Raw genomic sequence first — 54652 nt, 5'->3', positions numbered from 1 at the left:
GCCAGCGCATCGAACAGGTAGGTTTCCGGGTGGCCGTGGTCGGCGTGGCTCACCAGATTGACGTGGTTCCCCGCCGTCGTCATCTCGACGGCATCGATGGCCTGTTCGACGACCACGTTGGGGTCCTTAGCGTGTGCGGGCGTCTCCAGATTCGCCGACCAGGAGGTGTCGTGAACCTCGGTTGTAACCGGAGGCACGTCCTCGTGGGAATGGCTCATATATACCGGTTGACGGCGGGCGTCCCTCGGTCCTCTCCCGAAAATGTTCGGGTTATTATACACAACGGATTGCAGAGAGGAATTCGTCTGAGCGACTTTATCACACGTATTGCTACGACACCTGTTCGACCAGCCAGTCGAACTGCTTGTTCAGTTCCTTCTTGCGCTGTCGCGAAATGACGGTCGAATCGATCATCTCGCCGAGCACCGGGAGGTCGAGTGCGCTATACTCTGTCGTCGCCGTGACTTCGGTCCCAGCGTCGACGGCCTCGACCGTGTACTCTGTTATCATCGACTCGAAGATGCCCTGCCGTTGCTCGTACCGCAGCACTGCGTCAGTCTCGACGATTTCCAGATCCAGTTCGATTTCGAAGAGTCCGACGCGATTCATGATGCCGAGGTTGTCTCCGTCGAGTGTCACCTCGTCAAACCCTGCTGCAAGCATAAACGGCTCTACGTCCGTTATCAGCGCAGTGACGGTCTCCGGGTTAGCCGGGACCGTCCGGGTCAGCGAAACGCGCTCCATACCAGACGGCCAGTGGCCGGCGAAATAAGCGTTCGCCATACCCGAAGATGTTCGACGCTGTGGTTTTGTCCGACCTGATTTCGTGTTGACAGCGTGGGACACCGCCTCCCAAGTTTCTTGTCCCCATCGCAGGTAGACGAACATGTTCGGGAGTACGGACGCAGGGGTCGGGCGAATATATTCGGTTACACCAATGCCACACGCTGAACTCACGCTCACGATTCCGGAGGAAATCTGGATCGGCGATGTCTCGCGAGCGTACGACGACGCGACGTTTCGCATCCTGTCTGCGCTCCCCGGCGAGGACGCCGGTGTCGGGCTCGCGGAGATTACATCGGACGACCTCCCGGCGGTCCTCCGTGATATCGAGAACCGCGAGTCGGTCACAACTCTCGAAATCCTCTCTCACCGTGACGACAGCGCACTGGTTCAGTTCGAGACATCGATGCCGCTCCTGCTCTTCCCAGTGCAGGGCTCGGGTGTCCCGCTGGAAATGCCGTTTACCCTGTCCGACGGCGAGGCCGTCTGGGAGATATCAGCGCCACAGGAGCGACTCTCCGAACTTGGCGAGCAACTGGAGGAATTCGGCATCTCCTTCAGTGTCGACCGCATCCAACAACACCTCGAAACCGAGCAGGTGCTCACCGAGAGCCAGCTAGAACTGGTTCAGGAGGCCATCGACGCGGGCTACTACGACACGCCACGGGAGTGCTCACTGACGGACCTGGCGGACCGCGTCGGTATCGCGAAGTCGACCTGCAGCGAGACACTCCACCGCGCAGAGGAACAGATACTCAAGCAGTTCGTTTCGGACCACCCGGCGCGGTGACTGGAAGTCGAAGGGCGTAATACGCGCCTCTGTGAGAGATACGACATATGAGTTCCGACGCGGTCGACGAGACACACGAAAACGCCCGACAGGAGGTCATCGCGGTAGACGCCGATGACAACGAGGAGGGACTGGTCAATCGGCTCGACGCCCACACTGGCGACGGTGTTCGCCACCGCGCGTTCACCGCTCTGCTGTTCGACGAGAACGACCGAATCCTGCTCGCACAGCGCGCGGCGAACAAGCGCCTCTGGGATACACACTGGGACGGGACCGTCGCCTCCCACCCTGTCGAAGGTCAGACGCAGGTCGAAGCCACCGAGGAACGGCTCGAAGAGGAACTGGGAGTTGACCCCTCGCAGTACCAGAACCTCCGCGTGACCGACCGGTTCGAGTACAAGCGCTACTACGAGAACGCTGGCCTCGAATGGGAAGTGTGTGCGGTCCTGCAGGCCACACTCCACGACACCTCGCTGGAACCGAACCCCGAGGAGGTCGACGGCCTCATGTGGGTCCCCTACGAGCGACTGCGTGAACATCCCGAGTACTACCGTCAGCTCCGGCTCTGCCCCTGGTTCGAGATCGCGATGCGCCGGGACGAAGAACGGTAACGCCGACGCCTCGACGCGACGGTGTACACCGACGCTCGGGGAGTCACTAGCAGTACGGTCGGCAGGCATTGCAGTGATGACATCCCGACCCGTTTCCTTTTCGGCCCCGCCGCCTAACCCCGGGTATGGACGTTCCGCTGTACGACTCCCTCGACAGCCAAGTCGTACTCGTCACCGGCGCCACGCGGGGCATCGGGAAGGCAATCGCCGACGGGCTGGTCGACCTCGACGCGACGGTGTACGCCGGCGCTCGTGATACTGACGACATCGAGGCGACAGACCGTCACGCTATCGAACTCGACGTGACCGACGACGACGGGATGGTCGCCGCAGTCGACCGCATCGAGCGCGAGCAGGGCCGGCTTGACGTGCTGGTCAACAACGCCGGCGTGATGGACTCACGGGAACCGCTCGATGGGATGCCGACCGACGTTATCGACCACACCCTCGACACGAACCTCCGAGGAGCGGTGCTCATGACGAAGTACGCCCTTCCGCTGTTGCTGGCCGAGGCGGGCGGTCGCATCGTCGCCATGTCTTCCGGCCTCGGCGCCATCACCGAGAGTCAGTCAGGCGGCACGCCGGCCTACCGCATCTCGAAGACGGGCGTCAACGGGTTGACGAAGTACCTCGACGGCGAGTACGCGGCCGACGGCCTCATCGCCAACTCGGTGTGTCCGGGATACGTTCAGACGGACATGACTGAGGGGAGCGCCCCCCGAACGCCCGAAAAGGGTGCTGAGACGCCAGTATGGCTCGCTCGCTTCCAACCCGACGCGCCGAGCGGGCGGTTCTGGCGCGACAAGGCTGAAATCGAGTGGTAGCAGCCGGCATCAATCAGCGTTCTCGCCGTGGACTGCCGCGGGCTCGTCCGTCGCATGGGCTGGCTCAGCCGCCGGCAGTTGCAACTCCACAGTCGTTCCCGGCTCGTCTGTGGCGGGGAACGACATCCGGCCGCCGAGGTTCCGAACGATCCAGTTGACGAGCCAGAGCCCGACGCCGGAGCCGTGTTTGAGCGGCGTTTCGGTTCCCGAGCGGATAACCTCGCGCTCGTGGTCGGTGATACCGGGACCGTTGTCGTGAACGGCCACATGGACACCCGGCGTTCTATCGGCCCGTGTCGCCGTAATCTCGACCGCAACTGGGCCCGCATCGGTTGCCTGATGTTCGACAGCGTTCTCGACCAGTTCCTCCAGCGCGATGAGGACCGACGGACCGCCCCGTATCCAGATATCATTCTCGCAGGTGAGCGTAATCGCCACGTCAGGATGACGGTCCTGCGCATCGCTCACGACCGAGTCCAGCAGCGTCTGAAGCGCTGTCGGGCTGTGCTGTTCGGTCTCTAGAGCCTCGGTGACTCGGCCGATCTTGTTGCTGCGGTCGACGATGTCGTCGACTGTGCTCATAATACGGTTGAGTCGCTCGCGTTCGTCGGCATCGGCCGTATCCCTGAGCAAGTCCGCGTTCCCCTTGACGACGTTCATCTCGTTTCGGATATCGTGACGGAGCAAGCGGTTAAGCACATCTAGCCGCTGTTCGCGCTGTCGGCGGTCTGTGATATCACGAAGGCTGATGAGATGGCCAGAAACAACACCGTACGCGCGGTACAGCGGTATCACGCGCACGTCGTAGTACCGGACGCTGCCGTCACGTTCGAGGGCCGTCTCGGTCTGCGTTCGCTCACCCGGGCCGGGGACTGTTTCGGCGAGTGTCGGTGACGCCTGCGGTAGCGAACGGCCCAGAAGCGTGTTCTGGTCACCGTCGAACAGCGCCGTGGCGGCCGCATTGACGTCAACGATACGGCGCTCGTCGTCGACAATGATGACGAGGTCGTCCATTTCCGTGAAGATAGCTTCCCGACCCAGTTCCCGGGTCACCGGTGCCACATCAAGTAGTTGCCCGCGGAGGATGGCGACCGAGAGGACGGCCCCCGACGCGACGTACCCAAGGCTTGTCGGATTAAACGTGGTTGGAACCACATCAAGCACAAACAGCGTCTGGATGACCGTCGGGACGGTGATGGCGAGTAGCAGCGCGAGCCCCTGACCCTGAAACACCTGGTTCGACCGGAACAGCATCCGCAACAGGAGGAAACTGCCGGCGAGGATTAACAGCAGTATGTAGGACATGTGGCCCCAGTACACGACTTCGTACGCGGGCACGAGCGTCACCGACGACGCCGAGACGTACTGCGTCCCGCGACCGGACCAGATGAGTTCGTGGGCATGGTTCGACCACACGAGCGTGACAAACACCGCCGGTTCGATAAGCAACAGCGCTGTTCGGCGCTGGGTGAGCCAGTGTGGGTGCCCCGTGTACTCGATAACCGTCACGAGCCACGCGACAGGGATGATTACTGAGAGCGTTAACTGTGCCTGAACGAGCCGCTCCATGGTGGACAGCCCCGGCACAGCGAGTTCGATACCGTACGCAACAGCCCAGAGGCTCGCCGCGACGACGAACACTGCCAGCGGTCCTGCCCCCGGCCGGTCCCGGTGGAGCCACACCAGAAAGGCGACAGCCATGCCGACGACACCCGACAATAAAACGACAGTAAGCGGCGACAGGACCATTCAGTAGCGTACCAATTGTGTTCCAGATATAACTATTCTCGGTCACTTCGACTGCGAACGGACCGCGGACCACACCGCAAGCGCACCGAGTGCGAACGCCGGAACGAGCGGGAGCGTGAGATAGGCATCCCGGAGCGTGAGGCCGAAGCTACTGATGACGCCCTGGGCTGCCGGCAAGAGCAAAATTGCGCCGGGAACAAGGAGAAACGCCACGCCGATCATCCCGACAAGAATCCAGCCGCTCGTCCCGAATTCGGGACCGTCGACAGCTTCCGTGCCCGTCTCACTCTCCGCACGCGACGTATCTGTGGCCTGTGGCTCCGTGTCAGGGCGATGGACGTAGCCAGACTCGTCGTCAGCCATCGGTACGCACCCCGTCCCTGCTCGGACGGTGCATCACGATGGGACGGCCTCCAGTAATACCGACGGAACAACGTGGCTGCATGTCTCGGAGTCAGGCAAGCGTGTGCAAAACGCTAACGGTCCCGCTACTGCGACAGCCCGGGCGCTTCCTGACACGAGATGTCACGCAGGCTCATCCGATGTCCACTGTCGGAAGTATGTGCGTCCCGCTGCCCCTCCGCGACCGATGCGTCTTCGTACAGTCCCTCGAACGCACACTCATGGCAAACGACGTGATATCTCCTACCCATACATTTTTTATTCTTCTTTCTATATTTTAAGACTATCGGTTTCAGATATTATATGTATTGCAGTTCCGTAAACGGTCGTCAGGGTATTTATTCACGGCGGCCGATGAAGTCGTATGGTGGATTTCCAGTCCCGTGACACACGCCGAGGGCCGACTGACGGGGAAGACGATGAAACGGATGAGGACGAGACGCGGGGCGACGAGGAATCCGCAGCAGCCGATACTGACGACGAGGCCAGCAGTTCGGACCCCACCGAAGCAGCCGATCCAGCGGCGGGAAACGACGACGAAGCGCCAGAAGAAGCTGACAGCACAGCGACGCCTGTAGCAGATGATACCGCAGAGAACAACGACGAGCCTACCTCGAAGCCCGAAACCAATAGCTCTGTCACGGACCGTATCGACGAGGCGGCAGATCACAGTGTGGGCAGCCAATCAGCGACCGAAACACAGGACGCTGAAACGGCTGCTGAGGCGACACAGAGACCTGACGAGGAAGCCAGCGCCGAGACACAATCAGCTACGCAGCCGAGAGACACACCGCAGGAAGCGGCAGTTCAGACAACGGATGCGGCACCAGCGCAAACAGTGACCCAGACCGACGCGGCGCAAGAGCAGTCAGTGGCCATCGCCGTCGTTACGGTCGGGACGGCGACAGAGGAAGGCGACCCGACGGGCGAGGCAGTGGAGACAGCACTCGAAGCGACCGGCCAGACAGTCACAGCCCGCGAACGCCTTCGAGGGGACTATGACGGCATTCAGGAGGCCGTCGACAGGTTGGTCGGGCGTGACGACGTGGCGGTCGTCGTCACCGCGGGGGGACTCGGCGTCGCCCCGACGGAGCAGACGCTCGAAGCTGTCCACCCCCTGTTCGAGAAAGCCCTGCCGGGATTCGAGGAAGTGTACCGGGGCCTCCTCTTCGAACAACAGGGGACCGAGGTCATCGCCATCCGTGCGACGGCCGGGATCGCCGATGGGACGCCAGTGTTCTGCCTGCCCGCGGACCCGGCGGCGGCCCGTGTCGCCATTGACGAGATCATCGCGGCGGAAGCCCCGTCACTCGTCGCTGAACTGTCCTGACCCACAGCCGGCGGATTCATGGTATCAGTCTTGTGTCCGTTTACCCGACTTAACGTGATATTTGCCGGCTCGCTCCGGGCCACCAGTTTTGCCGATGCCAACGGCCCATACTCCCGAATATCGGCTGTTTAAACGGATAAATCGCCGTGAAAGGTCGTTAACTGCGCCGCCCATTGAAGTGGAGACAGTCCACAGAACCGGGTGTCATGTCCGATCGCAACGCGACACGGCGCGGCGTACTCAAGGGTATCGGCGCGACAGCTGCAGCTGCACTGGGTGGGGCGGCCCTCTCCGGGACAGTTGCGGCGGCCGGTCCCTGGGAGTCCGTCGAGTCCCCGACCGGGAACACCCTCCACGATGTCGAGTTCACCGCGGCCGGTGCGTACGCGGTGGCGGGTGGCGGTATCGTCCTCGAACGAACCAGCACAGGCTGGCAGAAGGTCATCGGCGGCGGTCCGACCGGAAACGGCAACAGCCTCTACGGGGCCGACGTGACCGACGACGGCACGGCCCTCTGGTTCGTCGGTGCCTCGGGCGCTATCGGCGAGTACGACGTGGAGTCGGGCGTGCTTACCAACCATAGCGCTCCGATGGATGTCACCAACAACTTCAACGACGTGTCCGTGACCGGCAGCGCCGGCGAGGCAAACGTCTACGTCGCCGGCGACTCCGGCAAGATGTACTACAGCTTCGAGAACGGCGCGAGTGAGACGTGGGACTACACCACGCCCGGGTCCGGGTCAGCCATCAACGCTGTCGACTTCCACGGGGTCCGCTCGGGCCATATCGTCGACGGCAACAAGAGCGTCTTCGTCACCGATGACGGGTCGACGTGGGACAAGATCGGCCTCGCCGACGCCAACGTCAACTTCTACGGCGTCGACTCCGACGGCCCGGACGACGTGTGGGTCTCCGGCGGTGGCGGTATGGTGTTCCACTGGAACGGCTCTGAATGGACGCCGACCGACACAGGCGATGCCGGCCTGCGAGACATCGAGGTCACCGACGACGACAGCACCGGCTACACAGTCGGTGGCGGTGGCAAGGTGTACGCCCTCGGCGGTGGCGACTGGACCCCGGATGAGACGCCCGCCGGCGAGAACCTGACGGCCGTCGTCCGCGGCGGCACCGACATCGCGGTCGGTTCGGGCGGAACTATCCTGGAGAAGTAGGCACCACCGCAGGTCACTAGCTGGCCGCTCGCACCTGCGTCGAAAAACGGCCCGCTGGCGTTTTGACAGTGTGGCAAGCCTGAGTTGTTGTCCGTGTCTCCGAAGCGATTCACTCCCGCTGGCGTTCGCACTCGGCGGCCCCATCCGCAGGGATTCGCGCGTCCCGATACGTTCCCTGGTGGAACGACTCGGCCAGCCAGAGTTTGTGTCCGTACTCGTTCCCGAGGCGCGCCGTTCCGGTGGAGACGAACTGCCGGGTCGAAGATTGTGAATGGAGGTTGACGTGGCACTCCTCTAGCTCCCAAAAATCGTCCCCCGATGTCGTCCGGTCCCCCTGTTTGCGGAGATAAACGTGCGTTATGTTCGGCAGGCAAATCGTCATTCGGTCGAGCTGGTCGGCCGCGGTTCGCGGGTCCTTCCCCCCGTAGAAGTTCGCGTACTTTCCGAAGGAGTAGGTCACGACGCTTCCCTCCTCCCAGTCGTCGAAGTTTTCGACGTTGAGCGCGAACTCGCGGCCGCCGACCGTGCCACAGACGCCGAGGTACACGTGGTCGTCGGTCCCCTCGTGTCTCCCGGACCCAGTCGTCAACGAGACGAAGACGCCAGCTAGCTCACTCATCCGTGACGCCCCCGGACAGTGGATTGTTCATACGCCAATGCCAGCAGTCGTTGTGGACGGTGGGTATCCATGAACGCTCACTCCTGTCCCTCGTGAGACGTGGCAGATAGAACGGACGCGATATTAATACCTCAAAATTGTTTATGATATATACTCATAACTCTCGACAGTAGCCACGACATACCCCTGAGCTATCAGCCACAGCGGGGCGTCGGGTTGACACCGACGTTTTACCGGTGTGATACAAACGAACAGTATGGACGATATTCAGATTCAGGGAACGTCGGTCCCCGCACTCGGCCTCGGGACGTGGCAGCTCACCGGCCAGTCCTGCCGTGAAACCGTCGAAACAGCTCTGGGGATGGGCTATCGCCACATCGACACCGCACAGGCGTATGGCAACGAGCGGCAGGTCGGGCTGGGGATGGATGCCGCCGCGGTCGACCGCGAAGACGTGTTCTTGACGACGAAGCTCGACGGGTCCAACCGCGACGAGCGGAGCGTCCGCCGGTCGACGCGGGAGAGCCTGAACAAACTGGGAACGGACTATCTGGACCTCCTGCTCATCCACTGGCCGAACACCCCGTGGATGGCGTCGCTATCGGAGACGCTCGGGGCGATGAACGACGTCGTCGAGGAGGGGCTGGTCCGCCACATCGGCGTCAGCAACTTCTCGCCGTCGCTGCTGGACAGGGCGCGGGACATCTCCTCGGCCCCTATCTTCACCGATCAGGTACAGTACCACCCCTACTGGGACCAGCGGAAATTGCTGGATTACTGTCGCATACACGACGTGCTCCTGACCGCGTATAGCCCGTTGGCCCGCGGCGGCGTCCTTGACGACCCCGCGCTCGTCCAGATCGGAAACAAATACGGGAAATCCCCGGCGCAGGTCGCGCTCCGGTGGCTGGTTCAGCAGGACGGCGTGGCAGCGATTCCGAAGGCATCCAGCCGCGAGCATCTGGAAGCGAACCTGGCGGTCTTCGATTTCGAACTCACCGACGCGGAGATGGAACGGATTCGGGACCCGTCGAAGGTCAAGACCGGCGTGCAGTTCGTTCGGTCGCAGTTGCCGTTCTGAGCGGCGTTCCGTTTCGACCCGACAGATATCTCTACATAGGAGATGTTTCGGTGGAGTCGTGGCACGTATGACGTATTTTATACCGGTTATCCCCGCAACCGTGGCGCTTGATGTGGCAAATATTACTAATCACACAACTATCATTAGCCATCTGGTCGCAGCTTTCGTGTGGTGTGTTACCACTGAATCCCGGCGCGGGAACACACCGCTGAACTCACAGCGAGGCCACTGTGTCAGTACACGAATCCGAACCGATACGACGAAGCATCGAAGTGGAGTACTGGGTCATCGACGACGCGGGCCGGCTGGTCGAACCGGGGGCGCTCGTCAACGCAACCCCAGGAGCGGAGCGAGAGTTCGTCAAGCCGCTACTGGAGGTCAAGACGACGCCGTGTGAGACAGCGACAGAACTGCGCACGGAACTCCTCGACCGGCTCGGGGCCGTGCTGCGGCGGGCCGACGACCTCGGGAAACGGCTCGTGCCGCTTTCGACCCCAGTCAACGCTGACGAGATTCAGGAGATTCCGTGCGACCGGACCCGGATTCAAAACTGTGTCGTCGGCGATGATTTCGAGTACGTCCGCCACTGTGCCGGCACGCACATCCACATCGAACAGCAGCCGGGGCGGGAAATCGACCAGTTGAATACGCTGATTGCCATTGACCCCGCGCTAGCGCTCGTCTCGTCCTCGCCGTATTTCCGCGGCCGGCGGCTGGCCGACAGTGCGCGCTCGAAACTGTACCGCTGGATGGCGTACAACTCGGTGCCACACCAGGGCTGGCTGTGGTCGTATCTCAACGACACTGCGGAGTGGGACCGCCGGCTCGAACGGCGCTACGATGAGTTTGTGACCGCGGCTGTCGACGCTGGTGTCGACCGCCGGACTGTCGCAGCGAACTTCGAGCCCGAAAGCGCTATCTGGACGCCAGTCCAGCTTCGGGCCGAGTTCGGCACCGTCGAGTGGCGGTCGCCCGACGCTGCACTCCCGAGTCAGGTCCTGCAACTCGCCGACGCCGTAGCGTCTCTCATGGACCACCTCAGGGGAACCGAGGTGCGTATCGAGGGTGAGACGGGCCGCGTTACCGACGACAAAATCGTGCTCCCGGAGTTCGACGCTGTCCTTGCATACGCGAACGACGCTATCCGGGACGGGGCCACCTGCGATAGCGTTGGGTCGTATCTCGACCGGATGGGATTCGACGTGGACGCGTACGAACCGGTCGCGCCGACGTTCGACAGACCAGAACCGGTCACACCCCGTGATGCCCGCGAGATTCGGCTCGACCACGCCGACCGGCTGCAGGACGATGTGCGACAGGCTGCGCCGGTCGCACTCGATTAGAACCGGAGCCGGCTCACCGAAACGGAGCAGTGACCAAGGGTTTAGGAATCGCCACACCAACCCCGCGCTATGGTGACGGCGCTCGCCGATGATATCTGGTGGTACGATCTCACGGGCGTCAACGCGACGCTCGTCGACGACGACGGCGCACTCACACTCGTGGACACGGGGCTGCCCTGGCACGGCAACGAACTCATCGCCGGCCTGAGCAATGCCGGCTACGAGCTCCGGGATCTGGACCGCATTCTGCTTACACACTTCGATCTCGACCACGTCGGTGGACTGACCGCCTTCGACGGCATCGACGTGCCCATCTACGTCGGCAAGCGGGACGCGCCGCTGGTCACCGGTGAGCGGTCGCCGCCGCTGGGAAACCACAAGGGTGCGTTCCAGCGACTCGTCTCACCGTTCGTCGACGCGCCGGACAACGACGTTGTCCCCCTGGCCGACGGCGATACCGTCGGGAGTTTCACCACCTATCACACCCCCGGTCACACGCCGGGGCACGTCTGCTACGTCAGCGAGTCGCTGTCACTGGGACTGCTGGGTGACCTCGTCCGTGAGGACAGCGGCCGCTTCGAACCTTCGCCGTGGCTGTTGAGTTACGATACCGACGCCGTCACCCGGAGTATCAGTGAGTTCGCCGAGCGTGCGCCTGACTTTGACATCGCCGTCCCGGGCCACGGCGTTCCATTCGAGAAAAACGGCTCTGAGCGACTGGCCCGACTTGCGGCGACGTTGTAAGAGAAAGCCGGCGTGGGACTGTGCTACAGTTCCTCGGCGACCGCGTCGGAGCCGAGCAAGTCCGGGTCGACGACGAGGTCCGTCTGTCGGCTGGCGAAGTCGGGCAGGGAGCCCTCTGCGTAGACGACCACCCGGAGGTCGGGGTTGAGGTCCTTGGCAACGGCGATGGAGGTCGCCTGTGACATCTCGGTCAGCAGGTATACGTCCGCCTCGTGGATACCGGCCTCTTCCAGCCCGGGCCGGTTACCGACATCGGCAACCATCACGGTGTGTCCTTCAGCTTCGAGCGCGTCCGTGAGTCCGTTGGGGTCTGTACCGACGAGGACAACGTTCATTCGTACTCGATTGTCGCCGGCGGTTTGTGGGTCACGTCGTAGACGACGCGGGCGACGTTCTCGTGGGCCCCGGTGATGCGCGACTGCATACGCTGGAGCGTGTCCCAGTCGAGTTCCTGTGCGCGGGCGGTCATGCCGTCCCGGCTCTCAACGGAGCGGACGGCGACGACCCAGCCGTGGACGCGGTTATCGCCTTTGACACCCGTCGCTTTGCCGATGACGGCAGCGAGCGCCTGCCACGGCTCGTACTCCTCCAGTTCCTCTTCGACGACGTGGTTGGCCTCGCGGGCCACCGCCAGTTTCTCCTCGGTCACTTCCCCGATGATTCGGACGGCAAGCCCGGGACCGGGGAACGGCATCCGTTCAGAGATGATCTCTTCGAGGTCAAGCGCGCGGGCGACCTCGCGGACCTCGTCCTTGTAGAGGTCCCGCATCGGCTCGACAATGCCGTCGAAGTCGATGCGCTCGGGGAGACCGCCGACGTTGTGGTGGGACTTGATGGTTCCCTCACTCTCGATGCGGTCGGGGTAGATGGTCCCCTGCACCAGGTAGTCGGCGTCAACCTCGCGGGCGACCGTCTCGAACTCCCGGATGAACTGCTCGCCGATGATGTGGCGTTTCTCTTCGGGGTCGGTCTCGCCTTCGAGTTCGTCGAGGAAGCGGTCCTGCGCCTCGACGATGCGCAGCGAGTCCATGTAATCGAACGTCTCGCGGATCTCGTCGGTCTCGCCTTTCCGCATCAGCCCGGTGTCGACGTACACGGCGGTGAGCTGGTCGCCGATAGCCTCGTAAGCCAGCGCGGCGGCCGTCGAGGAGTCGACACCGCCAGAGAGTCCGATGACGGCGTGCTTGTCCCCGATCTCCTCGGCGATTTCGGCTTTCGCCTCCTCAATGAACTCGTCAACGTTCACCATCAGTGGCTCACCTCCTCAGTCGTCGCAGTGTGGGGGTCGTCGCCGAGGACCGCTTCGAGCAGTCCGACAAACGGCGGGCTGGCACGCGTCGGTCGGGAGCGGAACTCCGGATGGAACTGCGTCCCGATGAAGTACGGGTGGTCCTCGGGTCCGAGTTCGAGTATCTCCATACGATTCCCGGCGCGGCCGGAGAACTTCAGCCCAGCGGCTTCGAGGTCGTCGATGTACTCGGGGTTAACCTCGTATCGGTGGCGGTGCCGTTCGGTACAGGACTCGCCGCCGTACAGCGTCGCGGCGAGCGTGTTCGCGTTGATTTCAGTTTCATGGGCACCCAGCCGCATCGTCCCGCCCATGTCCTCGATCTCGTACTGCTCGGGGAGGATGTCGATGACGGGATGTGGCGTATCTTCCTCCAGTTCCGCCGAGTGGGCATCGTCAAGGTCCAGTACGTTGCGGGCGTACTCGACAACAGCCATCTGAAAGCCGAGACACAGGCCGAGGAACGGAATGTCGTTCTCGCGGGCGTACCGGATCGCCTCGATTTTGCCCTCCGTGCCGCGGGCACCGAAGCCGCCCGGCACGACGATGGCGTCGGCCTCGCGCATCCGGTCTGCGTGGTGGTCATTCATCTTCTCGGAGTTGACCCACCGGACGTTCACGTCGACGTTTTTCTCAAGGCCGGCGTGTTTCAGCGCCTCGTGGACGGACATGTAGGCGTCTTCGAGGTCGTACTTGCCGACGAGCGCGACTTCGACCTCGCCCTCTGTGTTCTGGGTGACGAGGTCGCGCCAGCGGTTCTCCCGCTCGTCTTCGGGCAGTGCCTCCGAGGCGATGTCGAGTTCTTCCATCACGTACTGGTCGAGTCCTTCCTCCTCGACCATCAGCGGGACATGGTAGATGTCGTCGACATCGGGGTTCGAGAAGACGGCTTCCGTCGGCACGTCACAGAACAACCCGATCTTCTCCTTGGTGTCGATATCGAGTTTGTCCGAGCAGCGGCCGACCAGAATGTCGGGCTGAAGACCGATAGAGCGCAGTTCCTTCACGGAGTGTTGGGTCGGCTTGGTCTTTTGCTCGCCGTTTTTCGAGTATGGGACGAGCGTGACGTGGGTAAAGAGAATATCGTCCTCGTCCTCTTCGTGGGCGAACTGCCGGAGCGCTTCGAGATACGGCATCCCTTCGATGTCCCCGACCGTGCCGCCGACTTCGATGATACAGACGTCGTTGCCTTCGGCGGCCTCGCGGATACGGCGCTTGATGTCGTCGGTGATATGCGGGATAATCTGGACCGTGCGACCGAGGTAGTCGCCGGACCGCTCCTTCTCGATGACGTGCTGGTAAGTCTTCCCCGTGGTGACGTTGTGGTCGAAGGTCATGTCGATGTCGAGGAACCGCTCGTAGTTCCCCAGGTCGAGGTCGACCTCCCCGCCGTCTTTGAGCACGTACACCTCGCCGTGCTGGAAGGGATTCATCGTACCGGCGTCGACGTTCAGATACGGGTCAATCTTGACCGCTGTAACGTCGAACCCGGCGTTTTTGAGTAATCTACCTGTGCTGGCGGCAGTGATGCCCTTCCCCAGGCCAGACATCACGCCACCGGTGACGAAGATGAACTTCCGACCCAGTTCCGGGTCGTAGTCCGTTTCGGGTTCGGTCGGCATACCGACGGTGAACCCCGCGTAGTCTAAACGGTTTCGGAGCGCGCACTGTTCGCCACCCCGTCGCAGTGTCAACGCGGCTACAGTGAGGGCTGCGTGAGGACGCGCCACGCAGCTACGAGCGCGGCAAGTGACAGCGCCGAAAACACCGCATCACTGGGACTAGAGCCGATGGCGATAAACAACAGGTACCCGGCGATGAACCCCCCCAGAAGCGAGACGACGCCGTGCCGCGTCGAGTGAGACACCGCCGCTCTGGTTCGCGTTGACATACAACATTATTTATTGTTATATAGTATAAATGTATCTTCGGTATTGGTGGGCAGATTCGGCGACGGTCAGGACTTGAGGACGCCGGACCGGATGGCGAAGTACGTCCCGATGGCACCAACCGAGGCGAGCACGAGTGCCCGGAGCGGCCCGCCCGCGACGAGTGCCGTCTGCATCAGTACTAACAGCGTCACCAGCGTGGCGAGAAACGACACGGCAGCAAACGAGAGCGGGCGGTCCATAGTATAAGGTCGAGCCGACAGCGCCTCTGTCTTTCGATACTGTCCAGCAGGTGTGGGGCTGAGCTATACTTTCACTTGGTACTGAACCGGCGACAGGAATCGACTACGGACTCTGAATACCGGGTTCCCAGCAGCTACAGGTGGTCGCGGAGAAACGGCCCAACCGTCTCGCCGATACGGCCGCTCTGCCCGACGAAATGGTGGTCGGCTGGCAGGCGCTCAACCGTCTGGCCCAGCTCGGTAGCCCGGTCAACGACCGGTTCCCAGTCGACTGTCGCATCGCGCTCCGCGACCACGACCTGTACCGGGCAGTCGATGGCGTCAAGCGCAGCGGCCGCATCGAGATGCGCGGTCACGCCGGCCGGTGGGGCGAGCACTGACAAGGCCGCCGGGTCGGCCGCAGTGTCGTGTGCAGCGGCCGTACAGAGCGCCACAGCCGCGCCAAAACTGTAGCCAAACAGGCCAACTGCGTCGTAGCGCTCGTCGGCCCACGCCAGCGCGTTCTCGGCGTCGGCCCGCTCGCCACGGCCCTCGTCCCACGCGCCGTAGTCGAACCGGAGACAGCTGATGTCAGGGGCCAGCGCGTCGCTGACCGCCTTGAGCCGGCTGTCAGACCGGGAGCCGCCGTACTGCGGGTGGGGCGGGCACGCAACGATGACGGTGTCCGATGCTGGCCGGTCAAGCGACGCGGTGACGTCTCGCCCACCCGGTATCCCGACGGTAGTCATACGTGTTCACTCGCCAGCCCTCTGTAAGAAATTTAAGGTTGGAGAGACCAATGCGCATACATGGGAATCCTCTCGCGCGCGTCGTACGTCATCCGCTCCAAGCTCAACGCCGTCCTGAACCGAGCGGAGGACCCGACAGAGACCCTCGACTACAGCTACGAGCAGTTGCGTGACGAACTGCAGGACGTCAAGCAGGGCATTGCAGACCTGACGACCCAGAAGAAGCGACTGGAGATACAGAAGCGCCGTCTCGAAGAAAACGTCGAGAAGCACAACGAACAGGCGCGCCAGGCCGTCGAGCAGGACCGCGAAGACCTCGCCCGCCAGGCGCTGGAAAAGAAAAAGCAGAAGATGAGTCAGATCGAGGACCTGGAAGGCCAGATACAGGACTTACAGAGCCAGCAGGACCAGCTGGTCGAGCAGAAAGACGAACTCCAGAAACAGATCGAGCAGTTCCGGACGAAGAAGGAGACGATGAAGGCTCGCCACGAGGCCGCCAAGGCGTCGGCGCGCGTCAACGAAGCGATGACCGGCGCGGGCGACGAGATGCAGGATATCAATCAGGCTATCGAGCGCGCGGAGGAACGAACCGAGGACATGGAAGCCCGTTCGCAGGCGATGGACGAACTCCGCGAGGACGGCGTCCTCGAAAGTCAGATATCGGACGAGAGTTCACTGGAGCGGGAGCTTGAAGAAGTCCGACAGAAAGGGTCAGTTGACGCCGAACTCGACACGCTAAAAGCCGAGATGGGGAAAGCCGAGGACGGCGACAGCGGGTCGAGCGACGCGGATGTTTCCGAAGCCGAACTGGAACAGGAACTCGCCGACGAGAGTACGCAGGTCGACGTCGACGAGAGCGAGGTTGAGTCGGAGCTGGACGAGCTGAAAGAAGACGAGCAGTAACGCCGGCAACGCGGGACTTTTACAGCGGCCAGACGACCGACACCGAGAGCGATGTCACGGCACACAGAAGCAGCTGTAGCGGTCCGCCGACGCGCGCGAAGTCAGTGAAGCGGTAGCCGCCGGGACCGTACACCATCAGGTTCGTCTGGTAGCCGATGGGTGTCAGGAAGGCCGTCGCGACCGCGAACGTCACGACGACGAGGAACGGGAACCCAGAAGCGCCGATCTCCGTGGCAGTGGCGACGGCAATCGGGATCATCAGCACGACGGTCGCGGCCGGGGTGATGGCGCTGGCGAGGACAGCAGTCAGGAGATACACCAGCGCTAGCAGCGCGAGCGGCGGGAGGACGCCGGCGGCGTCGACAAGGAGCCCGCCGACGAACGCGGCTCCGCCGGTGGCCTGCATCGCCTGGCCCAGGGGGAGCAGGCCGGCGAGCAGGAACACGACGTTCCAGCTCACCGCGTCGTAGGCCTTCGAGGCGCTCAGTGTGCCGGTGGCGACCGTGGCGACGACGCCACCCAGCGCGGCAATATAGATGGGCAGCAGGTCCAGCGCTGCGAGCGCGATGACGGCGAGCAGGGTCGCAAGCGGGACCGCCGCAGCGGCGTCAAGCGAGGGTGGGCCGCCCTCAAGCGCATCGAACAGCTCCGGTGGGCCCTCGGTCAGGGTCAGGTAGCCCTCGTCCTGGAGGTGCCCCATCTTGTCAAGGGGCGTCTGGAGTAAGAGTAAGTCGCCAGCGGACAGTTCGACCGCCGTGAGATCCTCGTGAATGACCTCGTCGCCGCGGCGGACAGCGAGGACCGTCACGTCGAATCGACTGCGGAGTTGCACGTCGGCAAGCGTTCGCCCGCGGAGCCGCGACTCCCTGTCGATGACGGCCTCCGCGAGGACGCCCGGGTGCCCGCTTTCCGCCAGCAAGTCCGCCGTAACAGACTCACGGGCGAGGTCCCGAAGGTCAAGCGTCTGAGCGAGTTGGTTGACAGCTTGGCGGTTGCCACGGACCGTCAGCACGTCGCCAGGTTCGAGCGGGCGGTCGGTGGCTGTCGCAAAGAACGACTCGCCGTCGCGGTCGATCTGGAGCACGTCGACGTCAAGCGGGCCACTCACGGCGAGGACCTGTTCGACGGTGGCCTCGGTCGGCAGTGACTCCCCCGCGTCGACCACGTCAACGACCGCCTCGACTGCGTCGTCGGAGACGCTGCCTTCGAGCGCTTCTCGAACCGTCAGCCCGACCAGTGGGGACGCCTCGCGAACCCGTAACTGCGCCAGATGGCGGTCCATCTCGAACTCCTCAGTGAAGTCGGCCGCGGGATGGACCCGTTCGGGGACGAGCGCCCGACCCACCGTCAGCAGGTAGCCAACGCCGACAGCGAGGACGACGACACCGACAGGCGTCAGCGTGAACATCGAGAACGGCCGGCCGAGCAACTGCGCCGAGAGGTCGCTCGCGAGCAGGTTTGTCGCGGTGCCGACCAGCGTGAGCGTCCCACCGAGCATCGCGGCGAAAGAGAGCGGCAACAGCAGGTTCGACGGCGAGATACCGTACCGTTCCGAGAGGCCGGTGACCAGCGGGATGAAGACGGCGACAACCGGCGTGTTGTTGACGAAGCCCGCGCTGACGCCCGTCGTGCCGACGATGGCGGTCAGCAGCCGCCGTTCGTCGCCGCCCGTCAGCGCCGCGAGCCGTCCGGCCAGCCAGTCGACAACGCCGGCCGATTCGACACCGGCGCTGAGGATGTACATCGCGACGATGGTAACCACCGCCGGGCTGGCGAACCCTTCGATGGCTGTCCGCGCCGGGACGCCGGTGTACGGTTCCAGCACGACCAGCGCGACGAGGACAGCGATGGCCGTCATATCAGGCGGGAGCCACTCGGTGACGAACAGCGTCAGGGCGGCAACGACGAGCGCGAAGACCACGAGCGCGCCCATCGAGAGCGAGGGCATACCAGTTCCCTCGACGGACGGCGATAAAAACATCCGGGGCGCTGTCAGGGAATTTCGCAAGCGGACGCGGCTCACTCACCACTGCCCGTCGGTCGCGCCGTCTCGTCACACTGGGTCCGGCTCGTAGCCCGGCCCGACTCGCAGCGTCAGTGTGGTCTCACGCACCGACAGCGACAGCGTCTCGTGCGTGCTGAGTTCGCCGTCGCGACTGAACGTGAGTTCCTTGCCGTGCCCGGCGATGGTAATCTCGTCCGCTCGAACGTGGGTCACGCCGTCGGTATCGAGCGCCAGTAGTCGCTGGCCGATGGCCTCCGCGACGAGGTTCCCTGTTGGCATCTGTTCAACGATAGCCACGTCGAGCAGGCCGTCTTCCATGTTTGCTTGCCCACCTTCGGCGACGAACTTGCGGGCGTTGCCCACCAGCAGGCAGGTGGCCTCGCCGGACCAGGTGAACGGTCCATCCTCCCCGACAGCCGCGATGGTGATATCGAGCCCGTCGAAACGAAGCGCCTCCTGTGCGCCGGTGAGCAGAAACGCCAGCGTGCCGAACCGCTCTTTGAGGTCGCCCGGAGTCGAAACGCTGGCGTCGGCGGGGAGGCCGGCGATACAGGAGACGAGAAACGGCTCCTCGTCGGCGACGCCCACGTCGACCGGTCGCGTCGCTCCGATATCGGCGATTTCGACACCGTGTTGGATGTCTGTGACGCCGATGTTCCCGGCCAGAAGGTTCGCCGTCCCGGCCGGGATGACGCTCAGCGTCACCGAGTCGAGGTGGCCGGCGTCGTTGAGTCCGCGGACAACCTCGTTCACCGTCCCGTCGCCGCCACAGACGGCGACCTCAGAGGCCTCAGCCCGCCCGGCCTCGCGGCCGAGTTCGACCGCGTCGCCCGCCGCCTGAGTTTCGTACACCTCGAACCCGCGTGCCTCCATCAGCCGCGGAACGTAGTCGGCGTGCTCGCCGTCGCCGCTGACGGGGTTGAGGATACACCGACGCGAACCAATCTGCATAATCATAGCGAGTCCAGACCGGCACTTATACCGTGGTGATGTGCCGGCGTCACTCCCAGTCGACGTCGACACTCCGGTTCGTCTCGCGGAGAATGAACGGGCCGATTGCGAGCGTTCGTTTGGTTATCGTGACAATACGGAGGATGTACGATATCAGGACTGTGAACGGAAGCAGGGATGCTGTCGTCGTCACGGCGAGGAGCCACAACGCGTCGGGGACGCCGGCTGTGACGCCGACGAAATCCTGCACATCGAGGAACAACAACGAGGTGATTGCGACGGTAAGCGCCGGGATGGCGACGTAGAGCAGTGTCCGGGAGAGGTCGGACAGTTCCCACTGGAAATACAGCGTCTTGAAGTGTTCCCGGGCCGGGCCGAACAGTTCGAGCGTCTCGACGAGTTCCGCAAGCGAGTCGTCGATCTCGTCAGTGAGTTCGTCGGCGTACGCTTCACGGATACGTCGACCGGCATACAGCTTCCAGGAGTAGTTGTAGTTCAGCGCGGCCTTGACGACATCGAACTCGCCGAAGGTCCCGCCCTCAAGCTGGTCGGTAACGCTGTCGGCGTTTGTTCGCACATCCTCCAGATAGTTCGACAGCAACGCCGTCAGGTCGTCATCGAGTGCCGTCTCGTCGACAGCGTTCTGGGTGTTCTCGGCCCGTTCGGTGGTCCCGCGAACCAGCGACCGGAGGAACGCCGAGGGCTCTGCCGGACTGACTGGCGTGTCGACGGCGTCAGCAACGTCGGCGCGGAACTGCATCGACCCGTTCATCCGTTCGCGCTGATCACCCACCGCACCGAGTTCCTGTGAGAGGACGAGCTGGTTCAGTGTCAGGACCAGTGTTACTGCGGTTATGGTCCCCGTAATCAGCGCCTGAAACAGCGTTTCGACCGGGTCACCGCGAGTCAGCAACGTCATGGCTGGTTTCGGATGCAAGAGCCCGACGACGAGAATCCCACAGAGCAGGACACCGGAGAGGAGGGCGGTAACGAGCCAGCGGTCCGCATCAAGGAGGAACCAGAGGAGTCGCGTGTCCCCCGCGGCGCGCCCCCGCATGGTGTCACTCGACTCACCGCTGTCAGTGGTCATACAGGCCGGCTCGCCCGCCGGGGTTAAAAGAACGCGCCCGAGCTATTCCGGGAGTCAGTACATCGACAGCAAGGAGTAGCCGAGCGAACAGCGGCTATCGGCCGGCGAGGAACGTCACAGCGGTTCGTTGCTGCTCGACCTCAGTTTCGAGGTGGTCGCGGAACTCGGCGATGTCGATGTCTTTCTCTTCACGTTCCTTGCGGTCACGAACCGAGATGGTCCCCGCTTCCTCCTCGTTGTCGCCGATGACACACATGTAGGGAACGCGGTCGTCGTGGGCCTGCTGAATCTTCTTGCCGACAGTCCAGGAACGGTCCTCGATAGTGACCCGGAAGTCATCGAGTTCATCCTGAATCTCCTCGCAGTAGGTGATGTTGTCGTCGCTGACTGGCAGCAGACGGATCTGTTCGGGGGCGAGCCACGGCGGGAACTTCCCGTTGTAGTGCTCGGTCAGCACCATGAAGAACCGCTCGTAGGAGCCATACAGCGCGCGGTGGATCATCACCGGGCGGTGCTCCTCGTTGTCCTCACCGGTGTAGGAGAGGTCGAACCGCTCGGGCATATTGAAGTCCAGTTGGACGGTCGGGCCGTCCCAGTGGCGACCGAGCGCGTCCTCGAAGGCAAAGTCGATCTTCGGGCCGTAGAAGGCACCGTCGCCCTCCTCAACGACGTAGTCGATGTCCTGCTCCTCAAGGACAGATTCAAGCTGGGACTCGGCTTTCTCCCAGATCTCGTCGCCGCCGACGGACTTCTCGGGCCGGGTGGCGAACTGGACGGTGTAGTCGAGATTGAAGGTGTCAAGCGTATCGAGGATGATGTCGACCGTCGCCAGCACTTCCTCCTCAATCTGGTCCGGGCGGACGAACAGGTGGCCGTCGTCGATGGTGAAGGCCCAGGTCCGGGAGAGCCCGGAGAGTTCGCCGCGCTGCTCTTTGCGGTACACCTTCCCGTCCTCGAAGTACCGCACCGGCAGGTCCCGGTAGCTCCAGGAATTCTGCTCGAAGATGGTGGCGTGGCCGGGACAGTTCATCGGCTTCAGGCCGTACTCCTCGTCGTTGACATCGAGCAGGAACATGTCGTCAACGTAGTTCTCGTAGTGGCCCGACTTCTTCCAGAGTTCGGTGCGGAAGACGTGGGGCGTCTCGACCTCGTCGTAGCCGGCGTCACGGTTGAGGCCGGCAACATAGTCCGAGAGTTCGTTGAGGATCTTCTTGCCGTTGGGTTCGTACAGCGGCAGGCCCGGCCCGGTCGTCTCGTCGATGGAGAACAGGTCCATCTCCTGGCCGATCTTGCGGTGGTCGCGCTCCTCGGCCTTGCGGCGCTGTTCGAGGAACTCATCGAGCGCGTCCTCCGTCGGGAAGGCGGTTCCGTACACACGAGTCAGCGTCTCGTTCTCTTCCTCGCCGCGCCAGAAGGCCGCCGAGATTTCAAGCAGCGCGAAGCCGCCGATTTCGCCGGTCGATTCGACGTGGGGGCCCTGACAGAGGTCCTCGAACTCGCCCTGGGTGTAGAAAGAGACCTCCTCGTCGTCCGCGGCCTCAGTTTCGAGGATATCCTGTTTGAACTGATTGTCCTCGTAGCGCTCGAAGGCGTCGTCGCGGTCGACAAGTTCGCGTTCGATGTCGAGGTCCTCCTCGATGATCTCCTCGGCTTCGGCCTCGATGGCTTCGAGGTCGTCCTCGTCGATGTCGACGCCGGTGATGTCGTAGTAGAACCCGTTGTCGGTCCACGGCCCGATTGTGAGCTTCGCGTCGGAGTAGAGGCGCTGCAGGGCCTGTGCGAAGACGTGGGCAGCGGAGTGACGAAGCACATCGAGATACTCGTCACTGCTCTCGGTGACGATTTCGAGTTCGACGTCCGCTGTCAACGGCGCGTGTTTGTCGACAAGTTCGCCGTCGACAACGCCGGCGACCGTGTCGTCACCCAGCCCTGGCCCGATTTCGTAGGCGACATCCTCGACCGTGCTGCCGCGTTCGACCTCTAGTGGGGTCCCGTCGGGCAGCGTGACCGTGACCGTACTCATATCCGAGGATACGACGGCGGCCGGGGATAAGTGTATTGAGACGCGGGCGACGCTGGTGTTACTCTGGCAACGGCGGGTCCGAATCCTCATCGACAGTGTCGGCCGCCGGCAGGTCAGACTGGGCCGGTGGCCGTGCTGCGCTTGCCCGCTCCAACGATGAGAGCGCCAGTTCTTCCTCGCCTTCAAGCATGGTAAGCCGGTCCATGACAGTGACAGTCTCCCCGTCGGCCGTATGCGGCGTCACGCACCTGAGTTCCGACCCGGTGTACTCGGCTAATAGTTGGACCGGGAACACGATCGCCCGGTACTGCTCCCCCGACATCTCAGAGTCAACCGACCGGACCTGAAACGCAGGTTCGAGTGAACATTTGTTGCGTTTTGCCCATTCCTGAAAGACGCTCACCCGGTTGAGTGCGAAGAGTCCCAGTTCGGTCCGTGCCTCCGCTGGTGTGGACGGTATCTGCCGACCAATGACCTGAACGCTAAAGTCCGACAAAACATCAGTGTCCGACAACCCCTTAATTCGGTCGATAACCGCAGCCTGTTGCTGCGTGTGCCCGTCGGGCAGCAGTGAACGAACGTACAGTTCTGCCCGTGTATCATCTGGCTGCGTGCTCCCCTGCATCGTATAGAAATTAATGCGCAGGGACTGGCAAAAGTATTCCTGTTGACAAATAATGGTTAGAACAGTTATACACTGAACGACGGAAACTGAATCGACGGTTACACCGTCGGTTGGACAGCCACGGGCCGTGTCAGCGTGATAGGGAGTACTATGTGGGCACGGTTCGCATGAGAAGCCGGATATGTACGATTCGGTGCTCGTGGCCACAGACGGCAGTTCGGGAACGACAGAGACGCTCGCACACGCCACCTCGATCGCGCGTGACAACGACGCGACTCTCCATGGACTGTACGTCGTGGACAGGCGACTCTACGTCGCGGCCGACAAGGCCAATCAAGACGAGGTGCGTCAGTCGCTGGAGGAAGAGGGAGATGTCGCGCTTGACGACATCGTGGTCGGCGGCGAGGAAGCCGGCGTCGAAGTCGTCACGACCATGGCAGAAGGGATTCCCCACAAGACAATCACCGACTACGCCGAGGAGGAAGACATTGATGTCATCGTGATGGGGACCCACGGCCGAACCGGACGAGACCGGGTCGCCAATCTCGGGAGTGTCACCGAACGGGTCGTCCAGAGCGCGCCCGTCCCCGTTCTCGTCGTCCACATCGAATAGCCCAGGTGTCGCTGGCGGTTGCGGGACGGACGTGCTCGATAGCAGCTATACTACCGGTAGCACCCCGTTCTGACCGGTATCTTTTCGAGCCGCCGACACGATGGTGGCAGTATGGACAGCCGAGAGTACGCCTTCGAAGGAGCCACGCCAGATATCCACGGATACGCCCACGTCAGCCGCGAGGCGACACTGGTGGGTGATGTCACCATCGGCCCGAACGCGAACGTCTGGCCCGGTGTCGTGTTGCGCGGCGACGTGGCCCCCGTCGAGGTGGGCCGCGAATCGGCGATCGGTGACGGGGCCATCGTCCACGCCTCGACCGTCGGCGAGAAGGTGATGGTCGGCCACGGAGCCGTCCTCAACGACGCCCATGTACGCGACGGGGCGCTCGTTGGGTTCAATTCGACGGTCAGCGACGCCACCATCGGCGAGGGCTCTATCGTCGCGATGGGGACGGTTGTTCCACCAGGCTACGAGGTGCCCGCGGAGTCCTTTGTCCGCGGGAGCCCGGCCACAGTGACGCCGCTGTCCGAGACCACGATCGACCCCAACGAAGTGTTCGAAGCGTTCAGCTCCGGCGATTACGCCAACCTCGCGGCTCGCCACGAGGACCTCTTCGAGTAACGTCACGCCGGACACGACGGGTCACTTATAATGGAAGAACACACACAGTACCGTGCATGGACGATATCGTCGACCTGGTGACCCGGTCGCTCGCTGACGAGACTGCCGCGGCGTTCACTGAGCGGGTCGACGAACAGGCGATGCAGCTCCGAAGAGCCATCGAGGCCGGGGAATTCGACAACGAAGCGTTCTCCGTCGGTCTGGAAATCGAGCTGTACGCCATCAACGCCGAGCCGGACCCGCCCGAACCGGACGATGCGGAAGACAGCGAGGAAGCCACCGAAGAGGACCTCGACGACGACCTGAGCGGATCGAGCGAGGCTGCCTGGAGCGGGTCGCTCGACGCGCCGGCAGAGCCCGAAAACGGCGGTGGCGCATCACTGGAGCCAAACGGCGGCGGGGCGTCGCTGGAGCCAGACGAGGGCGATCCGCTGGAACCCGCTGGAGATGAGTCACTGGATCAAGACACCGGCGACGCCGCTGACGAGTCCGACGACGCGTTTGGTCCCGGGGAGGGGCCGTCGCTCGACATCGACCCGGACAGCCCGCTGGCCGACGACGAACCTGAGACACCCGAAAACGAGGCCGAGTCGGCCGTTGAGTCGTCGGTCGAGGAAGAAGACGACGAGCCGTACATGGACCCCGAAGACTGGGAAGGGCAACTGACCCGCCTGCCCGACGTGGTGTTCGAGGGCGAGGCCAACAAGGAACTGGGTCTGCACAACGCCGAAGTCAACACCAAACCGAACAGCTTCGACCAGACCGGAATGGAGGTCCAGACGACGGCAGTAGAGATGCAGACGAAACAGGCCCGCCAGCAGGCGAGCAAGCACAACTGCGAACTCGTCCTTGACGCGATGTGGACCATTCCGCCCGAGGAAGGCAGCAAAGAGTATCTCTCGGCACACGAGATGAACGACGGGGTCGTCCTCGCGGACAACATGCGGCAGGCTCCCAGATACGTGGCACTAGACAACGAAGCGCTGGACCACGCTGGCGGCAGCATCGACTTCGACGTGCCGGGATACAGCGGGTCGTTCCCGACGATTCTGTTCGAGTCGCTGGCCACCTCGATCCAGCCACACCTCCAGATTCCGGACGCCGCGGCGTTCCCCGAGTACTACAACGCCGCGATACGGACGCTCGGGCCACTGCTCGCGCTATCGGTGAACTCGCCGTTCCTCCCCGCCGAGATGTACGGTGACACCGACGGCGAGTGGCTCTGTGAGACCACCCATCACGAACTCCGTATCGCGGCCTTCGAACAGTCGGTCAACACCAGTGAGAACCCAAAGGTCCGAGTCCCGCAAGACCTCGACGACACGACGGATGTCGTCGGTCGCGTCGTCGACGACGACCTGTTCGCGCCGTTCCTGCGGGAATTCCTGCACGATGACGACCGGACAGAATTCGAAGACGATTTCTGGGAGTTCGACCACAAGCGTGGGACCTACTGGCGCTGGCTCCGCTGTGTCGTCGGCGGAGCCCCCGTCGACGGGGCAAGCACTGAAAAGTCGCTCCGCATCGAGTATCGCCCGCTCCCGACCCAGCCCCACGCCAAGGACATGATCGGGCTACAGGCGCTGACGGTCGGCCTCATCCGCGGCCTTGTCGTCGCCGACCACCCTGTTGCGGAACTGCCCTGGCAGGAGGCCCGGCGGAGTTTCTACAACGCTGCGGACGATGGTCTAGAGGCCGACCTCTCGTGGGTGACGGCGCAGGGCGAGCGAACGGCCGACCACGACGCCATCTACGACGAGGTTTTTGAGTACGCTCGTCTGGGGTTGGCCGAACAGGACATCTCGGAGGCCCGCATCGACGAGTACCTCGGCCCTATCGAGGCCCGCTACGATGCCGGCATGACCCCAAGCGACTGGAAGATCGCTCGCGTCCGTGAGTATCTTGATGACGGCGACGACCTCTCAACAGCCATCCAGTCAATGCAGCGGGACTACATTGCGGCAAGTCGTGAGTACCATTCCTTCGAGGAGTGGCTGTGAGCGGCCGGCACTTGGTAGAGCGGAGTCCGGGAGTCCCCTGCCGGATGGCGGGTATTTATTCGGATGACGCCGTTATATTCGGGTGATGGTATCCACAGGCGACACAGCGCCGGACATCTCGGCGACAATCGCGAACGGTGAGGTAGAGGACTTCGAACTGAGCGACCACCTGGGCGACGGGCCGGTCGTGCTGGCTTTCTTCCCGGGCGCGTTCACACCGCCGTGCTCCAACGAGATGGTCGCCCTGCAGGAGCACCTCGGTGACTTCCACGACGCCGGCGCGACGGTCCTCGGCCTCAGCGCCGACTCGGCGTTCTCGCTGAACTCCTTCCGTGATGAGCACGGGCTGGAGTTCGACCTGCTCAGCGACATGGGCCGGTCGGCGATTCAGGACTACGGTCTCGAAATTGACATCGAAGACCTCGGGCTGCTCGGCGTCGCAAACCGCGCCGTGTTCGTCGTCGACGACGACGGCGAAGTCGCCTACAGCTGGGTCGCCGATGACCCGACCAACGAGCCGGACTACGACGAACTGCTGGACGCCGCCGAGTCGGCGTAAGCGGTCGTCGGCCGAACCTGATTTTTTATTGTGCGACTTCGCAGCTACGCATCTCGCATCCGCCGGACCCCGGTGCCGGCCGATACTGCAGTGAGGTCGAACACGTCGCCGTCGAGCGACACGCCGTCGTACGGGTCTGCCGCCAGCAAGAGCGCACCATCGAGGTCGACGTAGTCGACAAGCGGTGCGAGGTGGACCGCCGCGGCGATACTGGCGTTGGACTCGACCATACACCCGAGCATCAGGTCGAGGCCGTGGGCGTCGGCGGCGTTGAGCAGTCGGGTTGCGGGCCGGAGGCCGCCGCATTTGACGAGTTTGGCGTTGACAATATCACAGGCGTCAGCGACCCGCGGCACGTCCGACGCAGTCACGCAGGACTCGTCGGCGGCGACGGGGATTTCGGTCGCGTCGGTCACGCGGCGGAGGCCGTCGATATCGTGGGCCTCGACCGGCTGTTCCAGCATCGTGACGCCAGCGTCGGCAAGCCAGTCCGCATTGTCGATAGCCTCCTGTGCAGTCCAGGCGGCGTTGGCGTCGACACGTAGTTCGGCATCGGGGGCCGCGTCCCGGACCGCGTCCAGCCGCGCCCGGTCGTCCCCAGTCCCGAGTTTGACCTTCAGATGGCCGAAGCCGCTGTCGGCCGCCTTCCCGGCTTTCTCGGCCATCCGCTCGGGCGAGGCGATGCCGACCGTGTAGGTCGTTGGCGGGACGGCGTCGGGGTCGAGGCCCCACTGGCGGTACAGCGGCAGGTCTAACTGCCGAGCGGCGAGGTCGTGGACGGCGATAGAGAGTGCCATCCGAGCGGCTGGCTGGTCCGGCGCTTGCTCGGCGAGGTCCCGCTCAATGCGTTGCTGGGCGTGTGGGTCACCGATGCCGTCGACGGTCTCACAGAGCAACGGCAGCGTTTGAGCCACCGACTGGGCGCTCTCGTCGTAGTAGGCCGACGGCGTGACGGCTCCAATGCCGGTGGTTCCCTCGTGGGTGAGTTCGACTGTGGCGGTCTCGCTGGTCTCACTGGTCTCCCGCGAGATGCCGAATGGGTTCGACAGCGGCAGGTCGTGGCGGTCGACGGTCCAGTTCATAGGATAGCGTCCAGTACCTCGTCGGGGACGCCGTGGCGGACCGGGTCAGTCGCCGGTGCATCCAGAGCGGCGCTGTAGCCCGCAACAGCATCCGCGGCCGCATCGTCGTCGAGGTGGCGCGTGTTCAACATGCCCGCGACGACGGACGCATCAGAGATTGGGGCGGCCAGACGCTCGTAGATATCGACGTACTCGGGGAGGGGCGGAATATCGAACGACTCGTAGCCGTGGATGGCCTCCCGGCCAGCCTCGTGACACATGACGAGCGCATCCGGGACCGACCCGTGGAGGATACTCGTCGTCACACCCGAGTAGGCCGGATGGGCCAGCGCGCCCTGTCCTTCGACGACGAGGAGGTCTGCCGCCTGCGCTTCTTCGACCAACCGTTCCACCGCGCCGGCAGCGTAGTCGGCAATGACGCGGTCGATGACGATACCCCGGTCGGAGATGGCGATGCCGGTCTGGCCGGTCGGGACGACAGCGGCGTCAAGGCCGCGTTCCCGCGCCGCGTCGCGAATTTCGAACGATGCGGTCATCTTCCCCGTCGAGCAGTCGGTCCCGACGGTCGTGACGACTGTCGCGTCCACGTCGCCGGCGGTCCCCGCTGCCACGGTCAGGTCTTCGGGCGGCTTGCGCAGGTCGTGCAGTTCAGCGCCGTGTTCCGCGGCGAGGCGGGCGAACTCATCGTCGTCAGCCAAGAAGTCGTGCAGTCCAGAATACACGTCACAGCCGCGTTCGAGCGCCGTGCGGACATCCTCACGCCAGGACTCGTCGAACTCACCGCCGATAGGCGAGATGCCGATGACGAGCGCGTCCACCTCGGGTGCGTCGGCCATCGATGCGACGACTGGCGCGTCCTGTACGTCCGGCAGCGAGTCGTGGACGCGCTGGCCGGCCCGCTCGCGGTCGATAAGCGCGCGTACCGTTCGGTCACCGTACCGCAACAGCCCGACGGCCGTTTTGGCTCGGTCGGGGAAGGCGTCGTGTGTTAAGATGGCTACGGCCATGGCCGGACAGAATCACCGCCCCGCGAAAAAGCTACGGAACCGGCACCGAGGGTGCCGGAATGAACAGGGCCCAAACTACGGCACGCGCAACCGAACGGTCCACAGTGACCGGACGGCATCGTCAAGTGCCGCGTCGGGCTCCCCAGTCGCGTCGACCGGTTTCATCGCCGTCGAGAGGTCCTCGAACTCGTGGATAACCGACCCCTCGCCGACGACGTACAGCCGGTCGGGGGACACCTCCTCGATAGCGGCCCGGCAGCGGTCAAGATGGGAGTCGATCTGCTGGTCCCGGAGCCGCTCGAACCGGCTCTGTGAGAAGCCGCCCTTGGAGTGCTGGCTCTTTAGCTCCGAGTCGAACCCGTGGAACGCAGTTTGCTCCCGGCCGTCGTACTCGCCCATGGCGAACAGGTCCGAGCGAACCAGCGCGACGACGTGCTCGTCGGTCGGTTCGAACCACGACCGCTCCAGCTGGACCGTGTCGGCCCACCCGGTGAACGGCGACGGCGGCGCAGGGACGGACAGACACGCCGACAGGAGGCCGGCGTCGTCGGTGACTGCGAGACACGGTGCGGCGCTGGCGACCAGCGACGCGCGGTCACCGAAGGCGTCCCGGACTGGACCCGGCAGGGAGCGCTCCGCATCGACGTAGGCGGTAAAGACCCCCTCTGGTTCTGTCTCGACGGATTCCAGCCGGTCGAGGACTTCACTCAGTCGCGCCCGACTGAGCGTTTCCTCGGCTCGGAACGTCGATTCTCCCTCCTCGTCTTGCAGGCGTTCGACTCGGTCCTGAAGTTCGGCGACGCGGTCCTCCAGCCGATTGACCTCGGCCTCGGCCCGCTGGCGCTCGGTCGCTGCGTCGGCGCGGCGCTCCTTCTCGGCGTCGAGCTGTCGTTCGAGGTGGTGATTTGCCTCCTCAAGTTCGGCTACTCGCTCCTTCAGCGACGCCCGTCCCAGCAACCGGTCAAGCATCGACTGGATGGCAGACGGGGACGGGCTTAAAAGTGACTTCCCGAACCGTCGCTGCATCGGAACGCTCCCGCTCAGTTCGGCGGTCCGTCGTCATCTCTCAGCGAGGAGATGATGAGCCGCTTGATGCCACGTCGAAGGAGACCGCTGGCCGCAGGCTGAGAGATGTCTAGGTCGGCGGCAACGTCGCTGAGAGTCGCGTTCCGTGGTTCTTCGAAATATCCCGTTTCGAGTGCGACAAGGAGTGCTTCCCGCTGGCTATCAGTCAACCCCGCATCCGTGTTGCCCAGGCTGGCGTATTCGTTCACGCGCAGCAGGTCGATGTCGATGTCGTTCTCTTGAGCATAGTCCCAGAGATGAGCGAGAGCCGTTCGCTCTGGCATCCATATCGTCAGTATCCATGCGCTCCCGTCGTTTTCCATGTCGAGGATAACCCCATTCGCGGATGAGATTACGGGAGAGAGAATCTTCGCCTCGTCAGTGTACTCAAAGCTGTAGATGGCCTCGTTGTCTCTGGTTTCGATGACGCGCTCGAATTCGCCGATAGTGCTGTCGTTCTGTAACCCGGCCTCGAACTGCTGGAAATCAGGCGATTCGATATGGTAAAAGAACCTGCCCGACGTCGGGTCCGTACCCGCCTCTGACACGGACCTGACGTTCGAATCTGGGGCGTGGGTCACGGTCTCTGTAAGCACGATGTCAGGGTGCTCGACCCGGACGACCGCCTTGATATCGGTCATTAGTTGTAGGGTAGTGGTGTGAGTGTGGCAAAACGTGCAATTACAGTGTTCGTTCGAGATGTCTGTGGCGGCTTTGTCTCAAATTCTCGTTACTGGGTGAAGGTGGTCGTGCGGTGGCTTAACTGAGTCGGTTGGTCGTGAGTTCTGAGTACGGAGGCAATGCGGATTTTATTTCCCGTCTGTGCAGGTCGGCTTGAGAGAGGGACTCGCCCGCTGGGCAAGGGGTTCCCGTGCAGTGATGTCGCCGGCTCAGACGCGATGATTGAATAGCATGGCCCAGAGCCGCTCGGACCAACTGGCTTCGGACGACGGGGTAACCCCGGCGGGGAGGTAGAATTTGGATTCTGTAGCGCTGTCCCAGTTGTCGGTGTGACTTCGCTGTGACATACAGGGAACTAGAAGCCCCTGAACCGCATTGGTCTGTAGCTTAAGCGTATAACCTACTTATCACGCGTTTCAAGTATTTCGCCCACTCGGTGGACGGAGAAAAGACAGTAAAACGGAGTTGTGCCCCCTCAGACAGCGGTGTCGGGCAGTGTCGGCGTCCCCTCGGAGATAGAGAGCAGTTGTGCGGCGTGGTCCGCTTTCGCCAGAAACACTTCTTCGAGGCTGGGCGGGTTCCGGACGTTGGCGTCTTCGAGCATCGGTTCGGGAACGACGAGTGTGTCCGCCGGGACCTGTTCGTCCCCGTGGACGGCGAAATGCTGGGAGCCGAGTTTCATTACCAGCGGATAGTCTGTGCGCTCAACCCCGTCTCCGGAGGCGTACAACTGTTCGTTCACTCGTTCGTGCTGCTCGCGACACATCGCGGCCGCCGCGTCGTCTCTCGGTTCGACGTAGAGGCGGCCGAGGTAGTATCCCCGCGAAAACTGTTCGAACATCGGTGCAAGTGTATGTGTGACACTCACATACATAAGTGTTCGCCGGCAACCTTTTGCCGTCGTGCAAACAGCGCGGATTCGGGGGGCCGGTGACCCGATGCCGACTCCCGTCCGACAGGGCTTTGCCACGGCCGGCCCCGAGTCGACCTATGAGCGAGCAGCGGGGGCCGTTGCCACGTCGGTACGCGCGGTACTATCTGGAACAGACGCCGAGTCTCGTGTGGCTGCTGGTTGTCAACGCTGTCGCGATGCTCGTTGGCGTCCGGTTCTACGTCGAAACAATGCCCGAAGTGTCGACGTTTCTCTGGCCGTTGTACGCCGACTCGCCGGCTGCGCTATTCCTCATGACACTCTCGGTAGCTACCCTTCTGCCGTTCCTCGGCAAGTCGCTCGACGAGGTTCCGCTGACGGTGCCGCTCGCGTACCTCCACACGATTGCGCTGGTCTGGCTGGTCAAGATGGGGCTGTGGACTGTCGTGGCGTTAAACATCGGCTTCGACGCCTACTTCCCGGCTCCGTGGGCGTATTTCGGCATCATCATTACCCACCTCGGCTTCGTCGCCGAGGGACTGTTAGTCCCACACTACGCCCGAACGACGAAGGGCGCGCTCGTGACTGCGCTGGTGCTGGCACTCGCTAACGACGTCCTCGATTACGGCTTCGGCTACCATCCGCCGTTGCGATACGACCCAGGGGTGGTGTTACCGCTCGCGACTGTCGCACTCTCGGTGCTATCGGTGGGAATCGTCTGGCGGCTGCTGCCGATGCAAGTGCCGAGTAAAAAGACAGCTTAAACACTCTTGGACTATTTGAGGAGGTTTCAAGCGTCGATGAACGACGCGAACGAAGGCGTTTCTTTTTGATGAGGGAGGACAGAGGCAGGGATAGGAATGAGCCCACGCCAGGCCACGCTCCTCACCGTGCTGGTCATCGTCGGGACTGTCGCTGTCGGCCTCCCGGCCGTGACAGCACAGGAGACCGCGACGGAGACAGTGGCCACGCAGAACAACTCTGCCAGCGGGATGGGAGCGCAACTCACTGCGTTCTTGCAGTCGAACTCCGCCGCCGCGAACGACACGGTGGAAAACGGGATGTGGCGGTCGGCATACAACCAGTCCAACGGAACCGAACGAGCCGAACTGGTCACGGACCGAACCGGCTCACTTGAGCGCCGACTCGAACGACTGCAGGAGCGCAACGCCACGCTCGAACAGCGATACGAAAACGGAAATATCAGTGAGCAAGCCTACGTGGCGCAGCGAAGCCGGCTCACGACAGAAATCGCGGGCCTGCAGACCGCCATCAACGACACTGACACGGCCGCCGAACAGACCGGTGTGAACGACACCGCACTGGAGCGCCTGAAACAGAACGCCAGCAAGCTCTCCGGTCAGCAGGTCGCATCGATTGCTCGCGGCATCGCCGGACCGCCAGAGACCGCCGGCCCGGATGATCAGGGGCCACCGGACGTCGCCGGTGTCAACCGAAGTGAGCAGGGGCCGCCGGACGGCGTTGGAACCAACCAGAGCGAACAGGGACCACCAGCCAACACGTCCGAACGGGGTGCAAACCAGAGCGAACAGGGACCGCCTGCTGACGTACCCGGACAACAACGAAACGAGAGCGACCAGGGGCCACCGGACGACGGGCCTGACGACAGCGGAAACGAAACCGGGGAGTCCACACAGGGAAACGGGGCTGAACAGGGCAACGACAAAGGCAACGGGAATGGGGACGGCAGTGACAGCGGCGACAATACCGCAGGAGACGACAGCGATTCAGATGAAGCCGACAGTGGTGGGGAGGATGATTCAGCCGGTACATCGGACTCGGACGACAGTTCTGACAGTGGCAGTGCCGATGGCTCTGACGGAAGTTCTGACAGTGGCAGTGCCGATGGCTCTGACGGAAATTCTGGCAGTGACGGTGCTGACGACACCTCTGATAGTAACGGTGCTGATGATTCTGGCGGCGCGTCCGGCGGTAACAACGACAACGCAAATGGCGGCGGAAATGATGGTGGGCAGGGGAACGACGGCGGACAGAGCGGTAATGGCGGAAGCGGTCAGGGGAGCGGCAACAGCGGCTCACAGGGCGCGTCGTGGATAGACCAGCTATCGTAGGCAGGTGACGCTAGCAAACCGCCCGACGAGAGTCACCCTTTTGAACCGTGACCCGCTACCTACGTGTCGATGGACTCCGCCGAGTTACTCAATCTCCTTGGAAACGCCAACCGCCGGCGGATTCTCAAACTACTCGCACACAAACCCTGCTACGTCACCGAAATCAGCGAATACATCGGCGTTAGCCCGAAAGCCGTCATCGACCACCTCCAGAAGCTCGAAGACGCCGGGCTCATCGACTCCCGGACAGACGACCAGCGCCGGAAGTACTTCTCTATCGCCCGGAACCTCCGTCTGGAGGTCCGTGTCTCTCCCTATGAGTTCGGCACCAAGAGCGCCTATCCGGCAAATCCAGAGTTCGAGATGCCCTCCTGCCGTCACCTCTCGATAGATGTAGGCGAGGAAGCTGGCGGGAATTTTCACGACCTGGCACGCGAACTGGAGCATCTCCAGCAGCTAGAGAACGAACTGTCGCTGGCCCAGCGGTGGGTGCAGGCCCGTCTGACGGACGTGCGGGACCGCATCGACTCCGGCTTCGAGAACGGCGACGGACGACTGTACGCAGAACTGGTCAGCGGGCTCGCAAACGGTATCGACACGGTGCCGGCGCTGGCCAGAGAGATCGAAGCGCCGCCGGAGATCGTCGAGGAAGCACTCACTCGGCTCGCAGACGATAACGTGGTCGAGCGGACCGACGACGGCTGGGAAATCGTTTAGACGAGACGACAGCACTTCAGAAAGCGGACCGTCTCAGTCCGCTTTCGACCCGTACGAACTCGGGACCTCGACGGACAACTGTTCTGAGAGCAGGTACGTCACGGACCCGACAGCGGCCAGTCCGATCGGGAGCGCGATGTACGCCGGGACGCCGTAGCCGGCCATCAGGAACAGTCCCGTTGCGACGATGCCGGCCAGCACCGCGTAGGGAATCTGGGTGTTCACGTGGTCGACGTGGTCGCTCGCGGCGAACATACTCGACATCACCGTGGTGTCCGAGATCGGCGAACAGTGGTCACCGAACAGCGCGCCGGTCAGAATCGCCGCGATAGCCGGTGCCAGCGGCGCACCGAGCGCGTGTCCGAGCGGGATTGCGACCGGGAACAGGATACCCATCGTCCCCCAGGACGTGCCGATGCTGAAGCTGATAATCACCGCGCTGACGAAAATGACGGCGGGCAACATCCCAGCCGTGATAATTCCCTCGCTGATGGCGATGACGTATGGACCGACACCGAGTGCCTGGCTCACGGCACCGATAGACCACGCGAGCGAGAGCACCGCGACGGGGAACATCACCATCTTGAACCCCTCGAAGATAGCGTCGCTCACTTCGTCAACTGCGATTCGTGCGTGCCCGACGAGAATGGTCAAAATGACCAGACAGGCCGAGAACGAGGCCCAGACGATGGCATCCGCAGTGGCCGCGTTCGACAGCGCGTCGGTAAGGCCCCGGCCAGCGAATCCACCGCCGGAGTAGTACAGCGAGAACCCGGTTACCCCCACAAGTGCGATGATTGGCGCGGCGAAGTACCACCACCGCGGCTCAACGTGGTCGGGCGTCACGATATCGTCTTCCTGTGTTTCCATCAGCGGGTCGGCGTTGTCGCCGAGGACCTTCCCCTCTTCTCTGGCTCTGCGTTCGGCCTCCGCCATCGGGCCGAAGTCGAGGTCGGCGATGACAACAATGAATACCATTGCAAGTGCGAGCAGGCTGTAGAACCGATAGGGAATCGATTCGAGGAACAGCAGGAACGCGCTTCGGTCCACCCCAATTGTGGTCAGTTGCTCGGCGATGAGGCCGACCTCGAATCCGAGCCACGTCGAGACAACTGATATCGATGCGGTCGGAGCAGTGGTTGAGTCAAGGATGTACGCCAACTTCTCGCGACTGATGTCGAACTTATCGGTGATCGGCCGCATGACCGACCCGGTAATCATTGTCGAGGCGTACGAGTCGACGAAGATCGTCATCCCCAGTAGCGACGTGCCAAGCGCCGCCTGCCGACGGGTTCGAATGCGCTTGACCATCTGTGACGCCAGCGCATTCATCCCGCCGGAGAGGAAGATCATCCCCAGCATTGCCCCGATAAGGAACGTGAACAAGAGCAGTTTGACATTAAACGGCTCAGTCACGTTATCCACGACAAACTGGAGGCTTCGAGCGGCTCCGGCGGCCGGGTTCCAGCCGACGAGAACCGTCGCACCGATCCAGATACCTGCAAACAGCGAGAGCAGTACTTGGCGAGTGAACAACGTCAGTACAATGGCGAGCATCGCCGGAAACAGGCTGATAAGCCCGTACGTTTCTGGTGCCATGCGTTCTATTCCGGGATTTACATACGAGGGTTATAAGCGTTATCAACTCAAGACACTGTGATAGAAACGCCGGAAAGTGAATCAGATGGTCAGATATAGGCCGATATTCTGGAGACATAGGTTTATTTTACCACCATATGGCAAGACCAGTACAGTCGATATTACGTGACAGGAAGTCCGTTCACGGCGATACTGCTATCGGGCACTTTTGTAGGCAGGCTACCGCGAAAACATCGACATCGTTTGGCCGGGCGACCGATATCCGGCATCGGACGGGAGGACCATCGAATACAGTGCAGTAAGCCAGAAAGGCGGTTGCGGCACTGACCCGAATCTGCCGTCGAGAGAGCTACAGGTCTTTGGTGAGTCCGCTGCGAAGGTCTCGGCCGAAGTAGTGCCCGACAAGCGCGAGCACGAGACCGACACCGCCGGCGATAGCGAACAGTCTGGTCCCGCTCAATCCTGCGGCGAGCTGGGGGAGGAGAGACAGAACAGCCGTCGCACCGCCACTGAGACCACCCGCCAGCCCCAGTTCGGCGTATCGGCGCTCGCTGGCGAGCAGTCCGTAGACGAATCCGCCAAGCAGGATGCCGACCAGTTCAGTGAACGGGACGAGCGGTATCAGCCCGCCGAGCACCATGCCGCCGCCGACCGCGCCGAAGGCGAACAGCAGCGCCCGCAGTGAAAAGTAGCTGCCGCTGTCTGTCGTGGACGTTTCGGTGACAGACGACTCCGCGCCGCGCGATTCCCCGACAGCAACGTCCGTCTCGACCGACTCGGTCGTGCCGACATCGACGCCGAGGTCACTGCCCGATTTCGCGTCCGCGTCGCGGGTCCGCTCCTCGGTTCGTTCGGCCATACAGAGTGTGGGACCGCGAGTAGTATGGTCCTTGTGGGGTCTGCCGGCAGTCAGGGATACGATGGTGTGGCGCTCAGATGCCGAGCCACTCGTCGTTGCGAACCGAGTAGCCGTTCGACCGGCAGAACTCCGCCGCTTCACGGCGAACGTCGCGGGACCCGGGAAGCTTCTCGTTCTCGTGAATGTGCTCAATAATCCAGTCGGCGATGGCCCGAATGCCCTCGTCGTCGTCATCCGCGTCGATAGCCTGTAGCTCCCGGAACGTCCGCTCGTAGCCATCACGCTGTGAGGCCCCGAACGACGCGCTCTGGTGTTCGTCGGCGGCCGCCACGACGCGTTTCATCGCCTCGGCTACCGTCGGTCGCTGGACTCTGGCCCGGACCTCGGCTGGCGAGTCGAAAGACTCGACCTCTGTATCGGGCAGGAGGTCCGCGACAGTGTACGTCTCGTCGGCCGACTCGATCTCGTGGTCGCCGACCGTAGCGACCACTTCAGCCGCAGTCGCCGGGAATTCGAGCGTTTCGAGTTCTGTCTCGAAGTACGCGAGTTCCGTCGGGTCAACCGGCGGCTCAGGTTCGTCCGCGCGCTTAAGTTCCTCGGCGATAGCACGCTCCCGCTGGCGACGCTCCTCATTCTGGGCCTGGGCTTCGCGGCCGTTCTTGTTGTCTGCCATACCTGTTAGAAGAATGTCGAGTGAGATAACATTGTGGTCCGGTACCGCTTGAAAGCCAGCGTAACAAATGGCGATGCCTCGGAGTGCAACCGCGGTGGACACCGAAGCCGCCGCCCAGTCGGCAGGTCCAGCATATGGTCGAGCGCGCTCGCCGAAACGAGTGGGTTCAAGTCCCACCGGCGGAAAGTGCCGCCCATGAACGCAGGCGACCGGGTCCGCGTCGAACGCGCGGCCCAGACATACGAGGGCGTGTTGCTCCCATCGAGTACGCCCGACCACCTCGTCGTCAAACTCGACGGCGGGTACAACGTTGGCATCGACCGCGAAGATGCGTCTATCGACGTGCTGGAGTCGGATGTGTACGATGTCGAGAGCGCACAGGACGAACAGAGCCAGTCGGCAATCGAATTTGACGATGACCTCCCGACGGTCTCTCTTATTTCCACTGGTGGAACCATCGCCTCGACAGTCGATTACCGGACCGGGGCAGTGACAGCCCAGTTCGACGCCGAGGACGTGCTGCGGGCGGTCCCAGACCTGGCCGGGATGGCGAACTACCGCGGCCGCGTCGTCGCAAATATCCTCTCGGAGAACATGACCCCGGCAGTCTGGCAGGACCTCGCGCAGGCAGTCCACGAGGAAATCGAGAACGGGGCGGACGGAATCGTCGTCATGCACGGCACCGACACGATGCAGTACTCCGCGTCGGCGCTGTCGTTCATGCTCGACACGCCGGTTCCGATTGTGTTCACGGGCAGCCAGCGGTCGGCGGACCGGCCGTCCTCTGATAACGTGATGAACGCCGTCTCCGCCGTCGAGGCTGCGACGAGCGACTGTGCGGAAGTGCTGGTCTGTATGCACGCCGATGAGTCCGACGACCGCTGTGCGCTCCACCGGGGCACTCGCGTCCGGAAGAACCACACCTCGCGCCGGGACGCCTTCGAGACCGTCGGCGCGAAGCCACTCGGCGAGGTCGACTACGACATCGACGGCGAGAGCACTGTCACGTTCCACCGCGAGTACACCGAACGGGACGCCGTCGACCTAGCACTGCATGACAACATCGAGACGGACGTTGAACTCCTGAAGTTCTCGCCGGGGATGGACCCGTCGCTGCTCGAAGCCGCCGCCGAAGGCAGCGAGGGCATTGTCATCGAAGGGACGGGGCTCGGTCACGTCAACACCGACTGGATCGGGACCATCGAGGAACTGGACATCCCGATGGTCATGACCAGCCAGTGCCTCGAAGGCCGGGTCTGTGACCGCGTCTACGACACCGGTCGGGACCTGCTCGACGCCGGCGTCATCGAGGGCGAGGATATGCTCCCCGGCACAGCGAAGGTCAAGCTCATGTGGGCGCTGGCAAACAGCGACGACGTAGCCGATACGATGCAGGAGCCCCTTGCTGGCGAGATTCAGCAGCGCTCGACGCCCTGGTTGTAGCACTGGAACTGGCGCAGTGGCTCGGTCACGGTGCAAACACTGACCTCGCCATCGGAGCGCCTCTTTTTTATTGTCGCGGGCGAGTCTCCCGGTATGTCGCCGACTGTTCGGACGGCTCGTCACGACGACTACGACGATATTGTGGACCTGACCAGCGATGTCTGGGCCGACCGTGCGATGGCTGATTACATCCCCGACGTGTTCCGTGACTGGGTCGACGATGACGGCCCCAACCGGAAAACCCTCGTCGTCGACGTTGACGGCCACGCCGTCGGCCTCGCGCAGGCCGTCATACTCACCGAGACTGAGGCATGGTTCCAGGGCATGCGTGTCGACTCGGATCACCGGGGGAAGGGGTTCGGGTCGCTGCTGACCGAGCACCTCATCGAATGGGCGGCCGATGCCGGCGCGTCAGTCGGTCGAAGCATGGTGTTTTCCTGGAACGAGGCTGGGCTCGGCCAGTCGCTGGCTGCTGGCTTCGAAGCGGTCACGTCGTTCCGCTGGGCGCACCCCGATCCGGCGGACGAGACGCCCGAAATGACTGTCCGGAACGACCCCACGAATGCGTGGCGCTACTGGCAGGAGAGCGACGGCCGAGGTGTCCTGTCCGGGCTTGCGCTCGACAGTGGGGAGAGCTGGGCGCTCTCGACGCTGACGCGGGAAACACTCGACCGGCTGGCGGCCGACCAGACTGTCCTCACTATCGGGGATGACGGGCCACAGGGGATGGCCTGTCGGGTCCGAACGACAGACGCTGACGGCGAGCAACTTGCGGAGTACGCAGTCGGAGTGTGGAGCGATGTCGACGCTGCACGGGCCTTGTTCACTGCGATAGCCGCCGACGCAGCGACCCTTGGCGTCGACGGAACGCGGGTACTCATTCCCGAGACACCGCGCCACGTCGCCCAGGCCGCGTACGCCAGCGGGAACATCGATGAGTGCCCGGACTTCGTGCTCGAGATAGACGGCCTCGAAGAGTTATCATAACCGATAACGCGGTCACAACACTCATAGAAATACTCCCCATACCATGGGTAGATGAATTTGTTCGGGAGCCCTCCAGCGTTTCTTGCGTATGTCGCGGCGTACGCTCTCGCGGCGGTCGGTTGTGGTATCGGGCTCTACAGAGCGACTCGCATGGAAGACCCCGATACCCGCCGAGGGATGGTCGGGCTCCTCGTCTGTAGCGGTGGCTGGGCGGCGCTGGAGCTCGGGTTCCTGATCACGCCCGGGACGCTGGGGTACGCGTTCTACCTCGGCAGCCTCATCGTCGGGCTTGCGACGGTCGGCGCGTGGCTGTACTTCTGTTCGGCGTACACCGGTCGGGCCTTCCACCGGAACAGGTCGTACCGTGTGGTCGCTGTGAGCACGTATCTCAGTATCGTCATCGTAAAGCTGACCAATCCGCTGCACGGGCTCTACTTCGCCACGCGGTTCGTCGCCGACCCGTTCCCGCATCTGGCGATCACACACGGTTTGTTCCACTGGGTCGTGACGGGGCTTTCCTATGCGCTCGTCACTGTCGGCTTCTTCATGCTGTTCGAGTTGTTCCTCGAAGCCGACTACGACACCCGCCCGCTTGGCGTTCTCGTCGGTATTACCGCGCTCCCGGTGACGCTCGATATCGTCGGGTACGTCAGCGATTTCCTCCTCGATATCAACCACGAACCGCTTGGCGTGGCACTGTTCGCGTTCGGTGTCCTCTACGTGTACGACGAAGCGTTTCTCGCCGTACAGTTGACCGACGGCGTCGATGATGCCGTGGTGTATCTCGACGATGACGGCCGCATCAAGGAGTCAAACGGCAAGGCACAGCGGCTCTTCCCAGCACTATCCGGAAGCCGCGGACAAAATCTTGAGACGGTGTTGCCGGCCGTCACGGAGATACTGCAGACGGACGAGCAGATTCTCGAACGAAACCGAGGTGGCGGAGCGGAGTATTACCTCGTCAGCGACACCTCGTTTTCACTGGGCCAGGTCGATATCGGTCGGATGCTCGTGTTTACCGACGTGACCGAGAGCGAGCGGCGTCGGCGCGAACTTGACCGGCAGAACGAGCAATTGGAAGGGTTCGCCACTGCAATCAGACACGAACTGCTGAACACGCTCCAGATAGTCACCGGCCGCGTCTCCGCCGCCGGCGACGCCCTGAACCGCGGGGACGTCGACTTGGCGAAGGAATCCCTCCAGTCAACGTCTGAGACAGCCGACCGGATGTCCGAAATCGTCGACGGACTCGCGACGCTGGCTCGACATGGGCAGACGATCGACGAAACAATGCCTGTCGACCTCCAGCCAGTCGTCGAAGGAGCCTGGGACCGTGCCGACACTGACGGGCTCACCATGGCGGCCGACGTGGAGGGACAGGTCGTCGCCGACCCGACACGCTTGCGGGACCTCTTCGAGAGCGGGTTCACGTTCGCGGCACACAACGACGCGTCGATGGTCACCGTTTCGCGGGAGGCCGACGAGATCGTCATCACCGACGACGGGACCCCGGCGGGCGAGACAGCGTCGGAGGCCTTTTTCGAGTACGGCGGCGCGATACCGGACGCCGCGGCCGGGATGACGCTCCCGAACTTGCGGATGCTTGCACGGACCCACGGCTGGGACGTGACACTCGATACTGAATATCAGGACGGCGTTCGCGTCGTCATCTCGAACGTGACAGTGGCGCGACCGGTGGAAAGCTGATCCGGCCAACGATCCGTCTCAACCGCCGCTGACCGGCGGGAACAGCGCCAGTTCCGTTTCCTCATCGACTGCCGTCGCCAGCCCTTCGCCGGCGGCGAACGGGTCTTCACCGTCGACGAGCACCCGGATGTGGTCGGCCAACTCTTCGTTCTCGTCGAGCACCTCCTCAGCGAGCGCCGGTCGCGTCGCAAGCAGCGCGTCGAGCGCCGTTTCGACCGTGGCGTCCCCCTCAATATCGACGCTGACCGACTGGCCGTCAGCCGCGTCCCGGAGGTGTGCGAACAGTTTCCACTCCATAGCCGTATTCCGAGCGTCCGGCAAAAGAGGGTTCCGGACCACGGTGTGTCCGGTCCGGCCCGTTCGGGCAGGCAGGAGAGGGACAGTCTGTGACGGGGTGTCCGGTAGTACCGATACTCGCCTCAGTTTGGTTTCTCCGAATCGTCACCAGCAGTTGATTCGTCATCTTCGCCGTCTCCGTCCTCGGTCGGCGCTTCAGAAGCTATCGAGTCGCTGTCGTTGGCTTCGTCGGCGGCCGGCTCGCCGTCCGCCTCGGCGATTCGCTCTTCTGGGTCCCACACCTCGACAGTGTCGTCGCCGTCGTCCGCCGGCAGGTCGTCGAACGCCTCGTCCGCAGTCAGATCGTCGCTTGGCTCTTCCATGTCGGTGTTCCGGAGTGCTTCTAGCGGGTCGTCGTCCGGGGACTCGTCGCTGTCGGCAGTGTCCGCCATGGCTTCAGCTTCGGCGTCTGCTGGTGCATCCGCGCCGTCGCTGGTCGCCGCCGACTCATCCTCAACAGCGGTCTCAGTCGGCTCGTCGGCAGCGGCGGTGTCGGCCGTGGATGTGTCCGCATCAGCGTTTGCCGTGTCATTAGCCTCAGTCTCGGTCGCGTCGGCATTCGGTGCGCCGTCGTTAGCCGTGGCAGCAGTCGCATCAGCCGCCGGTTCTTCCGTCCCGTCAGTCTGCTCGGTCCGGGCAACAGCGTCGGACGCGCCTGACTGGCCATCATCGCCATCAGTATCGCTGCCCAGTTCGTCCGTCACAGCCGCCGTCGTGCCCGGTTCGTCTGTCCCCTCCGTTGCCTGTTCCAGCCGCCGCAGCGCGTCCGGGGTGGCGATTGCGTAGATTGTGTCACCGGCCGCGAGGACGCGTTCGCGGGATGGGATTGTCTCCGGCGCTGTGTCGTCGCGGGTGATCGCGACCACCGAGACTGCCAGGCTGCCGACCGGCGCGCCGTCAAGCGTGCTCCCCGGTTCAACAGTGGCGGTTCCCATCGTCTCGTCGGCCGCACGGAGCAGCGAAGCGAACTCTCGGTCGGAGCGGTCCTGCACTGGGAGCGTGACAAGCTTGTACCGCGTTTGCGGGTCAAGTTTCGGCGTGTCGGCGGCGTCGATAGCGACCGTTACCACATCGTCGGCGACGCCCCGGAGTTCGCCGGTGAGCACGCGTTTCGCCGGCGCTTGCTCCCAGACCTGAACCAGATCGCCAGCGCTTGCAGCATGGGCCGGGTCAGCCTGGATTGCGACGGCATTCGTCGAGGGCGGCAGCGTCGGGCCGATGCCGGCCGCCCGCGAGCCGACGGCGAGGTAGTCGACGGTGCCGTCGTCGGCCAGTTCGACGTCCACGTGGCCGACGCCGTAGTCGGTCTTGAGCCGAGCGACCAGCCGGTCCCGGAGTTCGTCTTTCGTCAGCCGCCGGGGGAAGAGGAACCGCCGGTTGGCGAGCGTCTCTTTGGTCTCGTCGGGCATCGGGTCGTAGCCGATGATGTCGTCGATATCCTCGGGAAGGCGAACAGACGTGACGCGGCCGACGGTCTGAACGATCTCGCTCACGTCGGCGTTGATGTTCCGGCCGCCGGTCGCGGCAAAGAGGTCGACGCCAAGCCGGTCCCCCATTCGCATCCCGCCGTAGGCCCCGACACCGCCAGCGAGGAATGCGGCGAGATTCAGCAGGACTGCACCGGCCGCCAGCACGTCCTCATCACCGAGAATAACCTCACTGAGCGCGGTCGTCGCTCCGATAACGAGGACGACCGCAGTCAATCCGAACAGGAGCGCCAGCCCGGTCTGAATGCGTTCACGGACGTACCAGCGGTAGAAGACGGCGATAGCACCAGCCGGCGTCGCGGCGAGGACCGTAATGGCGAGGAGCCAGACAACGCCTTCGACCAGCGTTCGTGACACTATCCCCAGTTGCAGGTTCGCACCGATCTGTGCGAGCAGTGTCGGGCCGAGCGGCGTCATGCGACCGCCTCCGCGAAGGCGTCGAGGTCGGTGCGGCGGCCAATCGCGTACAGTTCGTCGCCGGCTTCGACGACTGCGTCGCCGCGTGGCGCGACCTGCCAGCCGTCCGGCGTCCGGCTGGCGACGATGGCAACGTCGTAGGCCTCCCGAACGTGAGCGTCCCGGAGCGTCGTCCCGTCAAGCGGGCCGTCGGCGCGAACTGTAAGCCGCCGGAACCGGCTTCCGGCCCGCCGGAGCAGGGAGACGAGTTCGTACTCCCGGTGGGTCCCGCGGGGTTCGACAACGACCTTTGGCTGGGCCGACCGCAAGAGCGGTTGCACGTCCGTCCGGGTCACGGCGACCGTGAGCCGGCCCTCGCCGCCGTCAGTCGTCGGTGCCTGAACCGGCGTTGGGGGCGCCTCGGAGTCGGCGATTTCCGGTTCCGTCGGGGTCTCGGCTGGTGTCTCGTCAGCCGACGGCGTCGACCGGGCACTGACGACGGTTCCCCGAACTTGTGCGTCCTCAGTCAGCACTGTCACCTCATCGTTTCGGGCCAGCCCGGTCGGCAACAGCGCGTCCACCGAGACGGCGTGGCGGTTGTCGCCCACACGCTTCGACAGGCCCGAAAACGGCGGCGCGGCGACAACCGTCGCTCGCCCCTGCTCGTCGATGGAGACGGCGGCGTCGCCGAGGTCGAACTCCGATTTCAGCCGCTCCTCCATCCGGCGTTCGAGTTCGCCGATGCGGAGGTCGGCCGGGAACCGCCACTCCTCGCTGCGGATTTCGGCCCGGAGCGGCTCCGCAAGCGCAGGATACCCCTCCATGTCGGCCACGTCGCCGACGATGCGAATACGGACTTCGTCGCGGCCGCCGACAAATTCGACCACATCGGCCGAGAGTTTCTTCTCGCGGAGCCCCTGCAAGGAGAGCCGCTTCGGGAAGTTCGCCCCAAGCTGGTCGCCCTTGCTGTGAGCGTACAGCGACACCATCCCCACGAGAATGATTGCGGTGATGATGCGCTCGGCGTTAGGGGCCTGCGTAATCGACTTATCCGCCAGTGCCATGAGGCCGCCGCTGACGCCGGCAAGTGCGATTGCCAGCACGACAACACCGAACCCCGGCACGGTAATGCCGGTAAAGTACTTGAAACTGAACCCAAGCGCCCACGACACGAGCGCCGGTATCACTCCCACCAACAACCCCAGATAGATCCCCATCAACACCTCGACCGGGAGCGAAGCCATGTCCACATCCTGCGTGGCCGGTAGTAAATCGCTTCCGGCCCGCGGACAGTACATTTACACCGACCGCTGTAATCTGGATGGGTATGGACAGGCCGCGGAACTGGTTGGGAGCGCGCACAACAATCCTCTTGCCGGTGCTTGTGGCGGTGCTGTCGTTCGTCACTGGTGTGGTCAACATCAGTGCCGTATCGATCAGCGGACCGCTCGGAGACCTCATTCCGCGAAGCATCCAGCGTACCGCCGGATTTACCGGTGCGCTCACCGGATTCACGCTACTCGTTAGCGTCGTCGGACTCCGACGCCGCCTGCGAATCGCGTGGTACGCGACCATCGTCTTACTGCCCGTGGCGGCGGTTCAGGGGCTGGTACAGAACTCGGCGGTGACGCTTCCGTTCGTCGGCCCCGTGCCGAGTTCGGCGGTGTCGATTCCGCTCGTGGTGCTCTCGCTGATTTCGCTCCCGGCAATGTTGCTGAACCGGCGGCGGTTCGACCGACCAATTGACCTCTCGACAGCGCAACTGGCCGCTGGCGCGGCACTCCTCGGTTCGCTTATGTACGGAACGGCGGGCTCGTACGCGCTCCGGGACGATTTCACCAATCTCTCGACAGCGACCGATGCGTTCTACTACACACTGGTCACGGCCAGTACCGTCGGGTACGGCGACGTGACCCCACAGAGCCAGCAGGCGAAACTATTCGGGATGTCCGTGGTCGTCCTCGGGACGGCCAGTTTCGCCATCGCGCTTGGGTCGCTGCTGGGCCCGGCAATCGAGAAGCGGCTTTCGGAGGCACTCGGAAACATGACTGACGCACAACTGGACTTGCTCGAGAACCACGTACTGGTGCTCGGCCACGGCGACCTGACGGAACCGATTATCGAAGAACTGACCGGCGCAATCGATTTCGTGGTCATCACGCCGGACACGGAGACAGCGACACGGCTCCAGCAACAGGATATCGCCGTCCTGACTGCGGACCCGAGTGACGAGGAACCCATGCAACGGGCCGGTATCGAGGACGCTGTGGCGGTCGTCGCAGCGACGAACGACGACGCACAGGACGCGCTAGCGATACTGACGGCACAGACGCTCAACCCCGAGGTTAACATCGTCGCTGCGGCGACCGACCGCGAGAACATCGAGAAACTCCGACGAGCGGGCGCGGACACGGTCATCAGCCCGGCAGTGCTGGGTGGCCACCTCATCGTCCAGTCGGCGCTGGGCCGGGAGGGGATGGAAAATATCGCCGACCACCTGCTCGATGTGAACGACGAGGACGACGCAGATATCTAGGCCCGGCCGCGGTCGACGATAGCGATGTCTGTTTCCACGTCCTCCAGTCGTTCGAACGTCGGTGGCGAAATGAACCGCGACGCCTTGCTCCGGTCACGGCTTGCTCCGATCATGACGAGGTCGTATTGCGATGCAGTATCGGACAGAAACGTCTGGATGCTTGTCCGCGGAACCCTTGTCTCGAACGCGCCCTCGTACGGTTCGATGAGGTCCGCAAGCATCTCTTCGGCCCGGCGGCGGTCCCCGCGAGAACCGATACAGGTTGCGACGGCGACCCGTCCGCTCCGACCGGCCAGTCGCGTTGCGAAGTCGACCATGTTGTGGGCTACATCGCTGACGGACCGGACGGGGACGATGACCTGTTTCCAGCGGGTCCGGTCGCTCCGGGACCGATGGACGACAATATCGCTCTTGCTTCGAAACAGCCGCTGCAGATACGGCGTCAGCGCTCCGTGTTGGCTCTCGTAGGGCGCGACGATAAGGTCACAGTTGGTTTCGGCCGCGGTTTGCAGCGTCGTCTTGGCCGGCGAGCCATCGTCGCTCGCAACGACGACCTGACAGGACACGCCCGTTCGCGTCTCGATTCGGTCGGCGTGGGTCTCCAGCCAGTCGACCTCCGCGTCGAGGTCAGTCTTGTCGGGCGACACCCCCGCAGTGGCCGGGTCACCGCCATCGCCGATGAGGCGGGTCCGGGCCGGCGGCGACTCTGAGCCATTTTCTGACCGGATATCGAGCTGTATCGTGTCCCGCGTGAGCGATTGCTTGGTCGTGGCGGCGTCGCTGTCTGCAACCATGTCGAGCAGGACGACTTTTCCGGCTTCGTGGGCGGCCGCGAGCCGTGCGCCCAGCATCGCTGTCTGTCCTGCCGAGTCGCCACGCATCGGGACCAGCACGTGGTCGTCACCGGACATCGACTCGTACAGGTACGTCGCTCGCTGCTCGTAGAACTGCTCGCGCCAGATGATAAAGAGGACCGCCACAAGTACACTGGCGAGGAAGATGCTAGTAACGAACGTCGCCCGCTGGTTCGGTTCGACCAGCAGCGCCAGCAGGGCGGTGGAGTACGACGACGGCTCCTCGATGTCCAGCGGCCATGTGACAACGCCAGTCGCAAAGACGGCCAGGCCGGCACCGAGCGCGTTGACGCCGAACTGGCCGCCCGGCGCTGTGAGGTAACTGTTCGAAACGGCAAGTGCGCCCAGTCCACAGACCGCGCCGATGGTGAGCCCCGCGACGAACCGCTTCGGGTCGGAGTACTTGCTCGTCGGGTCGACGAACAGCGTGTACGACCCCGCTGCGAGCGGCGGAAACAGCAGGAAACTCAGTCGTGGGACGGCGTTTGCCAGCGTCGTCACCAGCACGATAGCAAGCGGGACGAACACCAGCATCGAAAGGTGGACAAGGTTTTCAGTCACCTCGGCCCAGCGTCTGAAGTCCTGTAGTTCGCGGCGCTCGACCCGCCGGAGTCGCCTTGCCGCCGCACGGAGTCGCTTCCGGAACTGGTCGAGCATACAGTTTCCCACGGGAGAGCGTCTGTTAAGCCCTCCGCCGGAGCGCGGCGCGAGCGGCCGCGCATTCCGGTTCGATAGCACCGTCGGCGGCTCTCAAAGAGACAGTCACTCCAACGCCTACAGCGACGCGGCCGCCGTCAGACTGATTTCGATGGCACGCTCAACGTTGTTCTTGGCTTTCTCTGGGAGTTCCTCGTCCTCGGTTTCGCCCTTCTGTGTCCCCTCGACGAGGTTTCCGTCGACGGTACAGATAGCGCCTGAGCGCAGGCCCTTACGGCGACACAGGGAGAACAGCGCGGCGGCCTCCATCTCGACGGCCAGCAGGCCGGCGGCCTCCCAGTCGTTGATGTATTCATCCGTCTCGGCGTAGAAGGCGTCGTCCGTGGCGATGGGGCCGACGTGAACGTCCTCGTCGTTCGCCTCGGCGGCGTCGACCAGCGACGAGAGCACGTCGTAGTCCGGCACGGCCGGGACAGCCTTGGATTCGTAGCGCTGGGACGTTCCCTCGTCCTTGGCCGCGCCGTTGGCGACGACCATGTCGCCGATCTCGATGCCTTCCTGCAGCGCGCCGGTCGTCCCGACGCGGATGAGCGTCTCGACGCCGACCGCCTCGAGTTCCTCGACGGCGATGGCCGTCGACGGCGAACCGATGCCGGTCGAACAGATCGTCAGTTCGCGGCCGTCGTAGGTTGCGTTGACGAGTTTGTACTCGCGGTTCTCCGCAACGACCTCGTGGTCGTCACAGAGGCCAGCAATGCGGTCGACGCGTCCGGGGTCGCCCGGCACGAGCGCGATGTCTGTCAGGTCACCCGGTTCGACGAGTAGATGGGGTTGTTTCGCCATACAGGCCAGTCGCACGGAACTATTTAGTAGTCAGTGGATTCCCGTCGGTCGCAACAGTGAGGTGGGACGGCCGCGAGAGCGGACGTATGGCAGACGATATCTCGCTGTTCGACAGACGGATGCGAGGGCCGGCGGGTATCGCTATCGCCGCTGGAATCGTCCTCGGACTGCTGACCGGCTATACCGTCGGCGCAGGAACACCGGACGGCCCCTCGTGGACTCTCGTCGTCCCGTTCGCGCTGCTTGCTAGCGTCTTCCTGTATCTCGGGGCCTACAGAAACCTCTCGAAGCGGGTCCGGGACACGTAGCTTACAGCCAGGTGACGAGCACTGGGATGAACAGCGCAAGCGCCGCTCCGAAAATGAACGCCGTGAGTGCCCACTGTTGGATGATCTCGTCAGCGTCGTCTCGAAGACTACCACCGAATCGAGGCATGGCGATGCGAGCGAAAAAGTAGTAGATGAACGCGGAGATGCCCACAGCACCGATGGTATGTGGAATCAGCGGGACGCCGTTGAGTGAGATCGCCGTCGGAAGCACGAACGAGAGGCCAGCGACAACCGCGCTGTACAGCGGCGCCGCGACGAGGGCGGTGCCGTGATGGACGACGACGGCGAGGGGACGACTCACTGCACTCGGGTCAGTGCGGGTGAGTCCGGCCGCGGCAACGTACGCCGGCAGGTACCCCTCGTCCTGTGTCACCATCGGGATGTTCAACAACAGGCCGACGACCGCGCCGGCGACGACACAGACGAACGCCCACTGCGTGAGGGGGTAATCAAGCACGTGTCTCCCCTTGCTCGCGGTGCCAATGAGCATTGTGTCATGCGACCGTGGAGGCACAGCGGGACAGTTCCAAGAACGGGTCCGAGGCCAGAACGGCCCGCTATCAGGAGAGTTGCACCGGGTGTCTCACCGAGCGCCAGCAAGCCTGTTGCAGCATCCGCGGCAGTGTCGTCTCGGAGCGACCATCGTCAGAGTTCAATTCACTCAATATAGTACACCACGATAGTATATATGTCGTCGTGCAGAAACATGTTTCAAGTTACACCATGACACAGCAGCGCTATCAGAACGGGAAGCAGGTGATCAGACGCTGGGACGAAGTTTTCAAGGCTGTTGCCGTTGAGCCGCGGCGACAGCTCATCGTCGCGTTGTTGGATGCCCACCCCGACGAGACAGTCCCCCTCCCCGAAAGTGCGATTAACCCAAACGTTCCACAGGACCTGGAGGGTCTTCGGCAGGAGCTGTACCACTGTCATCTGCCGATGCTGTCCGACCACGAGTTCATTACGTGGGAAAGCGAGCCATTGGTTGCCGGTCGCGGCCCGCGGTTCGATGAGGTGGGCGTCGTGTTCGACTCGCTACAGTCCAACGCGACGGACGTTCCGGACTCGCTCGTGTTCGGGTGTCAGCGGCTCGAACGGGAACGACAGGAGCGCTTCGACGATTCGGTCACAGAGTAGCCGCCCTCAGACCGGACTGAACAGGAACAGGACGATATTGTTCGTGGCCGGGCCGATGCCGACGGCCGTCACGACCGCGAGCAAGAGGCTCGCTTCGACGGGATCTTCTTCAAGATAGTCATCCAGCAGGAAGACGACCCCAATCGCCACAAGCAGCTTGACGAACACGAACAGCCAGCCTTTGCCGAGATATGGGGCCGTCGGGAGCGTGCCGGCGAACTCCATGATTCGGGCCGGGATCGGTGTTCGTTCCGTGATCCCAATAACGTCAGCGCCAACCGCCGTCGAGACGCCGTCAAGCATGTGCGCGAACACGACCGTCGGGGCCGCATAGCGCATCCGAACCACGACCGGTGTCCGCCACAGCGCAACCGCAAGCACCGTCACCGCGGTGACGACAGTCGCGACGATGACAGCGATAGTTGGCCAGATAAGCCCCAGCAGGCCGGACTCCAGTGCCATCACGACAGCGATGACGAGAAGTACCGTCAGGAGTCCGATGCCGATATACCCCAGATTCCGCGATATCGTCTCGCTGTGGCCGCGTCGAACGCTGAACAGCGTCAGCGTAACCCAGACGACGCCCAGCGTGACGAACGTCGTAAGATACACCGCCGGCGCGCCAAACAGCGGTGTGACCACCGGCCGGTACGCTTCAATCGGTGGCTGATGGAACGCGTGGAGTGCGCCGCCGAGCGCCATCCACGGCGTCAGGGCGACCACGGTCCGCTGGTTGATCGGTGGTTCGAGGGCGTACAACAGCGCTGTCACCACGAGCGTGCCCGCAAGCAGCGCCACAGTGTACTCAAGCGGCGGGAGCGCTAACCCCGAAGGCAGTACCATGTCCCCCACGCCGACTCCTATGAGGGAAAACCTTCCGAACGAGACTGACGGAGGTACTCACAGCCTGAGCGGCGACCGCTGGACGCCGAGGACAGAGAGATAGTGAACTGGCTACCGTCTGCCGCCCGCCGTCTTTACGTAGACACCACGTGTCACCCCGCGGTATGGACGATATACCAGACCGCATCGAACATACGGTCCTCGGACCGACGACGACACCGGCCGACGTGCGAACTTGCCTCGACGAGGCGCTACAGTACGGAATGCGGGCGTGCATCCCCCCGTGGGCGGTCCCGCTGGCGACTGAATACGCAAACGTCCCGCTCACGGCCGTCATCGACTTCCCACACGGTCAGGGTCAGACCGACAGCGTCTGTCAGGCGGCCAAACTGGCCTGGGACGCTGGGGCCGACGAACTGGATATGGTGTGTAACGTTGGGTTGTTAAAAGCTGGCGAGGACGACGCCGTTCGGGACCACATCACCGAAGTCGTCGCCAGCGTCCCAGTTCCCGTGAAGGTCATCGTCGAAGCGCCGCTGCTTTCCGATGCCGAACTCGAACGGGTCGGGCAACTCGTGGCTGATGCCGACGCCGCATATCTCAAGACTGCGACGGGGTTCAGCGAGGGCGGCGCGACGGTCCACGACGTGGAGATTCTCAGCAAGTACCTCCCGGTGAAAGCCAGCGGCGGCGTCGGGTCGTGGGCTGACGCCAAGGCGATGTTCGAGGCCGGGGCCGAGCGGATCGGCGCGTCGAGTGGCGATACCATCGTTCGAGAGTGGCAGGCCGAAACGGCGGGCGAAACCGTGACCGAGCCGGAATCAGACCGGGACGGCGCGGACACGACCGACGGCTACTGACCGGTCCAATCCGTCGCCCTTTTGCCGCCCTGGCGATAGTGTTTGGATGAATGGCCCGGTATCACATCGAGACGTACGGGTGTACCTCGAACAGAGGTGAGACCCAGCAGATCGAGCAGGCGCTCCGGGAGGGCGGGCACCACCCCGCCGACGGGCCGGAGTCCGCCGACGTGGCGATCCTCAACACCTGTACGGTGCTTGAGAAAACCGAACGCAACATGCTCGCGCGGGCCAAAGAACTCGATAGCGAAACGCCGGCCGACCTCGTCATCACGGGCTGTATGGCGCTCGCGCAGGGTGAGGAGTTCCAGAGCGCCGACATCGACGCCGAGGTGCTCCACTGGGACGATGTCCCACAGTACGTTCTCAACGGAGAATGCCCGACGATCACGCCGGATACCGAGACGGTGCTCAACGGCGTCGTCGGCATCCTCCCCATCGCTCGGGGCTGTATGTCAGACTGCTCCTACTGCATCACCAAGCAGGCGACCGGGCGAATCGAATCGCCCTCTGTCGAGGAGAACGTTGAGAAGGCCCGCGCGCTCGTCCACGCCGGCGCGAAGGAAATCCGTATCACCGGCCAAGATACGGGCGTTTACGGCTGGGATACGAATCAGGGCACGAGCCTTCTACCGGAGCTACTCGACCGCATCTGCTCCGACATCGACGGCGATTTCCGAGTTCGTGTCGGCATGGCGAACCCGAAGGGACTCCACGGCGTCCGTGAGGAACTCGCAGCGGTGTTTGCCGAACACGACGAACTGTACAACTTCATCCACGCGCCGGTCCAGTCCGGCAGCGACGACGTGCTGGCCGATATGCGCCGGCAACACGCCGTTTCGGAGTATCTGGAGGTCGTCGAGACGCTGGACGACCAGCTGGACTACTGGACACTGTCGACGGACTTCATCGTCGGCTTCCCGACCGAGGAGCCGGCGGACCACGAGCAATCGATGGCGCTGCTGCGCGAGACCCGCCCCGAGAAGATCAACGTCACGCGCTTCTCGAAGCGGCCCGGCACCGACGCCGACAACATGAAAGGGCTCGGCGGCCAGATCAAGAAGGACCGCTCGAAGGAAATGAGCGAAGCGAAGATGGAACTGATGGCCGAGGCCTACGAGGAGATGGTCGGCCACACGTCTTCGGTGTTGCTCGTCGAGGATGGCACCGACGAGTCGCTGGTGGGCTACGACGAGGCCTACCGGCAGGTCGTCATTGCCGACGCACAGGAGCGGGGCCTGGAAATCGGCGACACGGTTGACGTGGAGATCACGAGCCACAACACCGTGTACGCCTTCGGCGAGCCGATCGAGCGGGCCCAGATAGCGGACTGACGGGTCCCCACATTTTCAGTCAGGACTGACCAGCCGCTCAGTCGCCACTGTAGGCTTTGCGAAGGAACGTTACCGCTCCGCCGAACATCGCAAGGTTCCCGAAGAAAGCCAGACGCTCGCCGCTCTGATCGTCCGGGTCAGCGTTCCAGAAGTCGTGCATCGTCGGGGTCACGACGGCAAGGAACGTGGCGACGGCACCGGTCGAAACACGAGGAAGCCGCCAGAATGCCGTCCCGAGCCCGCCGACCAGCATCATCCCTGAGGCCAGCGGGGCCAGCAAGTCTGGCGCGGGGACACCCGCCGACTCAGCGTACTCAATAGCGTCTTCCATGTCCCGGAAGTCCTCAGCGGCCTGAAGGGCCACGCCAAGGCCGAACAACAGTCGTCCAAGTGCAAGCCAGCTACGTGATGAGTCGTCACCCATATGCTATCGCATGGCACGACAGCTATTAAAACGTCACTCCAAGTCAGCGAGTCGTTCCACTTCTTCGTCGTCTTTCCACTCGCCGAGTTCCTTCGGGTCGACGTGAATGAACGCGTCGTCGACCTCCGGAAGCTCCTCGATTGATTTGATGACCGCCGTCTCGATGTCGTGGGCCTCAAACAGCGTCAGGTCACCTTCCACCTCGATGTGGAGGCTCACGTCGATTTCAGGGCCGACGTAGTGGGCGATAACGTCATGTGCGCCGCTGACCTTCGGGTGGTCCAGCGCGCGGCGGAGGATTTCGCGCCGAAGGTCCTCTGGCGGTGCGCCGCCAACGAGATAGGTGACGTTTTCCTGTACGACCTCGATGCCGGTGTAGATGATGCCGATGGCGACGACGAGCGCAGCCAGCGGGTCAGCGATGGGGTAACCGGCCATCGCACCACCGACGCCGACCAGCGCCGCTCCCGCGGTGAGGATGTCGTTGCGGTTGTCCTTCGCCGTCGCAATGAGCGCCGGGGAGTTACGGTCCGTGCCCGCGCGGAGACAGTAGCGGTAGAGGGCGTACTTCGCGACGGCCGAGAAGGCGAGCACGAGCACGGCGGCTGGCCCCTGTGTTACCGAGATGTTCCCGGTCAGCAGGGCAGTCCCGGCGTTCCAGAGGACGAACCCGCCAGCGGCGAAGATACCCGCGGCAACGAACAGCGAGACGAACGGCTCGATGCGTTCGTGGCCGTGGGGGTGCTCGAAGTCAGGCGGGCGCGTCGTCAGGTACAGCCCGGCAACGATGACCAGCGAGTAGGCGGTGTCAGCGGCGCTGTTGACCGCCTCGGACTGGACGGCG

At 63.3% G+C, this 54652-nt stretch carries 58 protein-coding genes (2 of these 58 running past the window's edge); 24 read left to right on the top strand and 34 right to left on the bottom strand.

Annotated elements, in window-relative coordinates; translation table 11 throughout:
* Together RR_RS19495 and RR_RS19490 are read right to left on the bottom strand one after the other, a co-directional pair.
* Positions 1–218: the 5' portion of a CGCGG family putative rSAM-modified RiPP protein gene (locus tag RR_RS19495; protein WP_011224831.1), read on the bottom strand. Its footprint begins 88 nt before the window's first position; the window shows 218 of its 306 coding nt (coding positions 1–218); the start codon lies at positions 216–218; its stop codon lies off the left edge, out of view.
* A gap of 112 nt (positions 219–330) precedes the next feature.
* Positions 331–744, bottom strand: a complete 414-nt coding sequence (locus RR_RS19490; RefSeq protein WP_232508543.1) for an SRPBCC family protein — start codon at positions 742–744, stop codon at positions 331–333.
* Between the two features lie 193 nt (positions 745–937).
* On the opposite strand from RR_RS19490, the gene RR_RS19485 reads away from it, so the two are divergent.
* From RR_RS19485 to RR_RS19475, 3 genes are all read left to right on the top strand, one after another.
* Entirely contained in the window at positions 938–1573 is a 636-nt protein-coding gene (locus RR_RS19485; RefSeq protein ID WP_004963651.1) for a helix-turn-helix domain-containing protein, read from the top strand.
* 47 nt (positions 1574–1620) lie between these two features.
* Complete coding sequence (locus tag RR_RS19480; protein WP_011224828.1) at positions 1621–2184, top strand: NUDIX hydrolase; 564 nt, start codon at positions 1621–1623, stop codon at positions 2182–2184.
* A gap of 125 nt (positions 2185–2309) precedes the next feature.
* Complete coding sequence (locus RR_RS19475) at positions 2310–3008, top strand: SDR family NAD(P)-dependent oxidoreductase (RefSeq protein ID WP_011224827.1); 699 nt, start codon at positions 2310–2312, stop codon at positions 3006–3008.
* A 9-nt stretch (positions 3009–3017) separates the two neighbouring features.
* On the opposite strand, the gene RR_RS19470 is transcribed toward RR_RS19475, so the two are convergent.
* The 3 genes from RR_RS19470 to RR_RS22595 form a co-directional block, all read right to left on the bottom strand.
* Positions 3018–4757, bottom strand: coding sequence for a histidine kinase N-terminal 7TM domain-containing protein (locus RR_RS19470; RefSeq protein WP_011224826.1), 1740 nt, complete (start codon positions 4755–4757; stop codon positions 3018–3020).
* A 42-nt stretch (positions 4758–4799) separates the two neighbouring features.
* Positions 4800–5120 carry a hypothetical protein gene (locus tag RR_RS19465; protein ID WP_011224825.1) on the bottom strand — a complete coding sequence of 107 codons (321 nt, stop codon included), beginning with the start codon at positions 5118–5120 and terminating at the stop codon, positions 4800–4802.
* Between the two features lie 125 nt (positions 5121–5245).
* Entirely contained in the window at positions 5246–5410 is a 165-nt protein-coding gene (locus RR_RS22595) for a hypothetical protein (RefSeq protein WP_170221573.1), read from the bottom strand.
* Between the two features lie 113 nt (positions 5411–5523).
* Between RR_RS22595 and RR_RS19460 the strand changes: the two genes are divergently transcribed.
* Both RR_RS19460 and RR_RS19455 read left to right on the top strand, forming a co-directional pair.
* On the top strand, positions 5524–6489 hold the full coding sequence (locus RR_RS19460; RefSeq protein WP_011224824.1) for a molybdopterin-binding protein: 966 nt from the start codon (positions 5524–5526) through the stop codon (positions 6487–6489).
* Positions 6490–6695: 206 nt separating this feature from the next.
* A complete protein-coding gene (locus RR_RS19455; RefSeq protein WP_011224823.1) occupies positions 6696–7661 on the top strand; it encodes a WD40/YVTN/BNR-like repeat-containing protein in 966 nt (321 codons plus the stop codon).
* A 109-nt stretch (positions 7662–7770) separates the two neighbouring features.
* On the opposite strand, the gene RR_RS19450 is transcribed toward RR_RS19455, so the two are convergent.
* Positions 7771–8280, bottom strand: a complete 510-nt coding sequence (locus RR_RS19450; RefSeq protein WP_004963669.1) for a hypothetical protein — start codon at positions 8278–8280, stop codon at positions 7771–7773.
* 256 nt (positions 8281–8536) lie between these two features.
* On the opposite strand from RR_RS19450, the gene RR_RS19445 reads away from it, so the two are divergent.
* From RR_RS19445 to RR_RS19435, 3 genes are all read left to right on the top strand, one after another.
* Complete coding sequence (locus RR_RS19445) at positions 8537–9361, top strand: aldo/keto reductase (RefSeq protein ID WP_007189019.1); 825 nt, start codon at positions 8537–8539, stop codon at positions 9359–9361.
* Between the two features lie 230 nt (positions 9362–9591).
* On the top strand, positions 9592–10704 hold the full coding sequence (locus RR_RS19440) for a glutamate-cysteine ligase family protein (protein WP_049939117.1): 1113 nt from the start codon (positions 9592–9594) through the stop codon (positions 10702–10704).
* A gap of 69 nt (positions 10705–10773) precedes the next feature.
* Entirely contained in the window at positions 10774–11448 is a 675-nt protein-coding gene (locus tag RR_RS19435) for an MBL fold metallo-hydrolase (RefSeq protein WP_004963678.1), read from the top strand.
* A gap of 23 nt (positions 11449–11471) precedes the next feature.
* Here the strand turns inward: RR_RS19435 and RR_RS19430 are convergent, their stop codons facing one another.
* The 6 genes from RR_RS19430 to RR_RS19410 form a co-directional block, all read right to left on the bottom strand.
* Entirely contained in the window at positions 11472–11783 is a 312-nt protein-coding gene (locus RR_RS19430; protein WP_011224821.1) for a DUF7126 family protein, read from the bottom strand.
* Positions 11780–12697 (bottom strand): glutamine-hydrolyzing GMP synthase, encoded by a 918-nt coding sequence (guaA, locus tag RR_RS19425; protein WP_004963685.1) that lies wholly within the window; start codon positions 12695–12697, stop codon positions 11780–11782. The genes RR_RS19430 and guaA overlap by 4 nt, the downstream gene beginning before the upstream one ends.
* Positions 12697–14358, bottom strand: a complete 1662-nt coding sequence (locus RR_RS19420) for a CTP synthase (protein ID WP_004963688.1) — start codon at positions 14356–14358, stop codon at positions 12697–12699. The genes guaA and RR_RS19420 overlap by 1 nt, the downstream gene beginning before the upstream one ends.
* A 77-nt stretch (positions 14359–14435) precedes the next feature.
* Positions 14436–14627, bottom strand: coding sequence for a hypothetical protein (locus RR_RS19415; protein ID WP_011224820.1), 192 nt, complete (start codon positions 14625–14627; stop codon positions 14436–14438).
* A 66-nt stretch (positions 14628–14693) separates the two neighbouring features.
* Positions 14694–14867 (bottom strand): hypothetical protein, encoded by a 174-nt coding sequence (locus RR_RS22590; RefSeq protein WP_004963694.1) that lies wholly within the window; start codon positions 14865–14867, stop codon positions 14694–14696.
* 134 nt (positions 14868–15001) lie between these two features.
* On the bottom strand, positions 15002–15595 hold the full coding sequence (locus RR_RS19410) for an alpha/beta hydrolase (RefSeq protein WP_011224819.1): 594 nt from the start codon (positions 15593–15595) through the stop codon (positions 15002–15004).
* Between the two features lie 60 nt (positions 15596–15655).
* Here RR_RS19410 and RR_RS19405 point away from each other — a divergent pair, with 60 nt between their 5' ends.
* Positions 15656–16498, top strand: coding sequence for a PspA/IM30 family protein (locus RR_RS19405; protein ID WP_007189024.1), 843 nt, complete (start codon positions 15656–15658; stop codon positions 16496–16498).
* Positions 16499–16517: 19 nt separating this feature from the next.
* Here the strand turns inward: RR_RS19405 and RR_RS19400 are convergent, their stop codons facing one another.
* From RR_RS19400 to RR_RS19380, 5 genes are all read right to left on the bottom strand, one after another.
* Entirely contained in the window at positions 16518–18446 is a 1929-nt protein-coding gene (locus tag RR_RS19400; protein WP_049939116.1) for an SLC13 family permease, read from the bottom strand.
* 105 nt (positions 18447–18551) lie between these two features.
* Complete coding sequence (locus tag RR_RS19395) at positions 18552–19454, bottom strand: diacylglycerol/lipid kinase family protein (protein WP_171814236.1); 903 nt, start codon at positions 19452–19454, stop codon at positions 18552–18554.
* Between the two features lie 49 nt (positions 19455–19503).
* Positions 19504–20544 (bottom strand): hypothetical protein, encoded by a 1041-nt coding sequence (locus RR_RS19390; RefSeq protein ID WP_004963711.1) that lies wholly within the window; start codon positions 20542–20544, stop codon positions 19504–19506.
* A gap of 94 nt (positions 20545–20638) precedes the next feature.
* Positions 20639–22567, bottom strand: coding sequence for a threonine--tRNA ligase (gene thrS, locus RR_RS19385; RefSeq protein ID WP_049939115.1), 1929 nt, complete (start codon positions 22565–22567; stop codon positions 20639–20641).
* Positions 22568–22625: 58 nt separating this feature from the next.
* A complete protein-coding gene (locus RR_RS19380) occupies positions 22626–23192 on the bottom strand; it encodes an HTH domain-containing protein (protein ID WP_011224815.1) in 567 nt (188 codons plus the stop codon).
* A gap of 181 nt (positions 23193–23373) precedes the next feature.
* Here RR_RS19380 and RR_RS19375 point away from each other — a divergent pair, with 181 nt between their 5' ends.
* The 4 genes from RR_RS19375 (at position 23374) to RR_RS19360 (ending at position 26988) form a co-directional block, all read left to right on the top strand.
* Positions 23374–23805, top strand: a complete 432-nt coding sequence (locus tag RR_RS19375) for a universal stress protein (RefSeq protein ID WP_004963716.1) — start codon at positions 23374–23376, stop codon at positions 23803–23805.
* 111 nt (positions 23806–23916) lie between these two features.
* The gene (locus tag RR_RS19370) at positions 23917–24429 is read left to right on the top strand and encodes a gamma carbonic anhydrase family protein (protein ID WP_004963719.1); all 513 of its coding nucleotides are present in this window, start codon (positions 23917–23919) and stop codon (positions 24427–24429) included.
* Positions 24430–24485: 56 nt separating this feature from the next.
* On the top strand, positions 24486–26429 hold the full coding sequence (locus RR_RS19365; RefSeq protein ID WP_011224814.1) for a hypothetical protein: 1944 nt from the start codon (positions 24486–24488) through the stop codon (positions 26427–26429).
* Positions 26430–26514: 85 nt separating this feature from the next.
* A complete protein-coding gene (locus RR_RS19360) occupies positions 26515–26988 on the top strand; it encodes a peroxiredoxin (RefSeq protein ID WP_004963728.1) in 474 nt (157 codons plus the stop codon).
* 44 nt (positions 26989–27032) lie between these two features.
* Here RR_RS19360 and RR_RS19355 read toward each other — a convergent pair whose 3' ends face one another.
* From RR_RS19355 to RR_RS19335, 5 genes are all read right to left on the bottom strand, one after another.
* A complete protein-coding gene (locus RR_RS19355; RefSeq protein ID WP_011224813.1) occupies positions 27033–28070 on the bottom strand; it encodes a dipeptide epimerase in 1038 nt (345 codons plus the stop codon).
* The gene (locus RR_RS19350; protein WP_007189032.1) at positions 28067–29077 is read right to left on the bottom strand and encodes a DUF1611 domain-containing protein; all 1011 of its coding nucleotides are present in this window, start codon (positions 29075–29077) and stop codon (positions 28067–28069) included. The genes RR_RS19355 and RR_RS19350 overlap by 4 nt, the downstream gene beginning before the upstream one ends.
* 75 nt (positions 29078–29152) lie before the next feature.
* The gene (locus RR_RS19345; protein ID WP_049939114.1) at positions 29153–30046 is read right to left on the bottom strand and encodes a Vms1/Ankzf1 family peptidyl-tRNA hydrolase; all 894 of its coding nucleotides are present in this window, start codon (positions 30044–30046) and stop codon (positions 29153–29155) included.
* Between the two features lie 71 nt (positions 30047–30117).
* Positions 30118–30783, bottom strand: a complete 666-nt coding sequence (locus RR_RS19340; protein ID WP_011224811.1) for a helix-turn-helix domain-containing protein — start codon at positions 30781–30783, stop codon at positions 30118–30120.
* Between the two features lie 515 nt (positions 30784–31298).
* A complete protein-coding gene (locus RR_RS19335) occupies positions 31299–31664 on the bottom strand; it encodes a DUF5802 family protein (protein WP_004963742.1) in 366 nt (121 codons plus the stop codon).
* Positions 31665–31813: 149 nt separating this feature from the next.
* Between RR_RS19335 and RR_RS19330 the strand changes: the two genes are divergently transcribed.
* From RR_RS19330 to RR_RS19320, 3 genes are all read left to right on the top strand, one after another.
* Positions 31814–32458 (top strand): DUF1405 domain-containing protein, encoded by a 645-nt coding sequence (locus tag RR_RS19330; protein WP_011224809.1) that lies wholly within the window; start codon positions 31814–31816, stop codon positions 32456–32458.
* 96 nt (positions 32459–32554) lie between these two features.
* The gene (locus tag RR_RS19325) at positions 32555–33787 is read left to right on the top strand and encodes a hypothetical protein (protein ID WP_011224808.1); all 1233 of its coding nucleotides are present in this window, start codon (positions 32555–32557) and stop codon (positions 33785–33787) included.
* A 69-nt stretch (positions 33788–33856) separates the two neighbouring features.
* Complete coding sequence (locus RR_RS19320; RefSeq protein ID WP_004963752.1) at positions 33857–34504, top strand: ArsR/SmtB family transcription factor; 648 nt, start codon at positions 33857–33859, stop codon at positions 34502–34504.
* 33 nt (positions 34505–34537) lie between these two features.
* On the opposite strand, the gene RR_RS19315 is transcribed toward RR_RS19320, so the two are convergent.
* The 3 genes from RR_RS19315 to RR_RS19305 form a co-directional block, all read right to left on the bottom strand.
* Positions 34538–36103, bottom strand: a complete 1566-nt coding sequence (locus RR_RS19315) for a Na+/H+ antiporter NhaC family protein (RefSeq protein WP_004963755.1) — start codon at positions 36101–36103, stop codon at positions 34538–34540.
* 349 nt (positions 36104–36452) lie between these two features.
* The gene (locus tag RR_RS19310) at positions 36453–36962 is read right to left on the bottom strand and encodes a hypothetical protein (RefSeq protein ID WP_011224807.1); all 510 of its coding nucleotides are present in this window, start codon (positions 36960–36962) and stop codon (positions 36453–36455) included.
* Positions 36963–37035: 73 nt separating this feature from the next.
* Positions 37036–37635, bottom strand: coding sequence for a DUF5789 family protein (locus RR_RS19305; protein ID WP_011224806.1), 600 nt, complete (start codon positions 37633–37635; stop codon positions 37036–37038).
* A 195-nt stretch (positions 37636–37830) separates the two neighbouring features.
* On the opposite strand from RR_RS19305, the gene gatD reads away from it, so the two are divergent.
* The 3 genes from gatD to RR_RS19290 all read left to right on the top strand — a co-directional run bounded on the left by gatD (position 37831) and on the right by RR_RS19290 (position 41772).
* Positions 37831–39078, top strand: coding sequence for a Glu-tRNA(Gln) amidotransferase subunit GatD (gene gatD / locus RR_RS19300; protein ID WP_004963765.1), 1248 nt, complete (start codon positions 37831–37833; stop codon positions 39076–39078).
* A gap of 93 nt (positions 39079–39171) precedes the next feature.
* On the top strand, positions 39172–40065 hold the full coding sequence (locus RR_RS19295; protein WP_011224805.1) for a GNAT family N-acetyltransferase: 894 nt from the start codon (positions 39172–39174) through the stop codon (positions 40063–40065).
* Positions 40066–40116: 51 nt separating this feature from the next.
* A complete protein-coding gene (locus RR_RS19290) occupies positions 40117–41772 on the top strand; it encodes a histidine kinase N-terminal 7TM domain-containing protein (RefSeq protein ID WP_011224804.1) in 1656 nt (551 codons plus the stop codon).
* Between the two features lie 18 nt (positions 41773–41790).
* Here the strand turns inward: RR_RS19290 and RR_RS19285 are convergent, their stop codons facing one another.
* The 3 genes from RR_RS19285 to RR_RS19275 all read right to left on the bottom strand — a co-directional run bounded on the left by RR_RS19285 (position 41791) and on the right by RR_RS19275 (position 45289).
* Positions 41791–42069: a ubiquitin-like small modifier protein 1 gene (locus tag RR_RS19285; RefSeq protein WP_004963775.1), complete on the bottom strand. Its 279-nt coding sequence runs from the start codon at positions 42067–42069 to the stop codon at positions 41791–41793.
* A 122-nt stretch (positions 42070–42191) separates the two neighbouring features.
* Complete coding sequence (locus RR_RS19280) at positions 42192–44012, bottom strand: TrkA C-terminal domain-containing protein (protein WP_011224803.1); 1821 nt, start codon at positions 44010–44012, stop codon at positions 42192–42194.
* A complete protein-coding gene (locus RR_RS19275) occupies positions 44009–45289 on the bottom strand; it encodes a potassium channel family protein (RefSeq protein ID WP_011224802.1) in 1281 nt (426 codons plus the stop codon). Before RR_RS19275 ends, RR_RS19280 begins: the two co-directional genes overlap by 4 nt.
* A gap of 29 nt (positions 45290–45318) precedes the next feature.
* Between RR_RS19275 and RR_RS19270 the strand changes: the two genes are divergently transcribed.
* Positions 45319–46527, top strand: coding sequence for an NAD-binding protein (locus RR_RS19270; protein WP_004963786.1), 1209 nt, complete (start codon positions 45319–45321; stop codon positions 46525–46527).
* Here the strand turns inward: RR_RS19270 and RR_RS19265 are convergent.
* Complete coding sequence (locus RR_RS19265) at positions 46524–48038, bottom strand: HPP family protein (protein ID WP_011224800.1); 1515 nt, start codon at positions 48036–48038, stop codon at positions 46524–46526. The two genes, RR_RS19270 and RR_RS19265, sit on opposite strands and share 4 nt — an antisense overlap.
* A 117-nt stretch (positions 48039–48155) precedes the next feature.
* The gene (locus RR_RS19260; RefSeq protein ID WP_011224799.1) at positions 48156–48881 is read right to left on the bottom strand and encodes a nucleoside phosphorylase; all 726 of its coding nucleotides are present in this window, start codon (positions 48879–48881) and stop codon (positions 48156–48158) included.
* An 86-nt stretch (positions 48882–48967) separates the two neighbouring features.
* On the opposite strand from RR_RS19260, the gene RR_RS19255 reads away from it, so the two are divergent.
* The gene (locus tag RR_RS19255) at positions 48968–49189 is read left to right on the top strand and encodes a hypothetical protein (protein ID WP_011224798.1); all 222 of its coding nucleotides are present in this window, start codon (positions 48968–48970) and stop codon (positions 49187–49189) included.
* Between the two features lies 1 nt (position 49190).
* Here the strand turns inward: RR_RS19255 and RR_RS19250 are convergent, their stop codons facing one another.
* Entirely contained in the window at positions 49191–49700 is a 510-nt protein-coding gene (locus RR_RS19250) for a hypothetical protein (protein ID WP_011224797.1), read from the bottom strand.
* A gap of 233 nt (positions 49701–49933) precedes the next feature.
* On the opposite strand from RR_RS19250, the gene RR_RS19245 reads away from it, so the two are divergent.
* A complete protein-coding gene (locus RR_RS19245) occupies positions 49934–50347 on the top strand; it encodes a hypothetical protein (protein ID WP_004963800.1) in 414 nt (137 codons plus the stop codon).
* A 6-nt stretch (positions 50348–50353) separates the two neighbouring features.
* Here RR_RS19245 and RR_RS19240 read toward each other — a convergent pair whose 3' ends face one another.
* Complete coding sequence (locus RR_RS19240) at positions 50354–51190, bottom strand: DUF63 family protein (RefSeq protein WP_007189047.1); 837 nt, start codon at positions 51188–51190, stop codon at positions 50354–50356.
* Positions 51191–51354: 164 nt separating this feature from the next.
* Between RR_RS19240 and deoC the strand changes: the two genes are divergently transcribed.
* Both deoC and RR_RS19230 read left to right on the top strand, forming a co-directional pair.
* A complete protein-coding gene (deoC, locus tag RR_RS19235; protein ID WP_007189048.1) occupies positions 51355–52050 on the top strand; it encodes a deoxyribose-phosphate aldolase in 696 nt (231 codons plus the stop codon).
* Between the two features lie 50 nt (positions 52051–52100).
* Positions 52101–53384, top strand: a complete 1284-nt coding sequence (locus RR_RS19230; RefSeq protein WP_011224796.1) for a tRNA (N(6)-L-threonylcarbamoyladenosine(37)-C(2))-methylthiotransferase — start codon at positions 52101–52103, stop codon at positions 53382–53384.
* A 37-nt stretch (positions 53385–53421) separates the two neighbouring features.
* Here the strand turns inward: RR_RS19230 and RR_RS19225 are convergent, their stop codons facing one another.
* Together RR_RS19225 and RR_RS19220 are read right to left on the bottom strand one after the other, a co-directional pair.
* A complete protein-coding gene (locus RR_RS19225; protein WP_004963811.1) occupies positions 53422–53808 on the bottom strand; it encodes a DoxX family protein in 387 nt (128 codons plus the stop codon).
* 33 nt (positions 53809–53841) lie between these two features.
* Positions 53842–54652 carry the 3' portion of a cation diffusion facilitator family transporter gene (locus RR_RS19220; protein WP_011224795.1) on the bottom strand. 104 nt of this gene lie beyond the right edge of the window, so the window shows 811 of its 915 coding nt (coding positions 105–915); its start codon lies off the right edge, out of view; the stop codon is at positions 53842–53844.

This window comes from Haloarcula marismortui ATCC 43049 (assembly GCF_000011085.1).
Classification (GTDB): Archaea; Halobacteriota; Halobacteria; order Halobacteriales; family Haloarculaceae; genus Haloarcula; species Haloarcula marismortui.
Note: the sequence above shows the minus strand (reverse complement) of the source record. Positions and strands in the feature narration are given on the sequence as shown.

Bases quoted from the DNA above. Each gene is read 5' to 3' on its own strand.
- RR_RS19350 (WP_007189032.1), bottom strand. From the start codon at position 29,077: ATGGCCGTAGCCATCTTAACACACGACGCCTTCCCCGACCGAGCCAAA.
- RR_RS19365 (WP_011224814.1), top strand. From the start codon at position 24,486: ATGGACGATATCGTCGACCTGGTGACCCGGTCGCTCGCTGACGAGACT.
- RR_RS19270 (WP_004963786.1), top strand. From the start codon at position 45,319: ATGGACAGGCCGCGGAACTGGTTGGGAGCGCGCACAACAATCCTCTTG.
- RR_RS19370 (WP_004963719.1), top strand. From the start codon at position 23,917: ATGGACAGCCGAGAGTACGCCTTCGAAGGAGCCACGCCAGATATCCAC.
- RR_RS19305 (WP_011224806.1), bottom strand. From the start codon at position 37,635: ATGGCAGACAACAAGAACGGCCGCGAAGCCCAGGCCCAGAATGAGGAG.
- RR_RS19295 (WP_011224805.1), top strand. From the start codon at position 39,172: ATGTCGCCGACTGTTCGGACGGCTCGTCACGACGACTACGACGATATT.
- RR_RS19330 (WP_011224809.1), top strand. From the start codon at position 31,814: ATGAGCGAGCAGCGGGGGCCGTTGCCACGTCGGTACGCGCGGTACTAT.
- RR_RS19395 (WP_171814236.1), bottom strand. From the start codon at position 19,454: ATGCAGATTGGTTCGCGTCGGTGTATCCTCAACCCCGTCAGCGGCGAC.
- RR_RS19405 (WP_007189024.1), top strand. From the start codon at position 15,656: ATGGGAATCCTCTCGCGCGCGTCGTACGTCATCCGCTCCAAGCTCAAC.
- RR_RS19345 (WP_049939114.1), bottom strand. From the start codon at position 30,046: ATGCTTGACCGGTTGCTGGGACGGGCGTCGCTGAAGGAGCGAGTAGCC.
- RR_RS19360 (WP_004963728.1), top strand. From the start codon at position 26,515: ATGGTATCCACAGGCGACACAGCGCCGGACATCTCGGCGACAATCGCG.
- RR_RS19450 (WP_004963669.1), bottom strand. From the start codon at position 8,280: ATGAGTGAGCTAGCTGGCGTCTTCGTCTCGTTGACGACTGGGTCCGGG.
- RR_RS19475 (WP_011224827.1), top strand. From the start codon at position 2,310: ATGGACGTTCCGCTGTACGACTCCCTCGACAGCCAAGTCGTACTCGTC.
- RR_RS19230 (WP_011224796.1), top strand. From the start codon at position 52,101: ATGGCCCGGTATCACATCGAGACGTACGGGTGTACCTCGAACAGAGGT.
- RR_RS22590 (WP_004963694.1), bottom strand. From the start codon at position 14,867: ATGGACCGCCCGCTCTCGTTTGCTGCCGTGTCGTTTCTCGCCACGCTG.
- RR_RS19315 (WP_004963755.1), bottom strand. From the start codon at position 36,103: ATGGCACCAGAAACGTACGGGCTTATCAGCCTGTTTCCGGCGATGCTC.
- RR_RS19240 (WP_007189047.1), bottom strand. From the start codon at position 51,190: ATGGTACTGCCTTCGGGGTTAGCGCTCCCGCCGCTTGAGTACACTGTG.
- RR_RS19390 (WP_004963711.1), bottom strand. From the start codon at position 20,544: ATGACCACTGACAGCGGTGAGTCGAGTGACACCATGCGGGGGCGCGCC.
- RR_RS19255 (WP_011224798.1), top strand. From the start codon at position 48,968: ATGGCAGACGATATCTCGCTGTTCGACAGACGGATGCGAGGGCCGGCG.
- RR_RS19490 (WP_232508543.1), bottom strand. From the start codon at position 744: ATGGAGCGCGTTTCGCTGACCCGGACGGTCCCGGCTAACCCGGAGACC.
- RR_RS19275 (WP_011224802.1), bottom strand. From the start codon at position 45,289: ATGTACTGTCCGCGGGCCGGAAGCGATTTACTACCGGCCACGCAGGAT.
- RR_RS19325 (WP_011224808.1), top strand. From the start codon at position 32,555: ATGAGCCCACGCCAGGCCACGCTCCTCACCGTGCTGGTCATCGTCGGG.
- RR_RS19435 (WP_004963678.1), top strand. From the start codon at position 10,774: ATGGTGACGGCGCTCGCCGATGATATCTGGTGGTACGATCTCACGGGC.
- RR_RS19280 (WP_011224803.1), bottom strand. From the start codon at position 44,012: ATGACGCCGCTCGGCCCGACACTGCTCGCACAGATCGGTGCGAACCTG.
- RR_RS19380 (WP_011224815.1), bottom strand. From the start codon at position 23,192: ATGCAGGGGAGCACGCAGCCAGATGATACACGGGCAGAACTGTACGTT.
- RR_RS19225 (WP_004963811.1), bottom strand. From the start codon at position 53,808: ATGGGTGACGACTCATCACGTAGCTGGCTTGCACTTGGACGACTGTTG.
- RR_RS19415 (WP_011224820.1), bottom strand. From the start codon at position 14,627: ATGTCAACGCGAACCAGAGCGGCGGTGTCTCACTCGACGCGGCACGGC.
- RR_RS19430 (WP_011224821.1), bottom strand. From the start codon at position 11,783: ATGAACGTTGTCCTCGTCGGTACAGACCCCAACGGACTCACGGACGCG.
- guaA (WP_004963685.1), bottom strand. From the start codon at position 12,697: ATGGTGAACGTTGACGAGTTCATTGAGGAGGCGAAAGCCGAAATCGCC.
- RR_RS19485 (WP_004963651.1), top strand. From the start codon at position 938: ATGCCACACGCTGAACTCACGCTCACGATTCCGGAGGAAATCTGGATC.
- RR_RS19470 (WP_011224826.1), bottom strand. From the start codon at position 4,757: ATGGTCCTGTCGCCGCTTACTGTCGTTTTATTGTCGGGTGTCGTCGGC.
- RR_RS22595 (WP_170221573.1), bottom strand. From the start codon at position 5,410: ATGGGTAGGAGATATCACGTCGTTTGCCATGAGTGTGCGTTCGAGGGA.
- RR_RS19335 (WP_004963742.1), bottom strand. From the start codon at position 31,664: ATGTTCGAACAGTTTTCGCGGGGATACTACCTCGGCCGCCTCTACGTC.
- deoC (WP_007189048.1), top strand. From the start codon at position 51,355: ATGGACGATATACCAGACCGCATCGAACATACGGTCCTCGGACCGACG.
- RR_RS19455 (WP_011224823.1), top strand. From the start codon at position 6,696: ATGTCCGATCGCAACGCGACACGGCGCGGCGTACTCAAGGGTATCGGC.
- RR_RS19340 (WP_011224811.1), bottom strand. From the start codon at position 30,783: ATGACCGATATCAAGGCGGTCGTCCGGGTCGAGCACCCTGACATCGTG.
- RR_RS19355 (WP_011224813.1), bottom strand. From the start codon at position 28,070: ATGAACTGGACCGTCGACCGCCACGACCTGCCGCTGTCGAACCCATTC.
- RR_RS19465 (WP_011224825.1), bottom strand. From the start codon at position 5,120: ATGGCTGACGACGAGTCTGGCTACGTCCATCGCCCTGACACGGAGCCA.
- RR_RS19460 (WP_011224824.1), top strand. From the start codon at position 5,524: ATGGTGGATTTCCAGTCCCGTGACACACGCCGAGGGCCGACTGACGGG.
- RR_RS19310 (WP_011224807.1), bottom strand. From the start codon at position 36,962: ATGGCCGAACGAACCGAGGAGCGGACCCGCGACGCGGACGCGAAATCG.
- RR_RS19260 (WP_011224799.1), bottom strand. From the start codon at position 48,881: ATGGCGAAACAACCCCATCTACTCGTCGAACCGGGTGACCTGACAGAC.
- RR_RS19250 (WP_011224797.1), bottom strand. From the start codon at position 49,700: ATGCTCATTGGCACCGCGAGCAAGGGGAGACACGTGCTTGATTACCCC.
- RR_RS19245 (WP_004963800.1), top strand. From the start codon at position 49,934: ATGACACAGCAGCGCTATCAGAACGGGAAGCAGGTGATCAGACGCTGG.
- thrS (WP_049939115.1), bottom strand. From the start codon at position 22,567: ATGAGTACGGTCACGGTCACGCTGCCCGACGGGACCCCACTAGAGGTC.
- RR_RS19445 (WP_007189019.1), top strand. From the start codon at position 8,537: ATGGACGATATTCAGATTCAGGGAACGTCGGTCCCCGCACTCGGCCTC.
- RR_RS19290 (WP_011224804.1), top strand. From the start codon at position 40,117: ATGAATTTGTTCGGGAGCCCTCCAGCGTTTCTTGCGTATGTCGCGGCG.
- RR_RS19285 (WP_004963775.1), bottom strand. From the start codon at position 42,069: ATGGAGTGGAAACTGTTCGCACACCTCCGGGACGCGGCTGACGGCCAG.
- RR_RS19320 (WP_004963752.1), top strand. From the start codon at position 33,857: ATGGACTCCGCCGAGTTACTCAATCTCCTTGGAAACGCCAACCGCCGG.
- RR_RS19375 (WP_004963716.1), top strand. From the start codon at position 23,374: ATGTACGATTCGGTGCTCGTGGCCACAGACGGCAGTTCGGGAACGACA.
- RR_RS19420 (WP_004963688.1), bottom strand. From the start codon at position 14,358: ATGCCGACCGAACCCGAAACGGACTACGACCCGGAACTGGGTCGGAAG.
- gatD (WP_004963765.1), top strand. From the start codon at position 37,831: ATGAACGCAGGCGACCGGGTCCGCGTCGAACGCGCGGCCCAGACATAC.
- RR_RS19480 (WP_011224828.1), top strand. From the start codon at position 1,621: ATGAGTTCCGACGCGGTCGACGAGACACACGAAAACGCCCGACAGGAG.
- RR_RS19410 (WP_011224819.1), bottom strand. From the start codon at position 15,595: ATGACTACCGTCGGGATACCGGGTGGGCGAGACGTCACCGCGTCGCTT.
- RR_RS19265 (WP_011224800.1), bottom strand. From the start codon at position 48,038: ATGCTCGACCAGTTCCGGAAGCGACTCCGTGCGGCGGCAAGGCGACTC.
- RR_RS19400 (WP_049939116.1), bottom strand. From the start codon at position 18,446: ATGCCCTCGCTCTCGATGGGCGCGCTCGTGGTCTTCGCGCTCGTCGTT.